The organism is Streptomyces glomeratus (genome assembly GCF_021462825.1).
GTDB lineage: Bacteria > Actinomycetota > Actinomycetes > Streptomycetales > Streptomycetaceae > Streptomyces > Streptomyces glomeratus.
Window position 1 is genome coordinate 1 of sequence record NZ_JAKEEB010000023.1, and the last position, 57,671, is coordinate 57,671.

At 71.6% G+C, this 57,671-nt stretch carries 49 protein-coding genes (1 of these 49 running past the window's edge); 24 read left to right on the forward strand and 25 right to left on the reverse strand.

Annotation, left to right across the window (positions count from 1 at the left end):
• Window positions 1–125 precede the first annotated feature (125 nt).
• Both LZ604_RS23775 and LZ604_RS23780 read right to left on the reverse strand, forming a co-directional pair.
• Window positions 126–542: a hypothetical protein gene (locus LZ604_RS23775; RefSeq protein ID WP_234517471.1), complete on the reverse strand. Its 417-nt coding sequence runs from the start codon at window positions 540–542 to the stop codon at window positions 126–128.
• 166 nt (window positions 543–708) lie between these two features.
• Complete coding sequence (locus LZ604_RS23780; protein ID WP_234517472.1) at window positions 709–1,482, reverse strand: DUF8842 C-terminal domain-containing protein; 774 nt, start codon at window positions 1,480–1,482, stop codon at window positions 709–711.
• Window positions 1,483–2,023: 541 nt separating this feature from the next.
• On the opposite strand from LZ604_RS23780, the gene LZ604_RS23785 reads away from it, so the two are divergent.
• Both LZ604_RS23785 and LZ604_RS23790 read left to right on the forward strand, forming a co-directional pair.
• Window positions 2,024–2,698, forward strand: coding sequence for a LysM peptidoglycan-binding domain-containing protein (locus tag LZ604_RS23785; protein ID WP_234517473.1), 675 nt, complete (start codon window positions 2,024–2,026; stop codon window positions 2,696–2,698).
• A gap of 204 nt (window positions 2,699–2,902) precedes the next feature.
• Entirely contained in the window at window positions 2,903–3,940 is a 1,038-nt protein-coding gene (locus LZ604_RS23790; protein WP_234517474.1) for a helix-turn-helix transcriptional regulator, read from the forward strand.
• Here the strand turns inward: LZ604_RS23790 and ctaD are convergent.
• Window positions 3,822–5,513: an aa3-type cytochrome oxidase subunit I gene (gene ctaD / locus LZ604_RS23795; protein WP_234517475.1), complete on the reverse strand. Its 1,692-nt coding sequence runs from the start codon at window positions 5,511–5,513 to the stop codon at window positions 3,822–3,824. The genes LZ604_RS23790 and ctaD overlap by 119 nt on opposite strands.
• 439 nt (window positions 5,514–5,952) lie before the next feature.
• Here ctaD and LZ604_RS23800 point away from each other — a divergent pair, with 439 nt between their 5' ends.
• Window positions 5,953–6,168 carry an I78 family peptidase inhibitor gene (locus tag LZ604_RS23800; protein WP_234517476.1) on the forward strand — a complete coding sequence of 72 codons (216 nt, stop codon included), beginning with the start codon at window positions 5,953–5,955 and terminating at the stop codon, window positions 6,166–6,168.
• 84 nt (window positions 6,169–6,252) lie between these two features.
• Here the strand turns inward: LZ604_RS23800 and LZ604_RS23805 are convergent, their stop codons facing one another.
• Window positions 6,253–7,272 carry a phosphatase PAP2 family protein gene (locus tag LZ604_RS23805; RefSeq protein ID WP_234517477.1) on the reverse strand — a complete coding sequence of 340 codons (1,020 nt, stop codon included), beginning with the start codon at window positions 7,270–7,272 and terminating at the stop codon, window positions 6,253–6,255.
• Window positions 7,273–7,511: 239 nt separating this feature from the next.
• The gene (locus LZ604_RS23810) at window positions 7,512–8,678 is read right to left on the reverse strand and encodes a putative hexosyltransferase (RefSeq protein ID WP_234517478.1); all 1,167 of its coding nucleotides are present in this window, start codon (window positions 8,676–8,678) and stop codon (window positions 7,512–7,514) included.
• A gap of 258 nt (window positions 8,679–8,936) precedes the next feature.
• Between LZ604_RS23810 and LZ604_RS23815 the strand changes: the two genes are divergently transcribed.
• Entirely contained in the window at window positions 8,937–10,550 is a 1,614-nt protein-coding gene (locus tag LZ604_RS23815; RefSeq protein WP_234517479.1) for an MFS transporter, read from the forward strand.
• Between the two features lie 126 nt (window positions 10,551–10,676).
• Window positions 10,677–11,861 carry an acyl-CoA dehydrogenase family protein gene (locus LZ604_RS23820; protein ID WP_234517480.1) on the forward strand — a complete coding sequence of 395 codons (1,185 nt, stop codon included), beginning with the start codon at window positions 10,677–10,679 and terminating at the stop codon, window positions 11,859–11,861.
• A gap of 40 nt (window positions 11,862–11,901) precedes the next feature.
• On the opposite strand, the gene LZ604_RS23825 is transcribed toward LZ604_RS23820, so the two are convergent.
• The gene (locus LZ604_RS23825; protein ID WP_234517481.1) at window positions 11,902–12,339 is read right to left on the reverse strand and encodes a cell division protein SepF; all 438 of its coding nucleotides are present in this window, start codon (window positions 12,337–12,339) and stop codon (window positions 11,902–11,904) included.
• Between the two features lie 290 nt (window positions 12,340–12,629).
• Here LZ604_RS23825 and LZ604_RS23830 point away from each other — a divergent pair, with 290 nt between their 5' ends.
• The 7 genes from LZ604_RS23830 (at window position 12,630) to LZ604_RS23860 (ending at window position 23,712) form a co-directional block, all read left to right on the forward strand.
• Window positions 12,630–13,829, forward strand: a complete 1,200-nt coding sequence (locus LZ604_RS23830) for a DUF5685 family protein (RefSeq protein WP_234517482.1) — start codon at window positions 12,630–12,632, stop codon at window positions 13,827–13,829.
• Window positions 13,830–13,945: 116 nt separating this feature from the next.
• A complete protein-coding gene (locus LZ604_RS23835; protein WP_234517483.1) occupies window positions 13,946–15,214 on the forward strand; it encodes a nitrate- and nitrite sensing domain-containing protein in 1,269 nt (422 codons plus the stop codon).
• 359 nt (window positions 15,215–15,573) lie between these two features.
• Window positions 15,574–16,356, forward strand: a complete 783-nt coding sequence (locus LZ604_RS23840; protein ID WP_234517484.1) for a DUF1684 domain-containing protein — start codon at window positions 15,574–15,576, stop codon at window positions 16,354–16,356.
• Between the two features lie 221 nt (window positions 16,357–16,577).
• Window positions 16,578–17,480 carry a S1 family peptidase gene (locus LZ604_RS23845; protein ID WP_234517485.1) on the forward strand — a complete coding sequence of 301 codons (903 nt, stop codon included), beginning with the start codon at window positions 16,578–16,580 and terminating at the stop codon, window positions 17,478–17,480.
• Window positions 17,481–17,927: 447 nt separating this feature from the next.
• On the forward strand, window positions 17,928–19,007 hold the full coding sequence (locus tag LZ604_RS23850) for a S1 family peptidase (protein WP_234517486.1): 1,080 nt from the start codon (window positions 17,928–17,930) through the stop codon (window positions 19,005–19,007).
• Window positions 19,008–19,222: 215 nt separating this feature from the next.
• Window positions 19,223–22,741 (forward strand): DNA polymerase III subunit alpha, encoded by a 3,519-nt coding sequence (locus tag LZ604_RS23855; RefSeq protein WP_234517487.1) that lies wholly within the window; start codon window positions 19,223–19,225, stop codon window positions 22,739–22,741.
• On the forward strand, window positions 22,738–23,712 hold the full coding sequence (locus LZ604_RS23860; RefSeq protein ID WP_234517488.1) for a DNA polymerase Y family protein: 975 nt from the start codon (window positions 22,738–22,740) through the stop codon (window positions 23,710–23,712). Before LZ604_RS23855 ends, LZ604_RS23860 begins: the two co-directional genes overlap by 4 nt.
• 196 nt (window positions 23,713–23,908) lie before the next feature.
• Here LZ604_RS23860 and LZ604_RS23865 read toward each other — a convergent pair whose 3' ends face one another.
• Window positions 23,909–24,283, reverse strand: coding sequence for a cupin domain-containing protein (locus tag LZ604_RS23865; RefSeq protein ID WP_234517489.1), 375 nt, complete (start codon window positions 24,281–24,283; stop codon window positions 23,909–23,911).
• 95 nt (window positions 24,284–24,378) lie between these two features.
• On the opposite strand from LZ604_RS23865, the gene LZ604_RS23870 reads away from it, so the two are divergent.
• Both LZ604_RS23870 and LZ604_RS23875 read left to right on the forward strand, forming a co-directional pair.
• Window positions 24,379–24,825 carry a MarR family winged helix-turn-helix transcriptional regulator gene (locus tag LZ604_RS23870; protein WP_234517490.1) on the forward strand — a complete coding sequence of 149 codons (447 nt, stop codon included), beginning with the start codon at window positions 24,379–24,381 and terminating at the stop codon, window positions 24,823–24,825.
• Between the two features lie 192 nt (window positions 24,826–25,017).
• Window positions 25,018–25,884, forward strand: a complete 867-nt coding sequence (locus tag LZ604_RS23875) for an esterase/lipase family protein (RefSeq protein WP_234517491.1) — start codon at window positions 25,018–25,020, stop codon at window positions 25,882–25,884.
• A gap of 98 nt (window positions 25,885–25,982) precedes the next feature.
• On the opposite strand, the gene LZ604_RS23880 is transcribed toward LZ604_RS23875, so the two are convergent.
• A complete protein-coding gene (locus tag LZ604_RS23880; protein WP_234517492.1) occupies window positions 25,983–27,002 on the reverse strand; it encodes a lytic polysaccharide monooxygenase auxiliary activity family 9 protein in 1,020 nt (339 codons plus the stop codon).
• Window positions 27,003–27,827: 825 nt separating this feature from the next.
• Here LZ604_RS23880 and LZ604_RS23885 point away from each other — a divergent pair.
• A complete protein-coding gene (locus LZ604_RS23885; RefSeq protein ID WP_234517493.1) occupies window positions 27,828–29,687 on the forward strand; it encodes an ABC transporter ATP-binding protein in 1,860 nt (619 codons plus the stop codon).
• A complete protein-coding gene (locus LZ604_RS23890) occupies window positions 29,684–30,622 on the forward strand; it encodes a serine/threonine-protein kinase (RefSeq protein ID WP_234517494.1) in 939 nt (312 codons plus the stop codon). The genes LZ604_RS23885 and LZ604_RS23890 overlap by 4 nt, the downstream gene beginning before the upstream one ends.
• A gap of 254 nt (window positions 30,623–30,876) precedes the next feature.
• Here LZ604_RS23890 and LZ604_RS35795 read toward each other — a convergent pair whose 3' ends face one another.
• Entirely contained in the window at window positions 30,877–31,011 is a 135-nt protein-coding gene (locus LZ604_RS35795) for a hypothetical protein (protein WP_267971752.1), read from the reverse strand.
• 160 nt (window positions 31,012–31,171) lie between these two features.
• On the opposite strand from LZ604_RS35795, the gene LZ604_RS23895 reads away from it, so the two are divergent.
• Window positions 31,172–31,798, forward strand: a complete 627-nt coding sequence (locus tag LZ604_RS23895; RefSeq protein ID WP_234517570.1) for a class I SAM-dependent methyltransferase — start codon at window positions 31,172–31,174, stop codon at window positions 31,796–31,798.
• Window positions 31,799–31,810: 12 nt separating this feature from the next.
• Here the strand turns inward: LZ604_RS23895 and LZ604_RS23900 are convergent, their stop codons facing one another.
• Window positions 31,811–32,311, reverse strand: coding sequence for a ribonuclease FAU-1 family protein (locus LZ604_RS23900; protein ID WP_234517495.1), 501 nt, complete (start codon window positions 32,309–32,311; stop codon window positions 31,811–31,813).
• Between the two features lie 77 nt (window positions 32,312–32,388).
• On the opposite strand from LZ604_RS23900, the gene LZ604_RS23905 reads away from it, so the two are divergent.
• On the forward strand, window positions 32,389–32,757 hold the full coding sequence (locus LZ604_RS23905) for a GntR family transcriptional regulator (RefSeq protein WP_234517496.1): 369 nt from the start codon (window positions 32,389–32,391) through the stop codon (window positions 32,755–32,757).
• Here the strand turns inward: LZ604_RS23905 and LZ604_RS23910 are convergent.
• Both LZ604_RS23910 and LZ604_RS23915 read right to left on the reverse strand, forming a co-directional pair.
• The gene (locus tag LZ604_RS23910; RefSeq protein ID WP_234517497.1) at window positions 32,745–33,542 is read right to left on the reverse strand and encodes a DUF72 domain-containing protein; all 798 of its coding nucleotides are present in this window, start codon (window positions 33,540–33,542) and stop codon (window positions 32,745–32,747) included. The two genes, LZ604_RS23905 and LZ604_RS23910, sit on opposite strands and share 13 nt — an antisense overlap.
• A 42-nt stretch (window positions 33,543–33,584) precedes the next feature.
• Window positions 33,585–34,679 (reverse strand): DUF5925 domain-containing protein, encoded by a 1,095-nt coding sequence (locus tag LZ604_RS23915; protein ID WP_234517498.1) that lies wholly within the window; start codon window positions 34,677–34,679, stop codon window positions 33,585–33,587.
• A 167-nt stretch (window positions 34,680–34,846) separates the two neighbouring features.
• On the opposite strand from LZ604_RS23915, the gene LZ604_RS23920 reads away from it, so the two are divergent.
• On the forward strand, window positions 34,847–36,268 hold the full coding sequence (locus LZ604_RS23920; protein WP_234517571.1) for a GH39 family glycosyl hydrolase: 1,422 nt from the start codon (window positions 34,847–34,849) through the stop codon (window positions 36,266–36,268).
• Between the two features lie 40 nt (window positions 36,269–36,308).
• On the opposite strand, the gene LZ604_RS23925 is transcribed toward LZ604_RS23920, so the two are convergent.
• The 6 genes from LZ604_RS23925 to LZ604_RS23950 all read right to left on the reverse strand — a co-directional run bounded on the left by LZ604_RS23925 (window position 36,309) and on the right by LZ604_RS23950 (window position 44,437).
• Window positions 36,309–40,040 (reverse strand): lipopolysaccharide biosynthesis protein, encoded by a 3,732-nt coding sequence (locus tag LZ604_RS23925; protein WP_234517499.1) that lies wholly within the window; start codon window positions 40,038–40,040, stop codon window positions 36,309–36,311.
• A complete protein-coding gene (locus tag LZ604_RS23930; RefSeq protein ID WP_234517500.1) occupies window positions 40,033–40,833 on the reverse strand; it encodes a polysaccharide deacetylase family protein in 801 nt (266 codons plus the stop codon). Before LZ604_RS23930 ends, LZ604_RS23925 begins: the two co-directional genes overlap by 8 nt.
• Entirely contained in the window at window positions 40,830–41,825 is a 996-nt protein-coding gene (locus tag LZ604_RS23935; protein ID WP_234517501.1) for a glycosyltransferase family 2 protein, read from the reverse strand. Before LZ604_RS23935 ends, LZ604_RS23930 begins: the two co-directional genes overlap by 4 nt.
• Window positions 41,822–42,640, reverse strand: coding sequence for a glycosyltransferase family 2 protein (locus LZ604_RS23940; RefSeq protein ID WP_234517502.1), 819 nt, complete (start codon window positions 42,638–42,640; stop codon window positions 41,822–41,824). Before LZ604_RS23940 ends, LZ604_RS23935 begins: the two co-directional genes overlap by 4 nt.
• A gap of 368 nt (window positions 42,641–43,008) precedes the next feature.
• A complete protein-coding gene (locus LZ604_RS23945) occupies window positions 43,009–44,103 on the reverse strand; it encodes a GNAT family N-acetyltransferase (protein ID WP_234517503.1) in 1,095 nt (364 codons plus the stop codon).
• Window positions 44,104–44,107: 4 nt separating this feature from the next.
• Window positions 44,108–44,437, reverse strand: a complete 330-nt coding sequence (locus tag LZ604_RS23950; protein WP_308283624.1) for a hypothetical protein — start codon at window positions 44,435–44,437, stop codon at window positions 44,108–44,110.
• Window positions 44,438–44,848: 411 nt separating this feature from the next.
• On the opposite strand from LZ604_RS23950, the gene LZ604_RS23955 reads away from it, so the two are divergent.
• Window positions 44,849–45,655: an SGNH/GDSL hydrolase family protein gene (locus LZ604_RS23955; protein WP_234517505.1), complete on the forward strand. Its 807-nt coding sequence runs from the start codon at window positions 44,849–44,851 to the stop codon at window positions 45,653–45,655.
• 4 nt (window positions 45,656–45,659) lie between these two features.
• On the opposite strand, the gene LZ604_RS23960 is transcribed toward LZ604_RS23955, so the two are convergent.
• From LZ604_RS23960 to LZ604_RS23975, 4 genes are all read right to left on the reverse strand, one after another.
• Complete coding sequence (locus LZ604_RS23960; RefSeq protein WP_234517506.1) at window positions 45,660–47,282, reverse strand: serine/threonine-protein kinase; 1,623 nt, start codon at window positions 47,280–47,282, stop codon at window positions 45,660–45,662.
• Between the two features lie 63 nt (window positions 47,283–47,345).
• A complete protein-coding gene (locus LZ604_RS23965) occupies window positions 47,346–49,013 on the reverse strand; it encodes a sulfite exporter TauE/SafE family protein (protein WP_234517507.1) in 1,668 nt (555 codons plus the stop codon).
• Window positions 49,010–50,557 carry a tetratricopeptide repeat protein gene (locus LZ604_RS23970; protein WP_234517508.1) on the reverse strand — a complete coding sequence of 516 codons (1,548 nt, stop codon included), beginning with the start codon at window positions 50,555–50,557 and terminating at the stop codon, window positions 49,010–49,012. Before LZ604_RS23970 ends, LZ604_RS23965 begins: the two co-directional genes overlap by 4 nt.
• Before the next feature lie 141 nt (window positions 50,558–50,698).
• Window positions 50,699–52,225 (reverse strand): DUF4331 domain-containing protein, encoded by a 1,527-nt coding sequence (locus tag LZ604_RS23975; protein WP_234517509.1) that lies wholly within the window; start codon window positions 52,223–52,225, stop codon window positions 50,699–50,701.
• 207 nt (window positions 52,226–52,432) lie between these two features.
• Between LZ604_RS23975 and LZ604_RS23980 the strand changes: the two genes are divergently transcribed.
• The 3 genes from LZ604_RS23980 to LZ604_RS23990 all read left to right on the forward strand — a co-directional run bounded on the left by LZ604_RS23980 (window position 52,433) and on the right by LZ604_RS23990 (window position 54,187).
• Window positions 52,433–52,975, forward strand: coding sequence for a sigma-70 family RNA polymerase sigma factor (locus tag LZ604_RS23980; RefSeq protein ID WP_234517510.1), 543 nt, complete (start codon window positions 52,433–52,435; stop codon window positions 52,973–52,975).
• Window positions 52,972–53,802 carry an anti-sigma factor gene (locus LZ604_RS23985; RefSeq protein WP_234517511.1) on the forward strand — a complete coding sequence of 277 codons (831 nt, stop codon included), beginning with the start codon at window positions 52,972–52,974 and terminating at the stop codon, window positions 53,800–53,802. Before LZ604_RS23980 ends, LZ604_RS23985 begins: the two co-directional genes overlap by 4 nt.
• 115 nt (window positions 53,803–53,917) lie before the next feature.
• Entirely contained in the window at window positions 53,918–54,187 is a 270-nt protein-coding gene (locus LZ604_RS23990) for a hypothetical protein (protein ID WP_234517512.1), read from the forward strand.
• A 54-nt stretch (window positions 54,188–54,241) separates the two neighbouring features.
• Here the strand turns inward: LZ604_RS23990 and LZ604_RS23995 are convergent, their stop codons facing one another.
• From LZ604_RS23995 to LZ604_RS24005, 3 genes are read right to left on the reverse strand one after another with little or no spacing between them, the layout of a single operon-like run.
• The gene (locus LZ604_RS23995; protein ID WP_234517513.1) at window positions 54,242–55,465 is read right to left on the reverse strand and encodes a CaiB/BaiF CoA transferase family protein; all 1,224 of its coding nucleotides are present in this window, start codon (window positions 55,463–55,465) and stop codon (window positions 54,242–54,244) included.
• Between the two features lie 44 nt (window positions 55,466–55,509).
• Window positions 55,510–56,328 (reverse strand): ABC transporter permease, encoded by an 819-nt coding sequence (locus LZ604_RS24000; RefSeq protein WP_234517514.1) that lies wholly within the window; start codon window positions 56,326–56,328, stop codon window positions 55,510–55,512.
• Complete coding sequence (locus tag LZ604_RS24005) at window positions 56,325–57,269, reverse strand: ATP-binding cassette domain-containing protein (protein ID WP_234517515.1); 945 nt, start codon at window positions 57,267–57,269, stop codon at window positions 56,325–56,327. The genes LZ604_RS24000 and LZ604_RS24005 overlap by 4 nt, the downstream gene beginning before the upstream one ends.
• A gap of 63 nt (window positions 57,270–57,332) precedes the next feature.
• Between LZ604_RS24005 and LZ604_RS24010 the strand changes: the two genes are divergently transcribed.
• A protein-coding gene (locus LZ604_RS24010) for a TetR/AcrR family transcriptional regulator C-terminal domain-containing protein (protein WP_234517516.1) crosses the window boundary here: on the forward strand, window positions 57,333–57,671 show its 5' portion. Its footprint extends 381 nt past the window's final position; only the first 339 of its 720 coding nucleotides appear in the window; its start codon is at window positions 57,333–57,335; its stop codon lies off the right edge, out of view.

Sequence of the window (57,671 nt, forward strand, 5' to 3'; positions counted from 1 at the left end):
TGGGGCCCCGCCTAACACTCTCCGGGGGGGGGGGGGGCACCCGCGCCAAGGGGTTTTTTTTAAAACCCCCCCCCGGGGGGGGGGGGGGGGGGGCCCGGGGGGGGCCCCCCCCCCCCCCACGTCGCTCACAGCCCTCGGCGCGGTGCCGGCGGCAGCGCCGGGACGGGGTGCATCCCCCTGGCCTGCCGTGCCACCTGCTGCCAGATGGTCGTGGCCGATTGGCCGTGCTGTGACGTCAGATGACCGGTGGCGTGCTGGGGGGTGCCATGGCGGGTGCCGTAGGCCCCCGTGCCGTACGTCCCGGTGCCGTACGTCCCGGTCCCGTACGAGCCGGTGTCGTGCGAGGAGAGGGAGAAGGCGACGAAGCCCAGCTCCTCCTCGCCGCTGCGGTCGCCCGGGCAGGCCCGGAAGGCCCGGATGTACTCGGCGTACAGCTCGTCGTAGATCGGAGTGGCCGATGCGCCGGCCGAAGGGTCCTGGGCCGCTCGCCCGGGGGAGATCGGCTGATAGGACTGGCGGCGGGGGACGTCGTATGCGTGCACGTAGGTGCCAACGACCCCGCCGCCCAAGGGATGCGGTCGATTGGTCCGGTTCGTCAGGGTCTATCTCCCATGAGGGCGGTGCGCCGCTTTCGGGCGCGGGGAGGTGACGGCACGGGAAACGACACGCCGTCACGGGCCCCCGCGCCCCGGTGGACGGACCGGCGCCTCAGGTCCCCGCCAGGGGCAGGGCGGCGGCGACGAGCTTGCCGTTCGCGGCCGCCTTGTCCAGCGCGTCCCGCAGCAGGTCCTCCCGCGGCTGGCGGCCGATCGAGCCCACCGGCGCCGCGAACATCAGCACCTGCTGGTGCTTGTTGGCGGCCGCCCGCCAGCCTTCGGTGACCTGGAGCGGCTGATGCGCCTGCCACCAGGCGACCGGCTGCCCGCCAGCGCCACCGGGCTGCAGCACCGCGTGCAGCTGGCCCATGGCGAGCAGCACCGACCAGCCGTGCAGCACGGGCGGCACCGAGGCGATCTCGGTGAGCGGCATGAAGCCCTGCTCGATGAGCAGGGGCAGGAAGTCGTCGCCGACTCCGGTGCCACCGGGGCGCATGATGGGCGCGGTCGGCTCCACGACGAGCGCCGGGTGCAGTTCCCCGGCGATCAGGACGAGTCCGCTGGTGATGCCCAGCACGGCCTGCTCGGGCGCGTTCCGGACGCCTCCCGTGTCGGCGGTGAAGGAGCGGACTGCACCCTGCAACTGCTCCTCCGTGACCTGGACGACCTGGGAGGGCAGGCAGGTGGCATGGGCGAAGGCGAGGACGGCGGTCTCCTCGCCGATGAACAGTACGGTGCTGGTGCGCTCTTGCTCGGAGTCGCCCGGGGTGCGGCAGGAGGTGCAGTCGTAACTGCCCGGGGCGTTCTCTCCGGCGAGCAGCCGATCGGCTTCTTCGTCGCCGATCTCGGCGCGTACGGCGTCGCTGACGTCGAGCATGCGCGGCACGGGTGGCTCCCTCGGGATGCGGTGCGTGACGGCGCCGGGTGGCTCCCGGCCCATGAGCCCGGCGGTCCCCGGCTCATGAAGAAGACAACGGGCGATCTGTGGCCGGAGTCACGCTCGGGGGAGAACGGAATCGAACCATCCGACGCGCAGGGTGAAAGGTCGGGCGGAACTGGTTACTCAGCGTTAACTCACTGGCGAGGAAGCCCAGTTGATTGCGTGAGGTGAGTCACAGACAGTGAGATCGAGTGGTCGAAAAATCCTGAAATCAGCGAATGAAAGGGTTGGCCGGAAATCGTCGATACCCCCGGTAACGTCGAACTGGCCTGGAATGACAAGGAGTTGGTTGATACCGGGCGGCCACCCTCCTTAGATTCCTCCGCCGTGTGCAACGAGCACCGCCCGGGTACGTCCACCGGCCGCGCCGCACAGCCGGCGCGCAGCACCACCTCCGGCGGACGGGGCGGTGCGCGACGACCGCGTTCCATGCGCGGGCCGACGCGCTCCGTCTTGGGGGATCCCGGGTATGTGGAGAGGGAATTACATGTCTGAATGTGCCGATAGCACCCGTAAGACCCGTACGACCCGTACGACGGCGGTCCTCGCCGGAGCGGCCCTGCTCGCCCCGCTCGGACTGCTTGCCGCGACCGGCGACGCCGCCGCGGCCGACGGCGCAGTGTGGGACCGCATCGCCCAGTGCGAGAGCGGCGGGAACTGGCACATCAACACCGGCAACGGCTACTACGGGGGACTGCAGTTCTCCGCCGGAACCTGGCGCGCGTACGGCGGCACGGCTTACGCCCCGACTGCCGACCAGGCCTCCAGGCAGGCACAGATCACCGTCGCCACCAAGGTCCAGCAGGCACAGGGCTGGGGCGCATGGCCCGTCTGCTCCGCGCGGGCCGGAGCGAGCGGAACCGCGCCCGCCGCCTCGGGCGCCACGGCGGCCAGGCACTCCTCGCAGTCGTCGTCCCCGTCATCCGGGTCCGCCACCACCGAGTCCGCCCCGTCGAAGCGGCCTTCGAAGGCGCCGGAGCACTCGACCGGACACACCGGTCGTGGGGCGTCCCGCGGCGACTACACCGTCCGCAGCGGCGACACCCTCAGCGGCATCGCCGAGCGGCACGGAACCAGCTGGCAGCGGCTCTACGCACGCAACAAGGCGGTCATCGGGGGTGACCCCGACCTGATCGTGCCCGGGCAGCGGCTCGCCCTCTGACCGGCTCGGCTCCCGGGCCCCGGCGTCCCCGAGACGACGCCGGGGCCCGCGCCGTCCCGGCCGACGCCGGGCGCGGCCTGTGAACCCCGTTGCGTTCGACGGCCGGAGGTTCCCCGCAGTGGCCACCTGCCGGTGACCGTGAGCGCGGGGGGCCGAGTCTCCTTACGGAGAGCCGCCGTCCGTGAGGGCTGGCAGACTCGGACCATGCTGGAGACCTCGGCACGACTGCTGCGCCTGCTGTCCCTGCTCCAGACCCACCGCGAGTGGTCCGGCGCGGACCTCGCCGAACGCCTCGGCGTCAGCTCCCGTACCGTGCGCCGCGACGTGGACCGGCTGCGCGAGCTGGGCTACCCCGTCAACGCCGGCCCGGGCACCGGCGGCGGCTACCGGCTCGGCGCGGGGGCCCAGTTGCCTCCACTGCTCCTGGACGACGACGAGGCGGTGGCCGTGGCGGTGGGGCTGCGAACGGCCGCCGGGCAGGGTGTCGAGGGCATCGGCGAAACCTCCGTACGTGCGCTCGCCAAACTCGAACAGGTGCTGCCGGACCGGCTGCGCCGTCGGGTGGCAGCCCTCAACGCGTTCACCGTGCCGATGCTGCGCGCCCCCCGGTCCTCCGCCGCCGACCCGGCCGTCCTCACGGAACTCGCCCATCTGTGCCGCGATGCGGAGCGGCTGCGCTTCGAGTACCGCGATCACGGTGGCGCCCCCACCCGCCGCACGGTCGAACCGCACCGCCTCGTGTGCACCGAGCGGCGCTGGTACCTGGTCGCCTGGGACGTCGAACGGGCGGACTGGCGCACCTTCCGCGTGGACCGCATCACCCCGAAGCCGCCGCACGGTCCCCGCTTCACACCGCGCACACCACCGGCGGACGACCTGGCGGCCTACGTCTCGCGGGGCGTCTCCACGCGCGCATACGCCGCACAGGCCGTCGTACGGCTGCTGGTGCCGTTGCACGAGGCCGCCGAGCGGATCTCGCCGTCCGCCGGGGTGCTGGAGGCGGAGACCGAGACCAGCTGTCTGCTGCGCACGGGCGCCGCGAGTCTCGATGTGATGGTCGTTCACATCATGATGACCGGCTTCGCGTTCGAGGTGCTGGAGCCGGCCGGGCTCACGGATGCCGTCAGGTCGGCTCGTGACCGGCTTGATGCCGCTCTGGCTCGGGCTGCGGGACCCGAGGGGCGTACTGGGGATGGTGCATATCGAACGCCGGGGCCTCGGAGCGGATCCGGGGCAGCGTGACGAAGTTGTGCCGCGGTGGCGGGCAGGAGGTCGCCCACTCCAGGGAGCGGCCGAAGCCCCAGGGGTCGTCGACCTCGACCCTGGTGCCGTACCGGGCGGTCCGCCAGACGTTGTACAGGAACGGCAGCGTCGACATCCCTAGCAGGAACGCCCCGATCGTGGAGACCGTGTTGAGGGCGGTGAACCCGTCGGCGGCCAGATAGTCCGCGTACCGGCGCGGCATGCCCTCGGCGCCCAGCCAGTGCTGCACCAGGAAGGTGATGTGGAAGCCGGTGAACAGCGTCCAGAAGTGGATCTTGCCCAGCCGTTCGTCGAGCATCTTCCCGGTGAACTTGGGCCACCAGAAGTAGAAGCCGCCGAAGGTCGCGAAGACGACGGTGCCGAAGACGACGTAGTGGAAGTGGGCGACCACGAAGTAGGAGTCGGTGACATGGAAGTCCAGCGGCGGTGAGGCCAGGATCACCCCGGTCAGCCCGCCGAACAGGAACGACACCAGGAAGCCGGTCGCCCACAGCATCGGCGTCTCGAAGGACAGCGAGCCCCTGAGCATCGTGCCGCTCCAGTTGAAGAACTTCACGCCCGTGGGCACCGCGATCAGGAACGACAGGAAGGAGAAGAACGGCAGCAGCACGGCGCCCGTCGCGAACATGTGGTGCGCCCAGACGACCACGGACAGACCCGTGATCGCCATCGTCGCACCGACCAGCGTCAGATAGCCGAAGATCGGCTTGCGGCTGAACACCGGGATGATCTCCGTGATGATCCCGAAGAACGGCAGCGCGATGATGTAGACCTCGGGATGGCCGAAGAACCAGAACAGGTGCTGCCACAGCAGTGCGCCGCCGTTCGGCGCCTCGAACACCTGTGACCCGAACCGCCGGTCCGCCTCCAGCACCAGCAGCGCCGCGGCCAGCACGGGGAACGCCATCAGGATGAGGATCGAGGTGAACAGGGTGTTCCAGGTGAAGATCGGCATCCGGAACATCGTCATGCCCGGCGCGCGCATCCCGACGATCGTCGTCAGGAAGTTCACCGCGCCGAGGATCGTCCCGAAGCCGGCCAGCGCGAGACCCAGGATCCACATGTCGGCGCCGATGCCCGGAGTGTGGTTCAGGTTGTTCAGCGGCGCGTAGGCGAACCAGCCGAAGTCGGCGGCGCCGTCCGGCGTCAGGAGCGAGCCCAGCACGATCAGCCCGCCGAAGAGGAACAGCCAGTAGGACAGCATGTTCAGCCGGGGGAACGCCACATCGGGGGAGCCGATCTGCAGCGGCATGATCTCGTTCGCAAAGCCCGCGAAGGTGGGGGTGGCGAACAGCAGCAGCATGATCGTGCCGTGCAACGTGAACAGCTGGTTGTACTGGGTGGCGCTCATGATCTGCAGACCCGGCCGGGCCAGTTCGGCGCGCATCAGCAGCGCCATGATCCCGCCGGCCAGGAAGAAGCCGAAGGACGTGACCAGATAGAGGTGGCCGATCTTCTTGTGGTCGGTGGTGGTCAGCCAGTCGACGACCAGTCGTCCCGGCCGCCTCGTCCGCAGGGCGGCCCCGGCCGCCTGTGCGGTGTCCGTCCCCATCGCCTGCCCCCTCGCTCGTCGCGTACCGGGCCTGCCTCGGCCCGCGGCTCGGTACGCGCGCGGGCTCACGCCATGATGCGCGTCCCCGTGCACGCTCCGACAGGGGGCGTGCGTGGATTCTGTGCCGAAGCCGTGCATTTCCTATGCGGTGTCAGGTGGTGCGCGCGCTACCCGAATCCGAATGGAAAGAGCCGGGAGCGAACTGCGGACCACGCTTTCCGCGGGGTTATTGCGAACCCCTTCCGAGCGTGCTCCGACCGGCTCCGAATTGCGTTCGAAGAAGGGCGTGGCGGATGCGGAATCCCTCGCACGTGTGACGCTGCCGGGGCGAAACGGGTGTCGTGATTCTGTGACACAAGTGTGACCGGAGAGGGATGAGTGGCCCGTGGGACGAACGGCCGGACTTCCGTGACGGGAGCCCGCGGCCTAACGTGGCGGCATGGCACCCATTCCCTCCCCGGACGCCGAACCCGAGGACTCCCCGGAGGCGTACGTCGGCCTGGAGGCGCACCGGGCGGAGCGGCTCGCCCGCGAGCGTGGCTGGCACCCGGTCCGCTCCCTGCCGCCGGGCACGATCATCACCATGGAGTACCTCGTGGGACGGCTGAACTTCGAGGTCGTGGACGGCAGGGTCAGACGCTGCTGGAAGGGCTGACGACGACCGAAGGCCCCGGCTCGGTGCGAGCCGGGGCCTTCGTGGTGCGGGGAGGCTGTGCGTACCGGTCCCCGCGGGTCGTGCTCAGCCGCCTGCCAGCGGCCGGGCCTGGGCGGCGCCGCGCGGCAACCGGTCCGCGTGCGCCGGACGGCGGCTGCCCGCCGGGGTGACCGGGGTGCGCTCCGCACGGGTGGTGTGCGGTCCGGGGGCCAGATAGACCGGCTGCCGGGCCGCGCGGGCGGCGGCCACCGGCTCCCTGACCGGCGCCTCCTCGTCCACCTTCGTACGCTGGGTGACGACCTGCGGGGGCACGGCCACGGGGGCCGGTGCGGGCACCGGGACGGCACGACTGCTGCGCCGACGGTCCCGCAGGTCGAGGATGGCCGTCTCGGCGCGGGCGATCAGCGGCTCGCACCAGGGCAGCGCCAGCAGGATCAGCAGCCCCGCGGCCCAGCCGAGGAGTACATCGCTCAGCCAGTGCGTCCCCAGGTAGACCGTGGTCAGGCCGACGCCGAGGGAGGTCACCGCGGAGAGCGCGGACAGCCAGCGCCGGGCCCGCGGCGTCGAGGCCAGATAGGCCAGGATGCCCCAGGTCACCACCGCGTTCGCGGTGTGGCCGGAAGGAAATATATCGCCGCCGCGCCACATCTCGTTCGATCCGATGACGGTCGCGTAGTGCGGCCCGAGGCGGCCCATTCCGTACTTCGCGGCGCCCACCGTGATGTTCAGCAGCAGCAGCGCGGCACCCAGCGTGAGCAGCGGGCGCAGGGTGTGCTGCCGCCACGAGCGCCAGCCCAGCCAGGCCGCCACCATCACCGCGGTGGGGCCGCGCTGGCCCAGCACCACGTAGTAGTCGAGAAACGCGTGGATCTGCGGCCACTGCTGGTACGGCCGGAAGAACATGACCTGCCAGTCGAGCCGGACCAGCCAGGAGGAGACGACGACGGCCCACACGATCGCCGTGTAGAAGGCCAGGGTCGCCGAGAAGAGAACCACTCGGTGCCGGCTCATCCGGGGCACGTCAATGTGGGCCGGTCGTTCAGGCTCACGGTCCAACCGGGCGAAGACCCGGTCCAGACGGCTCAGCTTTCGTTCGGTACGCACTCAATCGACGTTACAGCGAGTGAGCTGCGGGCCCGGCCGAATCACCGGGTTTGTGATGACGATGTGATGTGGGATTCCTCTCAACAGGGGGTTTATTTATAAGGATTCTGTTATCAGCGTGCCGTTGGTCCTTCAATTCCATTGAGCGGCAAGGGGCTTGGTTATGTGGCCCTTGTCTATTCGTTCACCGAATGCTGGGGCGGATTTACCCGGCCGCTCACCGTGCCCGGCGGAGCGGATCACGGCGGACCGGAGCCGTTCAGCCAGAACGCCCCGTACACGGCCGACGCCACGGCGACACCGCCGAGCACCGCCGCGGACCTGGACGGACGCGCCCGGGCCAGCGCCCGGGCGAGGGGCAGCAGCAGGGGGAAAGCAGGCAGCAGCAAGCGCGGTTTCGAGCCGAAGTAGCTCGACGCGCACAGGGCGAGCGCGGTGACCACACCCGTGTACACCAGCAACGGAAGCGGCTGGCCCTGCCGCAGGCACACCACGTACAGCCAGATGACCAGGACCACACCGATGATCAGTCCCAGGCCGGCCAGGGCGGCGGGGAAGGAGGTGAACTTGCCCGCGATGAAACGGGCGAAGGCGTAGCCGCCGTCGAATCCGTTGTGCCAGCCCGCCTGGACGTCGAGATAACCGAAGGGGCCCCGGCCCGTGCGACGGCCGACCCACAGGACGTAACCGGCGGCGCCGAGCGGGGCGATCAGCATGCCGAGCGCGCGGCGCACCCACGGGACGCCGTCCGCAGGAGGCGTGCAGCGGTCGTGCAGGAGGGACGTGACCGCCGCCGTCCACACCGCCGCCACGACGGCCGCGCCCACCGGCCGGGTCAGACCCGCCAGGGAGGCGAGCACACCCGCCGTCACCCAGCGGCCGGTGAGGACCGCGTACAAGGACCAGGCGGCGAGCGCCGTGAAGAGGGACTCGCTGTATGCCATCGACTGCACGATCCCGACCGGCAGCGCCGCCCACAGCAGAACCAGGCAGACACCCGTCCGGCGGCCGTACACATGATCCGCGACGGCGAAGATCCCCCAGGCCGCGGCGAGCGAGGCGAGCGTGGCCACGGTGAGGCCCGCGTCGGCGTACGACAGCGGCGTCACCGCCGCGCCGAACCGTTCCAGCCAGGGCAGCAGTGGGAAGAACGCCAGGCTCGAGTGCACATCGCCGTTCGGGAGGCGGACCTCGTAGCCGTAGCCGAGGGCGGCGACCCGGGCGTACCAGAGCGAGTCCCAGCGGGCGGCCAGCAGGGTGTGCGGGCTCGTGCCCCGTGCCGCGCACCACAGGGCGAGCGTGACGAGGCCCAGGGCACGCACGGCCACGTACCCCACGAGGGCGGGGGCGGCCCGGCGCACGGCGCCGGTGGGGGACGGCGTCGTACGCCGGGCAAGATCGTTCACGCGCCCGATTATCGGCCGTGCGGGGAACCGAAGCCGCTTGTCTCACGTGGGAAACCGTGAGGGAGGTGGCGCACGCCACACCCTCTCCGAGGGGAACGTGAGAGGTCCACCACGCGTCGCCTCCGGGAACTCGCGTACGCTTGCGGCTCACTCGCTTCGTTGCGTCCTCCGGGATACCGCTCCTCCCGGCACCGGTCGCGGGGGCGTCCCCAACCCCGTGGATCCGCCGGAGCGAGGGACCATCTGGGAGGTACCTACATGTCCGGGACGACCACGGCCGCCGCTGCGTCGCGCCGTCGGGCGGCCGGGGCGCGTGCGAGCCGCTGGGTCGTCCTCGTCGTCCTCTGCGTGAGCCTGCTGCTCGTCGCCGTGGACGCCACCGTGCTGCACGTCGCGATGCCCGCCGTCACCGAGGACCTCAAGCCCGGTGCGGTGGAACTGCTCTGGATCGTCGACACCTACCCGCTCGTCTGCGCCTCGCTGCTGATCCTCTTCGGCACGCTGGGCGACCGCGTCGGCCGCAGACGCGTCCTGCTGCTCGGATACGGCCTGTTCGGCATCGCCTCCGGTGTGGCGGCCCTCGCGCAGGACGCTCAGGTGCTGATCGCGGCACGGGCGCTGCTCGGCGTGGGCGGCGCGATGATCATGCCGGCCACCCTGTCGATCCTGCGCCAGGTCTTCCCCGACCGGCGCGAGCGGGCGCTGGCGATCGGCATCTGGAGTGCGGTGGCCGCGGTGGGCGCGGCGATCGGGCCGCTGCTGGGCGGCTTCCTGCTCGAGCACTTCTGGTGGGGCTCGGTCTTCCTGATCAACATCCCGCTGATGCTGGTCAGTCTGCCGGTCGGGCGGCTGCTGCTGCCGGAGTCGAGGGGCGACCGCGACGGCCCCTGGGACGTGCTCGGCGCGCTCATGGCGGCGGGCGGCCTCTTCGCGCTGGTGCTCGCGGTGAAGCGGCTCGGCGCCGGACAGCCGCCGCTGGGCCCGTACACCCTGCTGCCGCTGCTGGCGGGCGCGGGCCTGCTGGCCGCCTTCGTACGCCGGCAGCGGCGCCGCACACACCCGCTGGTGGACCTGCGGATGATCGCCCGCCCGGCCTTCGGCACCTCGGTCGGATGCATCGTGCTGGCGATGCTGGCGCTGGTCGGCCTCGAACTGATCGCGGCGCAGTATCTGCAACTCGTGCTGGGTCTGTCGCCGCTCCAGACGGGACTGCGGCTGTTGCCGCTGACGTTCGCGGCGATGGCGGCCGGCCTGGTCGGCTCGCACATGCTGCAACGCTTCGGCCCCCGCCTGATGGTGTCGTCCGGCTTCTGCCTGACGGCCGTCGCCGTGCTCACCCTCACGCTGATGGGCCGCCACGACAACCCCGGACTTCTGCTGTCCGGTTTCGTGCTGCTCGGCTTCGGGCTGGAGACGACTCTGTTCGGCGCCTACGAGTCGATGCTGAGCGAGGCGCCGCAGGAGCAGTCCGGCGGGGCGGCGGCGATCGGCGAGACGTCGTACCAGCTGGGCGCCGGGATCGGGATCGCCCTGCTGGGCAGCGTGATGAACGCGGCGTACACACCCGGCCTGTCGTCGGTGCCGGGGGTTCCGGCGTCGGAGTCCAGGGCCGCCGGCCATTCGCTGGGCGAGGCGTACCAGGTGGCGGACCGCCTGGGCGGAGCCCAGGGTGCGGCGCTGCGCCATGCGGCGCGCGACTCCTTCGTCCACGGCCTGCATGTGACGCTCCTGGTCAGTGCCGGCCTGCTGATGCTGGGCGCGGTGATGGCGGTGCGGCTGCCCCGGGTCATGCACTGCGAGCAGCCGTCCACGGCGGGCGAAGCCCTCGTACCGGCACCGCGCAGGACCGAGGACTCCCGCGTCTCGGCGTGACCGGGGCGTGCGCACGGCGTGGCGCCGGGTATCCCGGTACTGGACGTGCGGCCCGGCGCGTCGTACCGTCGGCCCGACCAGTCCTGGCTAGCGCTGCTAGTTTTTCAGTGTCACGGAGGCTGTCCCATGACCGCGTCGTTGCCGCCCTTCGACCCCGCCGACCCGCTGGGGATCGACGACCTGCTGGACGCCGAGGACCTCGCCATCCGCGACACGGTGCGGACCTGGGCGGCGGAGCGCGTGCTGCCGTACGTCGCCGAGTGGTACGAGAAGGGAGAGCTCCCCGGGATCAGGGAGCTCGCCAGGGAGCTCGGCTCCCTGGGCGCCCTCGGCATGTCGCTCAGTGGCTACGGCTGCGCCGGGGCCAGTGCCGTGCAGTACGGCCTCGCCTGCCTGGAGCTGGAGGCCGCCGACTCAGGGATCCGGTCGCTCGTGTCCGTCCAGGGCTCCCTCGCCATGTACGCCGTGCACCGGTTCGGCAGCGAGGAGCAGAAGCAGCAGTGGCTGCCCCGCATGGCCGCCGGCGAGGTCATCGGATGCTTCGGGCTCACCGAGCCCGACCACGGCTCCGACCCCGCCTCGATGCGCACCCACGCCAAGCGCGACGGCTCCGACTGGATCCTGAACGGCCGCAAGATGTGGATCACCAACGGCTCCGTCGCCGGTGTCGCCGTCGTCTGGGCGCGCACCGACGAGGGGATCCGAGGGTTCCTCGTCCCCAGCGGCACGCCCGGCTTCTCCGCTCCCGAGATCAGGCACAAATGGTCCCTGCGGGCCTCCGTCACCAGTGAGCTCGTCCTCGACGACGTGCGTCTGCCCGCCGACGCCGTCCTGCCCGGTGTCGTCGGCCTCAAGGGGCCGCTCGGCTGTCTCTCCCACGCCCGGTACGGCATCGTGTGGGGGGCGATGGGGGCGGCCCGCTCGTGCTTCGAGACCGCCGTCGAGTACGCGAGGAGCAGGGAACAGTTCGGCCGGCCCATCGGCGGGTTCCAGCTCACCCAGGCCAAGCTCGCCGACATGGCGGTCGAACTGCACAAGGGCATTCTGCTCGCCCACCATCTGGGACGGCGTATGGACGCGGGACGGCTCCGTCCCGAACAGATCAGCTTCGGCAAGCTCAACAACGTACGCGAGGCCATCGACATCTGCCGTACGGCGCGTACGATCCTCGGCGCCAACGGGATCTCCCTGGAGTACCCGGTGATGCGGCACGCCACCAACCTGGAGTCGGTGCTCACCTATGAGGGCACCGTCGAGATGCATCAGCTCGTGCTGGGCAAGGCGCTCACCGGGCTCGACGCCTTCCGGTGACCCGGGCCCGTAGCGGGCCGGGCCGGTGACCGGCCCTGCCTCAGCTCTGGTTGAAGAAGCCGCCGCTGTGGCGGTGTGCGGCCTCGCCGCTGACGATCTCCGTGTCCGCCGGGGTCAGCAGGAAGACACGGCTGGCGACACGGTCGATCGAGCCGCGCAGGCCGAAGATCAGACCGGCCGCGAAGTCCACCACACGCTTGGCGTCGGCGGGCTCCATGTTCGTGAGGTTCATGATGACCGGGACGCCGTCCCGGAAGAGCTCGCCGATGGCCCGGGCATCCCGGAAGCTGTCCGGGGTGACCGTGCCGATCCGGCGGCCCTTCTCCTCCGCAGTGTCCGACGCGACCTTCACGCGAGGGTCGGTCACCCAGGCATCGCCCTGGTCCTGTCCCTCGGCGTAGTCGTCGTCGTAGTAACGCTCGTCATCGTTGTCGTCGACGAGGCCCAGCCAGGCGCTCGCCTTGCGTACCGATCCCATGGACGCCTCCTCTCACAGCGGTCTTTCAAGCCTTCCGCAACTCCATGGTCGTCCATGATGCGGATGTGGCGCCAAGGGGATAGACGCCGCGCGGGGGTTTCGTGACGGTACTGGTGCACAGCCAATACGTCGAGAGCCCGCGTGTCCCAAGGGCCGTGCGGTAAACCACTGCTGACTGTGAGTGAAATATTATTTGCGGTGGCGTATGGGTGACGAGCGGTGCGTACGGGTGAACGAGGGGGCAGATAAGCTGCCGCAATTCAACGTCGTACCAGACACGGGGGAGTGTCGTGTTCGGAATAGTCCGGCCCTGCCGGCACCGGCTCGGTGAGAGTCTCGGGACCGAGTGGATGGCGCACCTGTGCGGTCTGTGTCTCGCCCTGCGCGGGGACCACGGGCAGCTGGCCCGGCTCGTCACCAACTACGACGGGCTGCTCGTCTCGGTCCTGACGGAGGCTCAGGCCGAGACGACCACCGGACGCCGGCGCACCGCAGGGCCCTGTCCGCTGCGCGGGATGCGCACCGCCTCCGTCGCCCGGGGCGACGGCGCACGTCTCGCGGCCGCCGTCTCGCTGGTGCTCGCCTCCGCCAAGATGCGCGATCACCTGGCCGACGGGGACGGCCCGTTGGCGCGCCGGCCCGTCGCGTTCGCGGCGCGCCGGGTCGCGGAGAGCTGGGACAGGGCCGGTGCCCGTACCGGCTCCGGAATCGGGTTCGACACCGCCGTCCTCGTGGACGCCGTGGACCGGCAGACCGGCATCGAGGCGCTCGCCGGGCCCGGCACCCCGGTCCTGACCGTCACCGAGCCGACCGAGACCGCCACCGCCGCCGCCTTCGCGTACACGGCCGTTCTGGCCGGGCGCCCCGGCAACGCCGAACCGCTGGCCGAGGCGGGGCGGCTCTTCGGGCGGCTCGCCCATCTGCTGGACGCCGTGGAGGACCGGGAGGCCGACGCGGCGTCAGGCGCCTGGAACCCGCTGACCGCCACCGGCACCTCCCTGAAGGAGGCCCGCCGCCTCGCCGACGACGCGCTGCACGGGATACGGCTCGCGCTGCGCGACGTCGAGTTCACGGACGGGCGGCTCGCGCACGCCCTGCTCGCCCACGAGCTCCGGACCTCCGTGGACCGCGCGTTCGGCACCACCTCCTGCTCGCACACGCCCGGACCGTACGGCCCGCCGCCCTCCGGCACGTACACACCGGGCGGGCCGCCGGGCCCGTACACCCCCGGCGGCCCGGCCGGCCCGCCGCCCCCGCAGCCGCCCCGGCGACGGGGGCTGATCGCCGGCTGCGCCGTGTGGCTGGGGCTCGCCTGCACCTGCCAGTTGTGCTGCGGCAGCCATGAGGATCCGTGGACCCGGGAGCGCAAGAAGGCGGCGTGCCAGGACTGCGGTGACTGCTGCGACGGATGCGAGTGCTGCGGCGAGTGCTGCAGCGGCTGTGACGGATGCGATTGCTGCTGCGACGGATGCGACTGCGGCTGTAACTGAGGAATGCGACTGCGGCTGTATGCGACTGCGGCTGTAACTGAGGAAATAGTGTTTCCGCCACGTAAAACAAGCACATGATGTGGTGACCGTAGCGCCGCGGGGTCGTTGAACCGTCCGTGCACGTCACCATCCGTGCCAGGGTGCTGAGGATCCTCGTCCTCGCCCTGGCCGTGCTGCTCGCCCTGCTCGGTGCGGCCGCCGCGGAGCAGTTCTCGGCGTACCGCAACGCGGCCGTCACCGCGGTGAACGCCCGGCTCTCCGTCACGCTCCAGGGGTTCGTCCACGCACTGCAGAAGGAGCGTGGGCTGACCACCGGATATCTCGGCGGCGTACGGCAGTTCCGCGCCGGGCTGCCCGCGCGGCGCAGGGCCACCGACACCGCCCGCGCCCGGCTCGAGGAGGCGCTCAGGGGCCGCGACGACGCCGTCGCCGCCGCCGTGCGCGCGTCCCTGCGGCGGCTCGACGCCCTCGGGGCGATCCGCCGGCACGCCGACGACGGCACCGGGACGGTTCAGGAGGCCTTCGACGGCTTCACCGCCGCCATCACGGTCCTCGACCGGCTCGGGCTCGGCCTCGACGACGTGCACGACGGCCGGCTGCGCGCCGCCTACCAGGCGCTCCGTATCCTCGGCAGCGCCAAGGAGTTCACCGCCGAGGAGCACGCCATCGTGCTCGGCTCGGTGGCCGCCGGACGGTTCCGCGCCGACGACTACATCCGCTTTCTGCAGATCCGGGCGGGCAGGCTGGCCGCCCTGGAGAGCTTTCCGCGCTCGGCCACCGGGGCCGAGCGGCGGCGGCTCGACGCGGCGCTCGGCACCCCGGACGCCCGGCGCTCGCTCGCCTACGAGAGCGCCGCGGTGCGGGGCGGCGGACGCCTCGGCCCGCGCACGGTGCCGCCCGTGTCCTGCCGGCAGTCCATGACCTCCACCCTCGACGGCCTGCGCGCGGTGCAGATCTCGCTCGGCCGGGACATCGAGGACCGTGCCGCCGGGCTGCAAGGCGCGGCCTTGCGCGACCTGCTGCTGTTCGTGCTGTTCGCGGTCGGGACGGTCGCCGCGCTCGGCCGCCTCGCCCTGGACTGCGTACGTTCCGTCTCCACTCCGCTCGACGTCCTGGCCGAGCAGGCGCGGGAGGTGGCCGGCGCACGGCTGGCGCGGACGCTCGACGCGGTGCAGCACGGCACCCCGGGCCGGACGCCACCGCCCGCACCGCTCGCCGTGCCCGTCCGGGCCGCACCCGAAGTGCTCCAGGTCGCGGAGGCGTTCGACCGGGTGCAGCGCGTCGCCTACGAACTGGCCGTCGAGCAGGCGGTGCTGCGCCGCGGCGCCGCGGGGTCGCCGGGCGGCATCGACCCGTACGAGGCGGGCTTCGGCGGAGTCGCGTGACATCACGGCCGTGTCGTCGACGGCTTCCACCGCACGCTCGTCGTACCGAGCCGTGACCTGGAGCGACCCACCCGTCAACGGCCCGACCGCGCTGCCACCGCACGGAGGCCGGTTCCGCACCTTCCTGGTCGTTTGCCGCCCCCCGGAGGGGCCGTCGCCGCGGAGACGGACTTGTTCGTCCGGACGGACGCGGCCGAAGGGTTCGTCCTCGGCCCCCTCTCGTCCCGGGCGGACTCGACGACTTCACGGGCCCGGCGCGCCGTTGCTCCGGAAGCGCGGCGTCTTCCGCACGGAATACACGGGAACCACGCTGCGCTCGAATCTCGGGCCGGTGGATCCGCTGTGGAAGGGTTGATCACATGACGACGGACGCATCCGACGAGTGGAAGCAGTGGCACGAGCACCGTACCGAGCAGGTGTCGGAGCCCTACGGGCCGCTCGCGCTGACCGGCACCTACTGGCTGGAGGACTATCCGGATGGTCGAATTCCGGCCATCCCCGGGAACTGGACGGCCGATGAGGAAGCGGTGGTGCTGACGGCAACCGAGATCGACGGCCTGACCGTCGACGGCAGGCCCTTCAGCGGCAGGATCAGTCTCGGCGCCGACCCCGGCCCCGTGACCGGGGCCCGCGTCGCGGCGGGGCAGCGCCGCCTGGTCGTCCTCGTCCGCGAAGGCGTCTGGGGCCTGCGCGAGTACGACCCCGGCGCCCCCGGGCGCCTGGCCTTCCGGGGCATCGACGCCACGCCCCACGATCCGCGCTGGTCCGTCGAGGGGCACTTCACCCCGTACGCAGAGCACCGCACCGTACGCGTGGAGAACGCCGACGGGCGTCACCGCGGCCTCGGGCTCGGCGGTGTGCTGGCCTTCACGCTCGACGGGCAGGACCTCACCCTTCAGGTCTCGGTCGAGGAGGACGGCTCGCTGTGGGCCGTCTTCGCCGACGCCACCAGCGGGGACAGCAGCTACCGCTTCAGGTTCCTGCGGCCGCCGGCGCCCGATGCCGAAGGGCGTACGACGGTGGACTTCAACCGCTCCCTGCTTCCTCCGTGCGCCTTCGCGGACCACTTCATCTGCCCCTTTCCCCCGCCGGGCAACACGCTGGGCATCGCGATCGAGGCGGGGGAGCGCACCCTGCTGTAGCGAAATTCCGCGGAATCTCCCACACCCTCCGGAACCGTCGGTAAGTTGAAGGCTGTACGGCCGAAAGGCACCCTTGCGCCGATCGGCCACGCGGCCGAATACTCCCCCCAGCGCTTGTCAGGGGCACGGCATGCCCGCTATCCGGGCGGGTCTGCCCCCGGCTGCGCCTCACGGGCCCCATCCCCACGTGGGCCCCCGACTTCCCTTGGAGGGAACGACAAGTGAGGATCAAGCGCACCAACCCCACGAGCGGTATCGCGAGACGGACCCGGCTGATCGCCGTGGCCACCGGTCTCCTGGCCGCTGCCGCGTTCGCCGTCCCCAGCGCGAACGCGAGCGACGCACACACCTTCAGTGCGAACCAGCTCAGCAGGGCGAGCGACTCGGTGCTCAAGTCCGATGTGCCTGGTACCGCCTGGGCCGTCGACCCCGCGACGAACCGCGTCGTCGTCACCGTCGACAGCACGGTCTCCAAGGCCGAGATCGCGAAGATCAAGAAGGAGGCCGGCGGCAACGCGGGCGCCCTCACCATCAAGCACACCCCGGGCAAGTTCAACAAGCTGATCTCCGGCGGCGACGCCATCTATGCGAGTAGCTGGCGCTGCTCGCTCGGCTTCAACGTCCAGGACTCCAGCGGCAACTACTACTTCCTGACCGCCGGGCACTGCACCGACGGGGCGGGCACCTGGTGGTCGAACTCCTCCCACACCACCACGCTCGGCACCACGGCCGGCTCCAGCTTCCCCGGCAACGACTACGGCATCGTGCGCTACACCAACAGCTCGGTGACCAAGCCGGGCACCGTGGGCAGCCAGGACATCACCCGTGCGGCCACGCCCTCCGTCGGCACGACCGTCTACCGCCGCGGCTCCACGACCGGTACGCACAGCGGCCGTGTCACCGCGCTCAACGCGACGGTCAACTACGGCGGCGGCGACATCGTCTACGGCCTCATCCAGACCACGGTCTGCGCCGAGCCCGGTGACTCCGGCGGCCCGCTGTACGGCGGCTCCACCGCCTACGGTCTGACCTCCGGCGGCAGCGGCGACTGCACCTCCGGCGGCACGACGTTCTTCCAGCCGGTGACCGAGGCCCTCAGCGCCTACGGGGTCCACGTCTACTGATCCCGCCGCACCGGCACCTCCGCACCATCCGGAGCCGACGGCAGGGGAGCCCCCGCACACGAGACGTGTGTGCGGGGGCTCCCTTTTGCATCGGTGCGGGAGCAACGCTCCTTCCTCTCCTGTCCTTTGGAGCCCAGGTCCGAAGGGGATGAATCCAGACAGGACTAGACCTCATGGGCGGCACAGGGATAACCCTCGCTCGGCATTTGCAGTGGGAACCAGGGGCGGAGACACAAGGGGCGGGTCACGAGCCCGGGGGCGCACGTCCGTTGGCGTGTGCGCGTCCTGAAGTCGACCTTGTGTGCTCCCCGGGGCCCTCGGAATAGTGGGCGCCGCACGGTGGGTGCGGACGTGGCTTCTGTGGTGCGCCGCCTCCGTGCCCGTACGCCTTCCGGTCGCGGCGATCCCCATCATCCCCACGGCCGACCCCCCACAGGAGGACGTAAGTTGAAGCACCGACGTATACCCGGGCGCCGGGCCGTCCTGGCCGGCGCGGCCGTCGCCGCACTGATCGCCGCGGGCGTGACCTTCCAGAATGCGAACGCGAGCGAGACCTCGCAGACCGGAGCGCCCCGCACCCTCTCTGCCGTCGCGGCCGGAAAGCTCGCCTCGACGCTCGGCGAGGACCTGGGTGCCGACGCGGCCGGAACGTATTACGACGCGAAGACGCAGCAGCTTGTCGTCAATGTGCTCGACGAGTCGGCCGCGAAGTCCGCCCAGGCGGCCGGCGCCCGGGCGAGAGTCGTCCGGAACTCCCTGGCCGAGCTCGCCGGCGCCCGCACCACGCTCCAGAAGGACGCGGCGCTCCCCGGGACGTCCTGGGCCACCGATCCCAGGACCAACAAGGTCGTCGTCACGGCCGACCGGACCGTGTCCAAGCAGGAGTGGGCGCGCCTCGCCCACGTCGTCGACGGGCTCGGCGAGAAGGCCGAGCTCAGGCGCTCACAGGGCACCTTCGAGCCCTTCGTGGCGGGCGGCGACGCCATCGCCGGCTCCGGCGGGCGCTGCTCGCTCGGCTTCAACGTGGTCAAGGACGGCCAGCCGTACTTCCTGACCGCCGGACACTGCACCCACTCGATCTCCAGCTGGTCGGACTCCAGCGGCAAGGCGATCGGCCAGAACGCGCAGTCCAGCTTCCCGGGCAACGACTTCGGCCTGGTCAAGTACACCGCGGACGTCGACCACCCCAGCGCGGTCGACCTCTACAACGGTTCCACGCAGACGATCACCAAGGCGGCCGAGGCGACCGTCGGCGAGAAGGTGACCCGCAGCGGCTCGACGACCCAGGTCCACTCGGGCACGGTCACCGGTCTGGACGCCACCGTGAACTACTCGGAGGGCACGGTCAGCGGTCTGATCCAGACCGACGTCTGCGCCGAGCCCGGTGACAGCGGCGGCGCGCTCTTCGACGGCGACGCCGCGATCGGCCTCACCTCCGGCGGCAGCGGCGACTGCACCTCGGGAGGCCAGACCTTCTTCCAGCCGGTCACCGAGGCGCTCTCGGCGACGGGTACCCGGATCGGCTGACGGGCCGACCGCCCGGTTCCCTGACAGTCCCGCCCCGCCTGTGAGGGGCGGGACTGTTCGATGTGTCGCGGCTGATCATCCGGCGTTTGCGCAGGTGAGGTGGGGGCGTGCGGATGTCGCACGCTAGTTCGAAAATTGGTCTATGGTGGGGGTGGGGTAGATGGGAACGGACGTTCGAGAGCCACTGACGGGGCTCACGGCTACGGGAGGTGCGGATGCCGGGCTTCACGCATCTGCACACCGCCTCCGGGTTCTCCCTGCGCTACGGCGCCTCGCACCCGGAGCGGCTGGCCGAGCGCGCCGGTGAGCAGGGCATGGACGCCCTCGCACTCACCGACCGGGACACCCTCGCGGGCGCGGTCCGGTTCGCCAAGGCCTGCGCGAAGGCCGGGGTCCGTCCCCTGTTCGGCGTGGAACTGGCGGTGCAGGCCGCGGAGCCCGTACGGCGGGACCGGCGCCGCACTCCGGTGCGCGGCGGTGCCTTCATCGACGAGTCGACACCGCGCGCGGTCTTCCTCGCCCGGGACGGCGCCCGCGGCTGGGCCGACCTGTGCCGGCTGGTCACCGCCGCCCATACCTCGCCCAAGCTCTCGGCTCCTCCCCCCCTCTCGACTTCGCTCGAGCGGGGGGACCCCCATCAGCAGGGGGGACCCCCGTCGGGCACCACCCTGCTGTCCTGGACCGACAACCACGCCGGCGGTCTGACCGTCCTGCTCGGCCCCGAGTCCGACGTGGGCCGCGCCCTCGCCGCGGGGCGCCCGGACCGCGCGGCCAGGCTTCTCGCGCCCTGGCGGGAGGTCTACGGCGACGCCCTGCGCCTGGAGGCCGTCTGGCACGGCCGCGCCGGCACCGGCCCCGGCTCCCTGCGCCTGGCGGCCCGCACCGTCGGCTTCGCCGTCGAGCAGGGCGTCCGCCCTGTGCTCAGCAACGCCGTCCGGTACGCCGACCCCGGGCTCGGCCCGGTCGCCGACGTCCTGGACGCCGCCCGCCGGCTCGTCCCCATCGACCCCACCAAGGAGCTGGACTCCGGTGAAGCCTGGCTCAAGGACGCGCCGGCCATGCTGACGGCCGCCGAGCGGGTGGTCGAGGCCGCCGGCTACCGCCGCGACACCGCCCACCGCCTGCTGGAGCAGACCCGGGCGACGGCCGCCGAGTGCCTGGTGGACCCCGAGGACGACCTCGGCATCGGCACGGTGCACTTCCCCGAGCCGCACCTCGTCGGCGCCGGCCACCGCACCGCCCAGCGCGCGCTCGCCTCCCGGGCGGCGGCGGGCATGGTGCTGCGCGGCTACGACACCCGGCGCGCCTACTGGGAGCGGATGCACGACGAACTGGACATCATCGCCCACCACGGCTTCGCGTCCTACTTCCTCACGGTCGCCCAGGTCGTGGACGACGTCCGGAAGATGGGCATCCGGGTCGCCGCGCGCGGCTCCGGCGCGGGCTCCCTCGTCAACCACCTGCTCGGCATCGCGCACGCCGACCCGGTCGAGCACGGGCTGCTGATGGAGCGCTTCCTGTCCAAGCGCCGCCTGGCCCTGCCCGACATCGACATCGACGTGGAGTCCGCCCGCCGCCTCGAGGTCTACCGCGCGATCATCGACCGGTTCGGCACCGAGCGGGTCGCGACGGTCGCGATGCCGGAGACGTACCGCGTCCGCCATGCGATCCGCGACGTGGGCGCGGCCCTGTCCATGGACCCCGCCGACATCGACCGCATCGCCAAGTCCTTCCCGCACATCCGCGCCCGCGACGCCCGCGCGGCGCTGAAGGAACTGCCCGAGCTCGGGCGGCTGGCGGGGGAGCTCCGGCACGAGGGGCACAAGTACGGCCGGCTGTGGGAGCTGGTCGAGGCCCTGGACGCGCTGCCCCGCGGAGTCGCCATGCACCCGTGCGGAGTGCTGCTCTCCGACGCCTCCCTCCTGGCCCGTACGCCGGTCATGCCGACCAGCGGTGAGGGCTTTCCCATGTCCCAGTTCGACAAGGACGACGTCGAGGAGCTGGGGCTGCTCAAGCTCGATGTGCTCGGGGTGCGGATGCAGTCCGCCATGGCGCACGCGGTCGCGGAGGTGGAGCGGGCCTCGGGGGAGCGGATCGACCTGGACGCCCTGGCGCCGGGCGACCCGGCGACGTACCACCTCATCCGCTCCACCGAGACCCTGGGCTGCTTCCAGATCGAGTCGCCGGGCCAGCGGGACCTGGTCGGACGGCTTCAGCCGGCCGGCTTCCACGACCTGGTCGTCGACATCTCGCTGTTCCGGCCCGGTCCGGTCGCGGCCGACATGGTGCGGCCGTTCATCGAGGCGCGCCACGGGCGGGCGCCCGTCCGCTATCCGCACCCCGACCTGGAGGAACCGCTGAAGGAGACCTACGGCGTCGTCGTCTTCCACGAGCAGGTCATCCACATCCTGGACATCATGACCGGTTGTGGGCGCGACGAGGCGGACCGGGTGCGGCGCGGGCTGTCCGACGCGGAGTCGCAGGGGCGGATCCGGGTCTGGTTCGCCCAGCAGGCGGCGGCGAACGGGTACGACGCGGAAACGATTCAGCGCACCTGGGAGATCGTCGAGGCCTTCGGCTCGTACGGCTTCTGCAAGGCGCACGCGGTCGCCTTCGCCGTACCGACGTACCAGTCGGCGTGGCTGAAGGCCCATCACCCGGCCGCCTTCTACGCGGGCCTGCTCACGCACGACCCCGGGATGTACCCGAAGCGGCTGCTGCTGGCGGACGCGCGGCGGCGCGGGGTGCCGATCCTGCCGCTGGACGTGAACAAGTCGGGAGCCGCCCACCGTATCGAACTGATGTCTGGAACAAAGGGTTCCGCCGAGCGGTGGGGGCTCCGGCTCGCCCTCCGCGATGTGCACGGCATCAGCGAGGGTGAGGCGAAGCGGATCGAGGCCGGGCAGCCGTACTCCTCCCTGCTCGACTTCTGGGAGCGTGCCCGGCCGAGCCGTCCCGTCGCCCAGCGGCTGGCGCAGGTCGGCGCGCTGGACCCGTTCGGCGCCAACCGCCGCGATCTGCAACTGCACCTGACCGAACTGCACCGGGGCGCCCGGGGCGGGGGAGGCGGCCAGCTCCCTCTGGCGGGCGGACGGCGGACGGCCTCCGCCGGGCTGCCCGACCTCTCCCCGGCAGAGCGGCTCAGCGCCGAGCTGGGCGTACTGTCCATGGACGCCTCGCGCAATCTGATGGACGACCACCGAGCCTTCCTGGACGAGCTGGGCGTGGTGCCGGCCCGCCGGCTGCGCTCGGCCCGGCACGGCGAGACGGTGCTGGTCGCGGGGGCCAAGGCGGCCACCCAGACCCCGCCGATCCGTTCCGGCAAGCGGGTCATCTTCACCACGCTCGACGACGGCACGGGCCTGGTCGACCTCGCCTTCTTCGACGACTCCCACGACGCCTGCGCCCACACCGTCTTCCACTCCTGGCTGCTGCTGGTGCGCGGGGTGGTGCAGCGACGGGGACCGCGCAGCCTCAGCGTGGTGGGCTCCGCCGCCTGGAACCTCGCCGAACTGGCCGAACTGCGCGCCGAAGGCGGCCTCGACGTGGTGGCGGCCCGGCTGGCGGAGCCCGTCCCACAGCCGGAGCACGAGGGCGGCGACGCGGCGAAGGGCCGCCGCATCCGGATGTCCACGGGGTACGAGATGAACCCCTGGGCCGATCTGCGACCCGCGGGCGAGGGCCCTGCGGGTGGAAAGAAGTTGTGGCATCAGAGTCCGGGGAGTGCGGGATGACCATCCTCTGCGTACGTTTCCAGCTGCCGGTGATGTACGAGGCGGCCCTGCCGGGGCTGCTCGGGCTCCTCGAGGAGTTCACTCCCGTCGTCGAGGCACTGCCACCCGACGGGGCGCTCGCCGATCTGCGGGGCGCCGAGCGGTACTTCGGGCGGGACGCCGTCGAACTGGCCGCGCTGATCCGGGTACGGGCCCTCGCCCACCACGGTGTGGACTGCGCGATCGGGGCGGGACCCGGGCCCATGCTGGCCCGTATGGCCCTGCGCGAGGCGACGCCCGGCACGGTCCGCGTGGTACCCGAAGCGCCCGGCGCCGTTCGGGAGTTCCTCGACGGACTGCCGGTCAGGGCGCTGCCCGGGGTCGGCGGGGTCACCGCCCGTACCCTGTGCGAGTACGGCCTCGACACCGTCGGCAAGGTCGCTGCCGCGCCCCTGTCCACGGTGCAGCGGCTGGTCGGTCTCCGGGCCGGCCGTGAACTGCACGAGAGGGCGAACGGCATCGACCGCGGCCGGGTCGTGCCCAACGCCGTGTCCTCCTCTCTCGCCGCGGAACGCCCCTTCACCCACGACGAACTGGACCCCGACCGGCACCGGCGCGCCCTGCTGTCGGCCGCCGAGGAACTCGGCACCCGGCTGCGCAATCTGGAGCGTGTGTCCCGCACGCTCACCCTCACCGTGCGCTACGCCGACCGCTCCTCGACGACCCGCAGCCGTACCCTCGCCGAACCGACCGCGCACTCGGCGGCGCTCACCGCGGAGGCGTACCGCATGTACGAGGCGCTCGGACTGCAACGCGCCCGGGTCCGCGCGATCGCCCTGCGCGCCGAGGGCCTGATCCCCGCCGACCACGCGACCCACCAGCTCACCTTCGACCCCGTGGACGAGAAGGTGCGCCGCCTGGAGGAGGTGGCGGACCGCGCGCGAGCCAGGTTCGGCCCGCGCGCGGTGATCCCGGGGTCGCTCGCCGCCTAGGGGGATTTCGGGCTGTGATCTCGTCTTCCCCGGGGTGACCGAGTCGGAACTCGCCGACGGCATCTCCGACCCGGTCGCCGGAAAGGCCATCGCTGCGTGTTCCGCCGGCCCGGGTGCGCGTTTCGGGTTGTGACCAATCACCGGGGCCACCTTTTGACCACAACCCGAAACACGCCTTAGTCCTGTGCCGCGGGCGTCAGTTGGCCCACGGCGGGGTGATACGCGTGCCGTCGGCCAGCTCCGCCTCGAGACCGTGGGAGGTGGTGACCCAGGAGACCGCGGTGTGGTCGGTCGGGTTCTCGACGGTGAGGGTCGCCCCGGGGTTGACGATCACCGTGTCGCCCGCGAAGACGCGGTCGGTGCGGCCGTCGACCGTGATCAGCAGCTCGCCGTGCAGCAGATGGAAGATCTCCTCCCGGTTGACGGTGTGGGCGGGCGCCTTGGTGCCCGCAGGGATCTCCCCCCGCCACGCGCACAGCTCCTTGCTGCCCGTCAGGGGAGTGGCGTACGAGACGAATCGCGCGCCGTGCATCTCGTGTGCGACGGCTTGGGACGAACGGACCACGGGCATGGGGTGCCTCCCGGCAGATGGTCAAGTGGGTTGACTACTTACCCAACCATGGTCAAGCCACTTGACCTTCTCGTCAAGGGTGTTTCAATGCCTCCGTGCAGAACTCCGAGGCCATGGGCCTTTCCGCCGCCCTGCTCGCCGTCGCGGCCGAGCTGACCCAGCGCATCCATGACGGCGTCGTCGCCAGGGGTTTCGAGGGGTTGCGACCCGCGCACGGCTTCGCGTTCGCCCGGCTCTCCGCGGGCGGCGCGACGGTCACCGAGCTCGCCGCCCACCTCGGGGTCACCAAGCAGGCGGCAAGTCAGCTCGTGGACGAGATCGTGCGCAAGGGTTACGCCGAACGGCGGCCGCATCCCGGGGACGCGCGCGCCCGGCTGATCGTGCTGACCGAGCAGGGCCGGGCCTGCACCCGGGCGGCGGAGGAGGCCGCGGCGGAGGCCGTGCGGCCGTGGGCGGAGCTGCTCGGGGAGCCCGGAATTCGTTCGCTCCAGCGTCAGTTGGGGCAGATCGCACCCGCGGGGCCGGTCAAACCCGCATGGTGATGAGTCCTCACACGCGCTCGGTGCATTACCAGAAGCCGCAGCCGCCATCGGCCGCCATCGAAAGTTTTTACTGACGCGTAACTTCACACTTCCACTACTGGTCCGTAACTTGACGGGTGAACAGCATCCCGTGATCCGGATCACAGGGCGTAAGGCCGTCGTACCTCCCTTGAGCCGCAAGGAGATCACCCGATGCTGCCCTGGAAACGAGCGTTCAGACCGCTGGCCGCACTGCTGCTGGCCGCAGCGGTCGCCGTCGTTCCCACCGCCACCGCCACCGCCGACGCCGCAACCGCCCCGAGCAGCGGCTGGAACGACTACTCCTGCAAGCCGTCCGCCGCCCACCCCCGCCCCGTCGTCCTCGTCCACGGGACTCTGGGGAACTCCGTGGACAACTGGCTGGCCCTCGCGCCCTATCTGGAGAGCCGCGGCTACTGCGTCTTCTCCCTCGACTACGGCCAGCTGCCGGGCGTCCCCCTCTTCTACGGGCTCGGTCCCATCGCCTCGTCCGCCGAGCAGCTCCAGACGTTCGTCGACAAGGTGCTGGCCGCGACCGGCGCCGCCAAGGCCGACATCGTCGGGCACTCGCAGGGCGGAATGATGCCCCGCTACTACCTCAAGTTCCTCGGCGGCGCCGCCAAGGTGAACGCACTCGTCGGCATCGCGCCCGACAACCACGGCACCACCCTGGACGGACTCGCCAACCTGCTGCCCTACTTCCCCGGCGCCGCGGACCTGCTCTCCAAGGCCACGCCGGGACTCGCCGACCAGGTGGCCGGCTCCGAGTTCATCACCAAGCTCAACGCCGGAGGCGACACCGTGCCCGGCGTGCACTACACGGTCATCGCCACCAAGTACGACGAGGTGGCCACCCCGTACAGGTCCCAGTTCCTGAGCGGATCCGATGTCCACAACGTCCTGTTGCAGGACCTGTGCGGCCTCGACCTCTCCGAGCACGTGCTGATCGCGTTGACCGACCGGATCGCCTTCCACGAGGTGGCGAACGCCCTCGACCCGGCGCACGCCACCGCCACCACCTGCGCCTCGGTGTTCAGCTGACCCCGACCACCCTCGCAAGACGTCCGCAGCCGTCCCCAGCCGCTGCGGCCGTCTCCCGGGACCTGTCCGACCTGAGCCGCCGGACAGGCCCCGGAACCTCAGCGCCCGCGCCGGGCCCCGCGTGAGGCGCGCCGGCGCACCGAAGCGAACAGGGCCGCCGCCCCGAGGGCCAACGCGCCCGCGCCGCCGATCGCCTGATACGAGGTGGAGGCGCCGCCACCGGTCTCGGCGAGCTGCTGCGCGGTGCCCTCGGCGCCGTTCACCGCCGTGTCGCTCCTCCCGGCCGCCGCCGAGGGTGACGCCTTCCGCTCGACCTGGGCTGTGCGTTCGGGGGCCGACGCCGCCGGCGTATCCACCCCGTCACCGCCGTGACCGTGATGCCCGACCGCCGACTTGCCCGCCCCGGCCTCGATCTGCCGCTCGGAGGGCGCCGATGCGGACGGAAGCGGCGCCGTACCCTTCCCCGTTCCGGCGGCGCCCGAGCCGCCGAAGACGACGTCCGAGCAGGAGTAGAACGCCTCCGGGCTGTCCGAGCGCTGCCAGATCGCGTACAGCAACTGCCTGCCGGAGCGCCGCGGGAGGCTGCCGGAGAACGTGTAGAACCCGCCCGAGGCGACCGGGTCGGTGGCCGTGGCGACCGGATGCGCAAGATCCAGGTCTGCCCAGGCGAGCGGCTTCGACGGATCGTAGCCGGGCTTGGTCAGGTACACCGTGAACGTGCCCTTGTGCGGGGCGGTCACCCGGTACCGGAAGGTGTACGGGCCGCTGTGCACCCCGGTCGCCGGCCAGTCGGTGCGGGGCAGGTCGAGCCCGGTGAACTCGGAGTTGCCCGCGCTGCACAGCCTGCCGTCCGCGATCAGCGCCCGGTGCCGCCCGTTCGCGTCGCCGATGCGCACGCCGTTCCAGTCGTAGAGGGCCTGTGTGCCGCCGGCCGCGACCGCCGCCCCGCACGCGGCCGACCTCGGGCTCTCGGGCCCCTCCGCGTAGCACTGCGCCACCCGGCTGACCGGGTTTCCCATCGACCCGTGCGCGGCCGCGGGCACCTCGAACGGTCCCACCGGCACGAGCGGTAGGACACCGACGGCGGTGACAACGGCGATTCTGCGGCGTACGGACATGCGGAACTCCTCCGAGCGCTCCGGGTGCGGGGACGTGTCCCGTGGGGGGCGCTCAGCAAGCTAGCCGCAGGAAATCGTGAAATCGCCTGTGGGTGGCGGGTGTTGGAGATCCTTATGGTCGCGTTAAGGCAGGGCTAACTGAGGGCTGAGGAAGGAGGGTTGGGAGGCCCGTATCACCTGCTCCCGAGAGGCATCGCCGTCCCTTTCGAGATCACGGCCGCAGCGTCGGATGTGCTGGAGGCGTTCCTCGCCTCCTTCGATGAGCTACATGGCTTCGCGGTCGCCCGAGCCGCTGCTGGGCCGATTGGCAGCGTCTACGCCATCTGGACGCGCACGCGGTCCACGGAAGCTCTTCGGGTGACGTTCAGTGCGAGTACGCCGTCCACGCAACCTCGCCATCAGCACCGGTCTGACCAGCCATCACCCGTCCAGACAAGGCGGAACGACGCCGGGGCCGTGGTACTTACCCAATTGGGAGTGCTCAGCTTGCGGGGTCCGGAACCCCGCTCGAAGATCATGGCAGGAAGCGGCAACGAAAGGAGAACACCATGGCCGTACTTGGCCTCGTGGCACCCGCGCTCCGTACTGAGGAAAGTGGCAGGAAGAAGAGCAGCAAGAGCACGCACCACCGTCGTCGGCATTCGCGGCACTCGCGGCACTCGCGGCACTCACGCCACTAGCGCGGCTGATTGAATGTGTCTTACTGACCATGGTCGGGATTCGCACCCGACCATGGTCGTCTTCATTGGGAAAGGTGATCAGGATGCTGGGTGTGGGCCCAGTTCTTCTTCGGGCGGAGAGCCGCCGGATCAGGGAATCCGCAAGATGACAGCGATGCCCGCCGTACGGTCGGCCCTTCGAAGGCTGCTGCCTGCCGCCGAGCACTCCGATGCGATCGTCGCCGCCGCGCCGGCGGTTCCGCTCAGGGATGTGTTCCGGCGCTTTTGGCCCTACACCCGTGGCGCTCGGCACTGGTTCGTGCTGATCCTCGCCTTTATCGTGATGGGGCCGGTCATCGACGCGGCCGAGATCCTCATCTTCAAGGTCCTGGTCGACGATGTGCTCGTCCCGCGTAACCTTCACCTCTTCTTTCCGATCGCCCTCGCGTACGTTGGTTTCGCCCTCTTTTCCGGCGTCTTGACGTTCGCTGACGAAGTGATCTCCGCTTGGGTCAGCGAACGTTTCCTGCTGACCCTTCGGTCCGATGTATTCCGGCACCTGCAGGGCCTCTCGCTCGGCTTCTTCGAACGGCAGCGGCTGGGCGATGTGCTGTCCCGGTTGACCGGCGACGTCGACGCGGTCGAGACATTCATGCTCTCCGGCATGGTGGACGCGATCTCACACGTCATGCGGCTCGGCATCTTCCTCGGCATCCTCTTCTACCTGCGCTGGGATCTGACCCTCCTGGCCCTCGTCATCACGCCGATGTTCTGGTTCACGGCACAGCGCTTCTCCCGGCGGATCAAGGCCGCCTCACGTGAGCGGCGCCGGCGCAGCGGTTCGATCAGTGCGATCGCCGAGGAGGTGCTCGGCAACATCTCGCTCGTGCAGGCATACAACCGCCAGAGGTGGGGGTACGGCCGGTTCCAGCGCGAGAACCTCGGCAGGTTCCGCGCGGCCATGATCTCGACACGGATTCGCGCCCTGTTCGGTCCGGTGGTCGACCTCATCGAGCTGGGCGGTGCCCTGGTGGTGATGGGCCTGGGCACATGGGAGCTGACGCGGGGTCGGCTCACCTTGGGCGGGCTGATGGTCTTCCTGGCCCTGCTGAGCAAGCTCTACAGCCCGATCCGCGGCATCTCCCGGCTCAGTAACACCTTCTATTCGGCATCTGCCTCGGCAGAGCGGATCATCGAGCTACTCGACCAACGACCCCAGGTCCGCCAGGCCGCCGTCCCTCGGCGGCTCCGGCGTGCCCGCGGCGGCGTGGAGTTCGACGACGTCGGCTTCCGCTACCCGGGAGCCACCCGGCCCGCGCTGTCGGACATCTCGTTCCAGGTAGCACCCGGTGAGACACTCGCGCTGGTCGGGGCGAGCGGCGCCGGAAAGTCGACCGCTGCCAAGCTGCTGCTGCGCTTCTACGACCCGCAGCGCGGGTCCGTCCGGCTCGACGGGCTCGACCTTCGCGACGTGCACCTCGCCGACCTGCGCAACAACATCGCCGCGGTGCTCCAGGAGACCCTCGTCTTCCACGGCACAGTCCGGGACAACATCGCCTACGGTCGACCGGGGGCCGGCGAGCGGGAGATCGTCGCGGCCGCCCTCGCCGCAGACGCGCACGAGTTCATCCTCCGACTGCCGGAAGGCTACGACACCGTGGTGGGCCACAGCGGCCGGCTGCTCTCCGGCGGACAGCGGCAGCGCCTGGCGATCGCCCGCGCGATGATCCGGGACGCCCCCGTGCTCCTTCTCGACGAACCGACCACGGGCCTGGACACCGAGTCGGGATGGCGGATCCTCGAACCGTTGCGCCGGCTGATGAGCGGCCGCACGACGATCATCATCTCCCACAACCTCCTCACCGTGCGCGACGCCACCCGGATCGTGGTGCTCGAGCAGGGGCATGCCGCCGAGCACGGCACACACGAGGAACTGCTCGCACGAAGCACCGCCTACGCGCGGCTCTACCGGCTGCACGAGCACGGGCCGGTGAGTGGCGCGCCTGCCCTGGAGGTTCTGCCATGACCCGCACCAAGGCGCCGCTCCCGCCGCCGCTGACGGCCGGAGCGACGGTGATCCCCCGCTACGAAGTGCTCGCACACCTGGCGCGCACCGGCTGGCTGGACCTGTACGACGCCTGGAGCAAGGAACGGGAGTGCCGGTGCGTGGTGAAGGTGCTGCGACCGGACCGGAGGCACGAGCAGCGGCTGCACGACCGGCTCGTGCAGGAGGGCCGCTGGCTCCAGACGTTCACCCATCCCCACCTGGTCCGCGCGTACGAGACGGTCGAGGGCCCGGAGCCGGTCGTGGTCCTGGAGACGCTGACCGGGGAGACGCTGTCGCACCTCATCCGCCGTCGGCGCCGCCGGCTGGCCGCCAACGACCTCGCCGTCCTCGGCCTGCACCTGTGCTCGGCTGTGCGTTACCTGCACGGTCAGGGCCTGCTGCACCTGGACATCAAGCCGTCCAACGTCGTGGTCGGCAGCCGGCGTGCGGTCCTGCTCGACCTGAGCGTCGCACGCCCACCCGGCCACGCCTGCCCCGGACTCGGCACCTTCTGCTACCTGGCCCCCGAACAGGCACGCGGCGGGACGCTCACCGCCGCTGCAGACGTCTGGGGGATCGGCATCACGATGTACGAGGCCGCCACCGGCGACATCCCGTTCGACGATGGGGAGACCTACGACGAGAGCGAGGATGCGGACGAAGGGTCGGTGGCCGGCAGCGACGACTGGCCGTCGGAGGACGGCCCCGCCGAGGACGACCGGTATCCGCAGCTCGAGGAACGGGCCCCATCGGTCGGAACCCGTCGGCGCCTGCCACCCAGTCTCGCCGCCGCGATCGATGTCTGCCTTGAGCCCGATCCCGACAACCGGCCGACCATCACCGAACTCGCTGCCGTGTTCGACGGATTGCTGCCGCACAGTCAGCGCGGCGTCCTGCCGCCGCCGGTCGACTGACGTCGTCGCTCGATCAGGATCACCCCGAGGCTCAGCCCGACCACGCGGGCGTTGGCGCGATCTTTGGCCGGTGGCCTGCCCGGGCTGGGGTCGAGCATGGCCAGGGGAAAGATCGTGTCCGTGCCCGCCCCAGCCCGGCAGCAGCGCCCCCGCGCCGTGAGTAGTGTTGTCGCCCCCTGCGCTCAGGCGGCTGGGGGAAGGCCGCGAGACGCGGGCTCCGGCCACCTGCCCCATGCGGAGAACCGGGGCGGCACTCAGGCGTCCGGCCACCAGAGGCGGGCGATGTCCTTCCGGACTTCCGGGCGCTCCGTGGGACGGTCGTCGGCCTCCTCCCGCACCCGGCGGGATTCGGTCCTCTTCAGGGGCTTGTGCACGGTTACTCGGCGCATGGGGGCCTCCTTGTGCCTACCGGGTTCCGCGTAGGGGCGGAGGTAGACGTTTCCGGCGAGGTTTCCTCATCGATCGCGGTCTGTCTGTGGCGGCTGTCACCAATCGGCTGTCAGTGGCGGCTGTCACCCTGGCCGTATGACCAGGGACATGACCAGGAACATGGCCAGTAACCGGGCATCCGAAACCTCGGCAGCACCAGGAGCCTCCGTGGACTGGGACCGGGCGGCCGCGGACTTCGACGACGAGCCGGACCACGGACTGCGCGATCCCCTGGTGCGCGGTGCCTGGGCGGCCCGGATGGGGGAGTGGCTGCCGCCCCGGCCCGGTGACGTGCTCGACCTCGGGTGCGGTACGGGCAGCCTGTCGCTCCTGGCGGCCGAGCGGGGTCATCGGGTGACGGGTGTGGACCTGTCGCCGGCCATGGTCGCCCTCGCGCGGGCGAAGTTGTCGGGGCGTGACGCCGTGTTCCTCGTCGGCGACGCCGCGGCCCCGCCGGTGCCTGATCGGCTCTTCGACGCCGTCCTGGTCCGCCATGTGCTGTGGGCGCTGCCCGACCCCGGCCGTGCCCTGCGGCACTGGCGGGGACTACTGCGCCCCGGGGGACGGCTGGTGCTGGTCGAGGGGGTGTGGGGGACCACCAGCCCGGTCGGGATACCCGCCGAGCGGCTGACCGCGCTGCTTGCGCCCCTCGCCCGGGACGTGCGCGTCGAACGGCTTTCCGACGACGCGCGGCTGTGGGGCAAGGAGGTGGACGACGAACGGTACGCGGTGGTGGCGGTGCCCTGACCGGGTCCCGGCTCACGCCAGCAGCGTCTCGAAGCCGCCTTTGCGGGCGAGGAGTTCGAGGGTGTCCAGGGCTTGGACGGCGGCCGCGGCGGCCGCCGGGTCCGTTTTCCCGAGGCCGCTCGCCGCGAACTCGTCCTCGTCGAGGCGGAGCACGGTCGCGCCGTCCGCGGAGCGCCACAGGTCCAGGTCGAGGTCCTCGACGACCAGTTCGCCGCCGGAGCGGGCGGCCGGGCGGGTGATGTCGCAGTACCACCCCTTCAGGGCACCCCGCCCGTCGCGCACCTCCTTCACCGCGTACCACCGGTCGCGCCAGTAGTACTCGGTGAAGACGTCACCGGGCTCGAACCGCACGAAGCCGAAGTCACGGACGCCGTCGCCGGCCCAGGGGGCCCGTACGACGATCCGGTTGCCGTCGTCGCGGAGCAGCCCGGCGGGGTAACGGATCTTCGTACGGCCCGCCTTGACCAGGACGACCTCCACGTGGGCCGCGGGCTCGGCCGGGTTCTCGCTCACTGTCACAAGGGCGCACGGTATGCGGGTGGGCGCGGGGGATGCCTCCCATTTTCCGGCGCGTGCGGAAGAATCGGCCCGTGACCTTGAAGATCCACATTGACGGGAGCGCACCGCCGTACGAGCAGGTACGGGCGCAGATCTCCGAGCAGGCCAGGTCGGGGGTGCTGCCGGTGGGCTACCGGCTGCCCACCGTGCGGGGGCTCGCCGAGTCCCTCGGACTCGCGGCGAACACGGTCGCCAAGGCGTACCGGGCGCTGGAGGCGGACGGGGTGATCGAGACACGGGGGCGCAACGGAACGTTCGTGGCCGCCGCCGGTTCCGCCGCGGAGCGGGAGGCCGCGGCAGCCGCCTCCGCCTACGCCGAGCGGGTACGACGGCTGGGCCTGGGCGAGCGGGAAGCGCTGGCCGCGGTCCGGGACGCCCTGCGGGCGGCCTACGGCGACTGAGGTCCGGCCGCCGCCGGGAGGCGGTGCGGCGTGCGGGTCACCGTCAGGCCGGCCGCCGACGCCACGCGGGCGAAGGCCGTCGCGTCCAGGACCGCGGCCGCGTACGGGTCGTTGTTGAAGTAGACGTGGATGTCCCGTCCGTCCCGGTCGTCGGGCCAGGCCTCGGCGATGCGGTGGACCCAGGACGTCAGGGACCGCCGGCCGTAGCGCGGCCACGGCCGGGCGCGGCCCGCGTGGAAGCGGAGGTAGCCCCAGTCGGCGGTCCGCCACAGCGGGGTGACCGGGCGGGAGAGCACGTCGGCCCAGCACAGCGCCGCGCCCCGGGCCTCGAGCACCCCGCGCACCTGCGGGGTCCACCACGATGCGTGGCGCGGCTCCACCGCGACCCGGGTGCCGGCCGGAAAGCAGGCCAGGCAGTCGTCCAGGAGCGCCGGGTCGGCGCGCAGGGTGGGCGGGAGCTGGAGCAGGACCGGGCCGAGCCGGTCACCGAGCCCCGTCGCGTGGCTCATCAGGCGGTGCACCGGCTCCTCGGGTTCCTTCAGCCGTTTGATGTGGGTCAGATAGCGACTGGCCTTGACCGCCACCACGAAGTCGGGTGGCACCCGCTCGCGCCAGCTCTCGAAGGTCTCCCTGGACGGCAGCCGGTAGAACGCGTTGTTGATCTCGACGGTGGCGAAGCCTGTCGCGTACTCCTCCAGCCACAGCCGCATGGGCACGCCGGCGGGGTACAGGACATCGCGCCAGTCCTTGTACTGCCACCCCGACGTGCCGACGAACAGGGTCATACATCCATCAAAGCACCGGCCGGCGGCTTCCACCGGTACTGGCTACAGGTACAGCCCCGAGTCCGCCCCCGCCCGCTGGTCGGGCACGGACGCCGGTGACGTCCCCCGCCGCAGCGCGTACAGCTCCGCGAGGGTCGCGCCGTCGCGGCCCACGCCGTCCTCCCGGCCGAGCCAGCCCACCGCCTCCGTGCGGGTCAGCGGACCGACCTCGATGCGGGCCAGACAGCGGCCGGGGCGTACGACGGCCGGGTGCAGCCTCTCCAGGTCCTCGTTGGTCGTGACACCCACCAGGACGTTCCTGCCCTGTCCCAGCAGTCCGTCCGTCAGGTTCAGCAGACGGGACAGTGCCTGGCCCGCGGTGTGCTTGGCCTCGCCGCGGATCAGTTCGTCGCAGTCTTCCAGCAGGAGCAGCCGCCAGCGGCCCTTGCCCGCCGCGTCCTCCTCGCCGATCGCGATGTCCATCAGATACCCGACATCGCTGAAGAGCCGCTCCGGATCCAGGACACAGTCCACCTGGCACCAGTCACGCCAGGAGCGGGCCAGCGTCCGCAGCGCCGACGTCTTGCCCGTGCCCGGCGGGCCGTGGAGCAGCAGCAGCCGGCCCGCGATGTCCTCCGGTGTCGTCTTCATCAGCCGGTCCATGGCGTCCGCCACCGGTGCCGTGTAGTTGGCGCGGACCTCCTCCCAGGTGCCCGCCGCGATCTGCCGTGTCGTACGGTGCGGACCGCGCCTGGGCGACACGTACCAGAAGCCCATCGTCACGTTCTCCGGCTGCGGCTCCGGCTCGTCCGCCGCGCCGTCCGTGGCCTGCTTCAGCACCTGTTCCGCCAGCTCGGCGCTGGTGGCCGTCACCGTGACGTCCGCGCCGCGGTTCCAGCGGGAGACCAGCAGTGTCCAGCCGTCGCCCTCCGCGAGAGTCGCGCTGCGGTCGTCGTCGCGGGCGATGCGCAGCAACCGGGCGTCCGGCGGCAGGAGCGAGGCCCCGGAGCGTACGCGGTCGATGTTCGCCGCGTGCGAATACGGCTGCTCGCCCGTCGCGAAACGGCCGAGGAACAGCGCGTCGACGACGTCGGACGGCGAGTCGCTGTCATCGACGTTGAGCCGGATCGGCAGAGCATCGTGTGGGTTCGCGGGCATGCCGAACATGATCCGTCACGGGACCCTCCCGTGCACCCGGTTTCCGAAGTGCGCCGGGTGTGTCGGGTCTGCGTCGTGCTCCCGGTGCATCCGGTACGTCCTGTTACCGGGCTGTTGAACGACAAAGTCTGCCCCTGGCCCGATCCAGGCCGTTACTGTGGCCCATGATGGGACGTCATGAGTGGAATTCGGGGGCGGGGCGGTGGCGTCTCACCGCTCTGCTCGGTATGGGGGCGGCCGCTCTGGCCCTGGTGGTGACCCTGATCAGCACCCTGCCCGGCAACGGCGCGAGCATCACGGGCACCACGCGCGACGGAGACAAGGTGCACGGCACGCCCGGCACCCCGCCCGCGTCGACGGGACCGGACGTCGGCTGGGGCTTCACGCACACCCAGTACAGCGCCGACGAGGGCAGCGGCGCGGCGACCGCGCGCGTCGAGGGGCTGCTCTCCGGGACGGCTCTGCCGCAGAACCAGCACATCATGGGCTGGGGCGCGGGCAATCCCGAGCCGGTGAAGGGCCGTTACGACTTCGAGGAGATGGACCGCCGCATCGACTTCGTCCGCAAGTCGGGCGGCACCCCGGTCGTCACCCTGTGCTGCGCCCCGGACTGGATGAAGGGCGGCAGGGCGGGCGTCGGCGTCACCGACTGGAGCCGGGCCGCTCTGGAGACCGCGCCGACGCCCGGCCACTACAAGGACTTCGCGGCCCTCGCGGCGACCGTCGCCAAGCGCTACCCGGACGTGCGCCACTTCATCGTCTGGAACGAGTTCAAGGGCTTCTGGAACGACTCCGAGGCCCGCTGGGACTACGAGGGCTACACCGAGCTGTACAACCTGGTCTACAAGGCGCTCAAGCAGGTCAACCCCGAGATCATGGTGGGGGGCCCGTACCTCGTCATGGACAGCGTCGACCCACGGCAGAAGCAGGACGCCTCCACCACCCTGCGCGGTGCCTGGGGCGCCATGGACCAGCGGGTCCTGGACGCCTTCTCCTACTGGAACCAGCACAAGGCGGGCGCCGACTTCGTGGTCGTGGACGGCTCCAGCTACACCAAGGACGACGACCTGCTGCCGAACGAGTTCGCCGCCACCGACAAGCTCACCGCCGTCGGTGCCTGGGTGCGGAAGCAGACCCGTGATCTGCCGCTGTGGTGGGCCGAGTACTACGTCGAGCCCGCCGACGGCAACGACGACCGGGACGGCTGGACCGAGGACCACCGCGTCGCCGTCCAGGCCGCCGGCATGATCGCCCTGGTCAAGGGCGGCGCCTCCTCGGGCTTCTACTGGAACCCCGAGGAGCGGAAGGGCACCGACTGCGCGGGCTGCCTGTGGACGCCGACCGACACCGCGGGCGGCGGCAGGGAACTGCCCATGTACAACCTGGTCTCCCGGTTCGGCGAGGCGTTCCCGCCGGGCACGACGTACCGGACGGTGCCGGTCGCCCAGGACGACGTCCCCAACGTCCGCGTCCTCGCCACCGACAAGGTCGTCCTCGTGGTGAACACCCTGGGCCGCGGAATCAGCGCCCAGGTCGACGGCAAGCGGTTCGACATGAAGGCGTACGAGGTGAAGTGGCTCCAGCGGTGAGCCGCTCCACCTCGTAGGCCCGTCGCCCCCGGTCCGGCGCTCAGCCCTTCCCCATGGTCAGGAACCGCTGCACCAGCGAGGCCAGCAGCACCGCCAGCAGGGGCAGGGAGAACCAGAAACTGCTCTGCAGCAGGCGCAGTTGACGCACACTCGGCGGCATCGCGACCCGTACGACCTCGCGCGCCGTCAGCATCAGGACCAGCGCCACAGCCGCGAGCCCCCCGACCACCGACCACGGCGTCCAGGTCACCCGCGGGCCGATCGGCCCCGGATGCGGCTTCGCGACCGGGCCCGCGGGCTGCTCGCGCAGCGTGTACATCGTCACGTCGTCGTTGACGAGGACCTTCTTCAGCTCCCGGCGGCCGTCCAGGTTCCTGATGAGCCGTGACTCCCAGGTCGCCGAGTAGCCCACGTCCATCCGGAGGTACGTCACCTGGCTGGCGTGGATCACGAGGTACGAGTTCGGGCCGGCGTCCTTGAGCGACTTGACCAGGCCCGACACCAGGACCGGATCGACCGGCGCCAGGGTCGGCACGTACTGCACCTTCTCCATGTCCCGGGCGCCCCACGGCATCGCCGGCGTCACGTTGTCGACCGTGTCGTTGCTCAGCCACAGCAGCCGCACGGTCGGGTTGTCATGGGCGTAGACGTAGTCCATCGCCGCGACCTCGCCCGGGCGGATCCGCTCGAAGGACTCGTTGCCCCAGCGAGCCACGAGGAAGCCGCCCATCAGGAGCAGGCCCGCGAGGAGGGCGGCGAGCGAGGCGAGGCCGGGCCGGTCCTTGTCCCGCTCCGCGGCCGTCGCGCCGGTGCGCGGGAAGAGGGCGAGCCCGGCCAGCAGGGCCGCGCCCGGCACCGCGAACATGAAGACGCGCAGCGCCATCTCGCCGCCGTAGGACTGCATGCCGAAACCCAGGAACGGCACGAAGGTCAGCACGAGCAGCGACCGCTCGCGGTACTTGTTCCCGCGCCGCCGCCACCAGCCCCAGCACGCGAAGGTCAGCACGGCCCCGGCCAGCAGGACGCGCGTGTACAGCACGAGCTTGTGGGTCGGGTCGCCGCCCTGGATGCGCCCGGAGACGGACGTCGACACATTGCTGCCGACGCCGCCGACCCCGCCGAACAGCTCGTCGAAGTGCCCGGACCAGTACGGCTCGGCCATGAAGCCGACCCAGAACGCCACCAGCACCGCGAACAGGATCGGCAGCCCGCGCAGCTCGGAGCGGCCGGCCAGGACGAGCGCGGCGAGCACGCCCAGCATGACGAACGGGGTGAGCTGGTGGGCCGGGACGCTCGCCGCGTACAGGCCGATCAGCACCATGAGCAGCACCGCCCGTTGCCCACGGCCGGCCGGTTCGACCTCCGCCTCGCCGGGGCGGGCCTTGGCCCAGATCACCCGTGGCGCGCGGAACCACACCAGCAGGATCGCCACGAAGACCAGGTAGAGCAGATAGGTGAAGCCCTGCGGGGAGAAGTAGTCCTGGCCGACCCAGCCGCTGAGCACGAAGATCCAGATGCCGGTCCACTTGGCGCGCCAGCTCGCCCGCAGTGACCGCACCAGCAGCAGCATCGGCGCCAGGTAGAGCAGCTGGATGACCGTCGGCCACCAGCGGATGACCTCGGTGAGGTCGGTGACCCCGCAGGCCTTCGCGACGAACGCGGCCACCGCGAAGAAGCCCGGCCAGCTCCAGCGCGCGTCCAGGTCCGGCACGGCGGATCCGGTGCGGTCGATGTAGTCGAGGAACCCGAGGTGCTGCCAGGCCGTCGCGAAGCGCGGCTCGGTCTCGATCACGGCGGGCAGCGCGTGCAGGGAGACGACCGTCGCGAGCAGGGTGGCCAGCAGCAGGCCCCTGTGCTCACGGCCGCGCCACAGCAGGCCGGCGAAGACCACGGCCAGCAGCGCGGCTCCGGCCAGGGTCGGCAGCGGCAGGACCGAGATCAGTCCCAGGCCGCCCATGTGTGCGAGGGAGCCGTCGTCCATGGACAGCGCGGGCACCCAGTACAGCAGCAGTGCCGCGACCAGCAGGGCGCCGAGCAGCAGCCCGGACCGGGTCGCCCGCGGCCGGAGCGCCCCGCCGGGAGAGCCGGAGGAGTGCGGGTCGTCTGTGGGCCGCGGCTCCTCCGGGGCCTTTCGGATGCGTGCCGTGGAGCCGGGCAGGCCCACCGGACGGTCCGGCTGCGGCAGCCTCAGCGACCACGTCGTCCGGTCGTGGTCCCCGGGCGCGGCGGGCGTCCCGGTGGGCGGCGTGCCCGGACCGGGGCGGACGTCGGGCCGGCGCTCCTGATGGTCGAAGTCGACGTGGATGCCGAGCGCGAGCGTGTCGGCGTCGAGCTTCTTCGCCCAGGACGGGCCGGTCCTCGGCGTGGGGACCTCGGGCGCCCCCAGGTCGGCGAGGTCCCCGTCCGGTGCCGCGTCCTCGGGCACGGCGTCGGCGGGCGCGGCGCGCAGGATCCGGTAGAGCTTCGGTGCGGCGATCGCCACGATCACCATGAGGCTGGAGATCTCCGCGACGCCGGCGCCGGTGAGCCCCATGCGGGGCAGCAGCAGCACGGTCAGGCCGAGCACGAGCACGCAGAGCAGCCCCTGCAGACAGGCGAGTCCCAGCGTGCGGCTCTGGGCGCGCAGCACCGCGAAGTACGTCTCCATGACGACCCGCAGCAGCGCCCCGACCGCGAACCAGCGCAGCAGCGGAGTCGCCGCGTGGGCGTAGCCGTCGCCGAAGACGTGCAGGATGACGGGCGCGCCGAGGAACAGCAGCCCGCACACGGGCAGCATGATCCGGGCCATGCGCCTCAGCGCCGCCCGGGTGTTGGCGGCGAGCCGCGCCGGGTCGTGCGAGCCCTCGACGGTGAGCGAGGCGCCCATGTTGATGGCGAGCAGGTTGGTCGTGCCGCCGATGGTGGTGGTGATGTAGAAGTACGCGTTTTCCGCGGCGCCGACCTGGGAGGCCACGATCACCGGGACCAGGTAGACCACCGCGAGCGAGAACAGGGAGCCGGTGTAGTCGCCCGCAAGGAAGCGGCCGATCTCCCTCAGCGACGGCGGGCTGGCGTGGTCCTCGGTCGCCTCGATGTGCCGGGGCACCAGACGCCGGAACACCATCCAGCCGAGCGGCAGTACGGAGGTGGCGATGGCGGCGACCCAGGAGACGAAGACGCCCATCATGGGGATGGCGGCCGCGACCCCGACGAGCAGCACCAGTTTCACCGCGGAGAACACGGTGTTGCCCACCGGCACCCACAGCGCGCTGCGCAGCCCGGTCAGCACGCCGTCCTGGAGGGTGAGCAGGTTCCAGGCGACGACCGCCACGACGAACACCAGCGCGGGGCCCGGCCCGTGCAGGAAGTCGTACGACCGCCCCCACACGTTCAGGGTCAGCAGGAAGACCCCCGCGGCCAGGGCCACGACGATCGAACTGCCCGCGTAGGTACGGAGGATGAGACGCCCCGTGGCGCGCCCGGAGACCGGTATGAAGCGGGCCAGGGCACCGGTCAGCGTCACCGCGGTGAGCCCGGCGAGGAGCTTCATCGCGGCGATCGCCGCCGATCCCTGGCCGACCGCGGCATCGGAGTAGTAGCGGGCCGCGACCAGCCAGTAGCCGAGGCCGAGCACCGCAGAGATACCGGTGTTCAGCATCAGCGCATAGGCGTTGCGGAACAGCTGGCCGCCGCCGCCCCCGCCGCTTCCGGGCAGGCGCAGGCGGCGGCCGGACCGTTCCGGTGGCGCGGTCTGGGTCTCGGGGTCCTGGGCTGTGGTCGTCGTGTCAGACACGGGAACGGATGGCCTTCCGGCAAGCCTGTCGTGTTCTACGGACCACGGCGTACCCCTTGGTCAGGGCGCGGTCCCTGGCGAAGTTGCGGACGATCGCGCGGCCTTGGACGAGCCGTTCGAACTCCTCGGCGTCCGTGTTGCGGCGCACGGTGACCCGTTGCAGCGCGTACGGTCCCTGGCGGCGCCGCGCGAGACCGTTGCCGACGGCGAGCGACTGGCGGTAGCCCGTCTCGCGCACCGTGCGGCGCACCCGCCGGCTGGAGTAGCCGTACGGGTACGCGAACGAGACCGGGCGGGTACCCAGCTCATCGGTGATGATCTCCGCGCAGTGCACCAGCTCGAACCGCAGCGCGTCGTCGGGGAGCCGGTCGAGCTGCGGGTGCGTGTGGCTGTGCCCGCCGATCTCGACTCCGGCGCCCGCGAGCTCGCGGACCTGGTCCCAGCCAAGCATGGTGTCGAGGCCGCCGCCGGTGTCGTGGGCGCCCCTGATCCACCCGGTCGAGACGAACAGGGTGGATGCGAAGCCGTGCCCGGCGAGTACGGGCAGGGCGTGCCGGTGCACGCCCTCGTAGCCGTCGTCGAAGGTGATGAGGACGGGCCGCTCGGGCAGGGGCGCACCCTCCCGCCAGCTCCGGGCGAGGTCGGCCGTGCTCACGGGCGTGAACTTCAGGTCCGCGAGCATCGCCATCTGCTCCGCGAAGGCCTCCGGCGCCACCGACAGGGCGCGCGTCGCCTCGTTGGGCGCAGTCGCGACCGAGTGGTACATGAGGATGGGCACGGTCTGGTCGCTCATGCGGCCTCCTGCGAACCGCCGGGGAGGTCCACGACGGAGAACGCGACGCCGCCCCGGCGCGCCCGGACGCTCCCCAGCACATATCCGCCCGCCGCCGAGACGACCCCGGCGACGATCGCGCCGGCCCGGCCCGCGCCGCCGGGACGGGCCAGCAGGGCGTCGCGCAGTCCGCGGACCACCCCGGCGGGCAGTACCCGGGTGGTGTAGCGGCGCTCCGACTCCAGCCCCTTGCCGGAGCCGACGCTGCGGGCCACGAGCGCCTTGGAGAGCCCCTCGGCGTAGGTGCGGGTACGGAAGTAGGCGAAGTGCTCGCGTGGCGCGGGCACCCGATGGTGGATGACCGCCCGGTCGTCGATGAGCAGGATCGCGTCGGGCCGGGCCCGGCTGAGGCGGATGCACAGCTCCGTCTCCTCGCAGCCCAGCGGGCGCTTGTCGCCGTCGCGTCCGATGCCGGTGGCGAAGCCGCCCGCCGCCTCGAAGGCCGTGCGGCGGAAGGAGGCGTTGCCGCCGAGGACGTTGCGCACCCGGACCCGGCCGGGCGGCAGCCCCTTGTAGGTGCACCCCACCACCCAGTCGAACTCCTCCGGGAACCACGCAGGGCGGCGGCCCGACGCCCAGATGGGCATCGTGCGGCCGCCGACGGCCATCACCCGAGGGTCCTCGTACCCCGACGCGAAGTACCTCAGCCAGTCGCGTTCGGCCACGGCGTCGTCGTCGAGGAAGGCGATGATCTGCCCGTGCGAGGCGGTGATCCCGGTGTTGCGGCCGGCGGACAGGCCGCGGGGGCCCGCGTTGGCGAGCACCCGGACCTCCTCGACCTCCTTGTACTCCCGGCCCAGCCGGTCCAGCAGGGTCTCGTTGTGGTCCACGACCAGCAGCGTCTCGCGCGCCGGCAGGGACTGCGCCCGCACCGAGGCGACCGCCGCGAGGATGTCCTCCCAGCGGTCCTCGGTGTAGACGCAGATCACCACGGAGATGTCGGGGTCGTTCAAGACATCTCTCCCTGACCCGAGTTGAGTGCCATCGCGTGCGGTCGGCGGCGCAGGGCGCGCCGGTTGGAGCGCTCCTTCAGGATCACCTTCAGCACCCGGAACCCGTCGCGCACCGCACGCAGGTTGCTGGCGCCGTGGATGCGGAGGTACTCGTGGCTGGGTATCTCCTGCACCCTCAGGCCGGCCTTGACCACCCGGATGTTCATCAGGGTCTCGACCTCGAAGCCCGTGCAGTCGAGGTCGATCTTGTCGAGGCAGTGCCGCCAGAACGCGTTGTATCCGTAGCAGAGGTCGGTGTAGCGGGCGCCGAACTTGGCGTTGACGATGGCGCACAGCACCCGGTTGCCCAGCTTGCGGATCGGTGTCATGTCCGAGGTGCCGCCGCCGTTCGCGAACCGCGAGCCTTTCGCGAAGTCGGCGCCGGACACCAGGGCGGAGACATAGCTGACGATCTCCTGGCCGTCGGCCGAGCCGTCCGCGTCGACCATGACGATGATGTCGCCGGTGCAGGCCCCGAACCCGGTGATCAGAGCGTCGCCCTTCCCTTTGCCCCGCTGCTCGACGACCTTCACCTCCGGCCACAGCTCGCGCGCGACCTCCACCGTGTTGTCGGTGGAATTGCCGTCCACGAGAACCACTTCGTGGATCCAGTCGGGAAGGGTCTTGAAGACGTACGGGAGATTCTCCGCCTCATTCATGGCGGGGATCACCACACTCACCGGCGGTGCAATGGCCAGGTGAGAGGAGATGGGCCGGTACTTTCCCGGTGTTAACGGATCTTGGCCCGAAATTGCCGGGCGCAGTACAGAACTCATGAGTCTGGTCCCTCTCGTCCGGTGGACCGTCCGCCCCTGGACGGTCCCGCTGTGTGTCCGGTTCGAAAGGGGGGTTCTCACTCACGGCATGCCGAAATGGATCTCCGTGCATGCCGGGTGAGCTGGCAAAGCTGGCCGTCTGCCGGGAAAACGGCAGCCGACCGCGCGGCACGACTCGCGCGACCGTGGTCGCCGAGCACGGCACCCCCCTACCGCGCCCCGCGCCGGAACCATCGCGGTACCTGAGCCCTCCCCTGGATCCGCTGGATGATGGACCGATGCGGGTTGATGTACGACGGTATTGACGATTGCGACTTTATGGCAAGACCAGGGACGTGTCCCCCGTTTTCGCTGATATGGTCGTCAATTCAGCCCCTCGAACGAATTTTCCCCATCCGTTTCAGGATCCGGTCGGCCGGCTCGAAGAGTTCCGGCCGCGACAGCACCGCATTGCGCAGTGCCCGGACCGGGGCGCGGCGCGCCCTGTGTCCGAACGCGACTGGGTGACGGCGCGTCACCCACCCTTCCGACACGGAAAGTTCCCGTGTCTTCAGGGAGTCCTTGTATTCCTTCTGGCCCCGCCCGAGATCCAGATAGGCGATGCCGTCGGCCGCGGCCGCCTCGGCCATCCTCAGATGCAGGATCAGTCCGGGCGAGTACTTCGAGAATTCCGGGTCGTAGGCCGGGAACCAGCAGGCCAGCACCCGCTCGGTGCGCAGTCCGAAGTGCGCCGCGACGGGCCGGTCGTCCGCGTAGAGCACCGAGAGGATCCCGGCGAACGGCTCGGAACGGGTGTGGAAGAGCTGGTGCACCAGCTGGTTGATCCAGGGGTGCGCGAAGCGGTCGCTGCGCCCGGTCCTGCGGTACTGCGCGGACTTCCAGGCCATCAGCGTCCGCAGGGCCGCCGGGTCGCGCTCGTCGTGGACGTAGCGCATCCGGCCGGTGTCCCGTCCCAGCTTGCGCTCCTTGGCGAGCGTCGTACGGGTGAACTTCGGCGACTGGGCGCGCAGGCGGCTCAGATAGACTTCGTACCCTTGGTCGACGTCCATGACCGGGGACGGGAAGGTGCCGGAGGCCCCCGCCTCGAACGGCTCCTGGCCTTCCACGAGGTGGTCGAACTCCCAGACGGCGAGCCCGCAGGCCCGCAGCAGTTCGTGTGCGTCCCAGGCGAAGCCGGGCCGGTGTACCAGGCCCTGGCAGTCCGAGACGCCGAGGCCCACGGCCCGTCCGACCCCGGCGGTCGTTCTCTGGAACGGGAAGAAGGCGGCGGGCTCGCCGTCCTCGTACGCCACCGCGATCCGGACGCCGCGTCTCGTCCGGCCCACGGCGAGCGTGAACTCCGGTGACAGGAACGGGTTCGCCAGCTCGGGCGAGCCGTTCAGATGGGCCTTCGACTGCAAAGCCGTCCATGCCGCCCGGTCGGCGGCGCTCAGTTCGCCGGGGCGGTACACCCTGATGTCCACGTCGTCAGGCCCGTCTTCTCGCCGTGCGGCGGCGCTGCCGCCGTACCGGTACCAGCAGGAGAACGAGGGAGCTGATCACGGTCACCGCGAGGATCCCGCCGGTGACCGACCACCGGTGGACCGCCAACATGCCTTGGGCAACCAGAAGGTCGATCGCGATCGCTCCCGCCACGGACACCAGCGCGCGGGGCCAGGGATCCAGCCCCCGCAGAGCGGCGCCGACCGCCGTCGACGGCGCTGCGAGCAGGAAGAACAACGTGAACGGGCCGCGCAGCGGCGAACCCGAGTCGCTCAGCGCGAGGATCGCACCGACCCCCGCAACGGCGACGGCCACGCCGACGAGCAGTGGGAACAGGCCCCTCCCCGGATCCTGTCCCGGCCCCCCGTCCCCGCCGGACGGAGGTGGCTTGATGCGTAAGGTCTGCATTGGCGACTTTGCCCCCCGAAGCGCCGGATGCCGGGCTTCAATGTCGCGCAGCCGGGAGGGGGCCGTCAAGATGCGGAGGCGGGGCGCACGGGTTCTCAGCCCCCGTAAACATGTGTTCGCCAGGGGGCCTGGCCTCTTGGCGCCGTCGTCCGAAAGCCGAACGGACAGGTCATGCGCGTGCCGTAACCGCGCAACGGGGCGGGGGTGAACATCTGGGCCGATCCGAATGAATACCGAAAAGGGTCTTGGCATGGACACTTCCAGTCAACTCGCGTAGCTGCTACCACCGTTGTGGCAGATCCTGTTAAAGGAGGTTCCATGAGACGTTCCCGATTTGCGGCGTACGTGACTTCGCTCCTCCTCGCCGTCGGCCTGGTCCTCACCGGGGCCGCCGCGGCGCAGGCGTCACCGCTCGCCGCGACCGGTGGCTACGTGGCCCTCGGTGACTCCTACTCCTCCGGCGTCGGCGCCGGCAGCTACATCAGCTCCAGCGGCAGTTGCAACCGCAGCACGAACGCCTACCCGTACCTGTGGCAGGCCGCTCACGCCCCCGCTTCCTTCAGCTTCCTGGCCTGCTCGGGCGCCAAGACGACCGATGTCCTGAGCAACCAGCTCGGCACCCTCAACTCGGCCACGAGCCTTGTGTCCCTCACCATCGGCGGCAACGACGCGGGCTTCTCCGACGTCATGACGACCTGTGTGCTCCAGTCCGACAGCGCCTGTCTCTCGCGGATCGCGACGGCAAAGGCATATGTCGACACGACCCTGCCCGGCCAACTGGACGCCGTCTACTCGGCGATCCGCGCCAAGGCCCCCTCGGCGCATGTGGTCGTGCTGGGCTACCCCCGCTTCTACAAGCTCGGCACCAGCTGCGTCGGACTGTCCGAGACCAAGCGTTCCGCGATCAACGGCGCCGCCGACCACATCGACGCCGCGATCGCCAAGCGCGCCGCCGACCACGGTTTCTCCTTCGGCGACGTGCGCACCACCTTCAGCGGCCACGAGATCTGCTCGGGTGACTCCTGGCTGCACAGCCTCGACTGGCTGAACATCGGCCAGTCCTACCACCCCACCGCGGCCGGCCAGTCCGGCGGCTATCTGCCCGTGATGAACGGCGCGGCCTGAACGGTTACGAACTCGAGGGGGAGGCCCCGTACGACGGGGTCTCCGTCTCACACGTCACCGAGAACGGCACGGTGTTGGACCTGACCTCCACCGGAGAGCGCACCTCCACACCGATCGCGTTGTGCACCGAACCGCCCGGGTCGTACGTCGTGACGACGACCTGCCGCTGCTTGGTTTTTCCGCCGCCCTCGGGGAAGGACAGCGTCTTCCAGCCCGGGTCCGACACCTCCCCCGTCGCGGTGACCCAGCGGTAGGACACGTCGACCGGGACGTTGCCGACCGTGAACGTGGCCGTGAACGTGGGCGCCGCGGAGTCCGGCGGCGGACAGGCACCGGAGTAGTCGGTGTGCGCCCCGGCGACCGTGACCCGCACGTACGGGACGGACGGGCTCGCCGTACGGCCGCCCTCGCCTCCGTCCCCGCCTCCGCCTCCGGCCGAGGACCCGCCGGAGGGCGCCGGGCCCGATTCCGTGCTCCTCCCGGAACCGCTCGAAGCCCCGCCGCCCACGGTGTCGCCGCGGGAAGCACCGCTGCTCGTACGGCCGGCGCCGCCGCTGCCGTCGTTCCGGTGCACCAGCGCGTACGTCAGTCCCGCCAGGGCGAGCGCGAGCGCGGCCAGACCCGCGACCAAGGCCACGGCGGCACCGCGGCGCCGCGGCGGCGGCCCGGACCGGGCCGGGTACGCGGGCTGCGTCACGCCACCGGGGGCGGGCGTGGGCAGCGGCGGAGTGGGGGACCCGACCGGGAAGGCCGGGACCGTCGGCGCGTAGGAGGGGGCGGGGGCGCCCGCGCGCGCGGTGCCGCCCGCGCCGACGATCCGCAGATCCTGTTCGGCCTGCTCGGCAGGGATGCGCTCGGATGGGTCCTTGCGCAGCAAGCCTTCGATCACCGGGGCCAGCGCACCGGCCCGGCGCGGCGGCGGCAACTCCTCGTCGACGACCGCCCGCAGCGTGCTCAGCGGAGTGTTCTGACGGAACGGGGAGTTGCCCTCGACCGCCGCGTACAGCAGCACGCCCAGCGACCACAGATCGGACTCCGGTCCAGGTGTGCGCCCCAGCGCCCGCTCCGGGGCGAGGAACTCGGGTGAGCCGATGACCTCCCCGGTCATGGTCAGCGCCGAGCTGCCCTCGACCGTGGCGATGCCGAAGTCGGTGAGGACCACCCGGCCGTCGTCGGCCAGCAGCACATTGCCCGGTTTGACGTCGCGGTGCAGCACCCCGGCCGCGTGCGCGGCGCGCAGGGCGGCGAGGACCTCGGCACCGATGTGCGCGGCCCGCTGCGGGGAGAGCGGGCCCTCCGCGTCCAGCAGGTCCGACAGTGCGATGCCGCGGATCAACTCCATCACGATCCACGGGCGGCCGTCCTGGTGGGCCACGTCGTAGACCGTCACCACGTTGCGGTTCGCCACCCGGGCCGCGGCCCAGGCCTCGCGCTCCAGCCTGGTGTACATGCGCTCCACCTCGGCCGACGGGAGCCCGGCGGGGGCGCGCACCTCCTTGACGGCGACCTCGCGGTGCAGGACCTCGTCATGGGCCCGCCACACCGTCCCCATGCCGCCCTCGCCGAGGGGGGACAGCAGACGGTAGCGTCCCGCGATCACACGTTCATGGCCCGGTTCTTCGGACACGGGCGTCCCCCATTCGCATCCGCGCGACGTATGCACTCCGCGTGATTTCTCCCCAAAAGTAGCTCAACCGAGTGCGGATGCCGCCCCCTTGAACACCAGTCCGGCCCCGAGGACCACGACGACGAACGCCGACCCCAGGGGCGCGGTCCTGCGCACCAGCGCGGCGGCCGGGCCGCGGGTCCAGCCAGGACGCCGGTCGAGGACGCGGTTCATCCCGCTGCCCAGCTTGACCACCGCGACCCCGGCCGCGGTCAGCGTCAGGGCCAGTCCGACGCCGTAGGCGACGACCAGCAGCAGCCCGAACCAGGCCTTTCCGAGCGCGGCGGCGCCGACGAGGACCACCACGGCGGAGGGACTGGGAACCAGCCCGCCGGCGAAGCCGAGGAGGATGGTGCCGCGCAGGGTGGGCGCGGTGGGATGGGTGTGGGTGAAGCCGCCGTGGGAGTGGGGGACGCCGTGGGAGTGGGCGTGCGGGTGCTCGTGGTCGTGGTCGTGCTCGTGGTCGTGCTCGTGGTCGTGGTCGTGCGGGTGTTCGTGCCCGTGCTCGTGCGGATGGTCCGAGCGGGTGTGACCTCCGTGCGCGTGGTCCCCGTGTACGGGGTCCCCGTGTGCGTCGTCCGCGTGTGCGTGGTCCGCATGTGCGTGCCCGTGTGAGTGGCCGCCGGGCGCGTGCCCGTGTGCACGGCCGTGCGCGGGGATCCGGTTGCGCCAGGCCCGTCGGACCAGCGACGCGCCCGCCAGGGTGACCAGGATCCCGCTGGCCAGGCCCAGCCAGGCGATCACCGACGGTGCCGCCGCCGAACCCGCCGTGACCAGCAGGCCCAGGGCGACCACCCCCAGGGTGTGGGTGACCGTCACGGAAGCGGCCAGGGGCAGCACGTCCCGGAGCTTCGCCCGGCCGCCGCGGGCCGCCGCGGTGGCGGCCATCAGGGTTTTGCCGTGGCCCGGGGCCAGCGCGTGCATCGCCCCGAGGCCGACCGCGACGACCAGCGCGAGCGCGGCGAAACCGACGGTGAGGTGGTGCCCCGCGACGAGGTTGTCCAGTGCCCGGGTCCACCGGTCGGCACCGCGCGGCAGCACGGCGGCTCCGGGGGCGTCCCGCCGGTCGTCGGCGAGGGCCGGACCGCCCGGGCGCATGCGCACCGAGGCCGTTACGGTGTCGGACGGCGACGAGAGCAGATCCTTGGGGTAGTCGGTCAGCTCCCGGGACACGGACGTCTTCGGCACGTCGGACGCGGTGAGCGTCATACGGTCACCGCGCGCGGTGATCTCCCGCCAGCCGGGGCCGGTGGCCGCGCCCGCGCTGTGGAAGCCGAGGGCCACGCCGTCCCTCCGGGGCAGGGGCGCCCGCAGACCGCACTCCACGCGCAGGGTGTGCAGGCCCGCCTGGCCGGGCCGCAGTTGTGCCCGGCTGGTGCCGACGGCCAGCGGGACCGTGTGTCCGTCCACGGTGACGGTGCTGCCCTCCGCGGCCTTCGCGCACCGTTGCCGGGCCCACTCGGTCAGGCCGAGCTTCTCGAGGTCCGGCCCGGCCTGGGTGGCCGGGATCTCGGCGAGGTCCTCCACATGGTCGATGCGCAGCCGTCCGGGAGCGGCGACCAGGCCGTCGTACCGGTTGACGGTGAAGTTGCCGAGCGGGTGGGCGCTCGCGGAGCCGGCGGGCACCATGACGAGCGCGCAGGCGGCCGTGAGGGCGGCGGCGCCCGAGGCGGCGACGCGGCGCAGGTTCACTTCGTCGCCTCCAGGGCCTTGCGGGCCTCACGAGCGCCCACGGGGGAGAAGCCGGGGTTGAGGCGCAGGGCCGAGGCGAGCGAGGCGCGGGCCTGGTCCGTTCGGCCCAGGGCCCGCTCGATCGTTCCGCGGTGGTAGAGGAAGACAGCGTTGCGGTAACCGGTGGCCGTGGCCTGCCGGGCGTAGGGGAGGGCCTCCCGGTCACGGCCGCTCATGTGCAGGGCCCAGGCGAGGGCATCCGCGGTGTGCACGGTGTGGCGGCGCGCCCACTCGGCGCGGGCGGCCTTGAGCGCGGCCTCGTGGTCGCCGTGGTCGGCGGCGGCCAGGGCGGTGTCGAGGTCGGCGTCGACGCCGTTGGCACGGGCCAGCGAGACCCACGCGTCGACCAGGGCGTACTGGTCGCGGGCCTTGGCCCGGTCGCCCTCCTTGCCGCGTGCCTCGTACAGTTCGCCGAGTTCCACGAGCGGCTGGGGGAGCGGATAGCGGTCGACGACCTGCTCCATGCCCCGGATCGCGTCGGCGGTGTCACCCTGGGCCGCCTGGGCGCGGGCCCGGCCCTCGAGCGCGGGAAGGTAGTTCTCGTCGGCGGCCAGGGCGCGCGCGTAGTGGCCGAGGGCGGTCTTGTACTGCCCCTGGTTCCAGGCGAGCTGGCCGAGCGCGGTGGCCACGTAGGCGATGTCGCCACGGCTTGTGGCCGTGCTCAGCGCCTGTTCCAGGACCCGGCGGGCGGACCGCACGTCGCCGCGCAGTTCGTGGACGTAGGCGTAACGGGTGAAGACGGGTACGCCCGGGCGGCGCGCGTCGGCCAGGTCGGCGGCCTTGGACGCGTCGGTGTAGCGGCCGAGTTCGACGAGCGCGTCGATACGGGAGGACAGCGCGCGCTCGCTGTACGGGTTCTGCTTCAGGGCGCGGTCCGCGTACGTCAGGGCACCGGTGAAGTCATGGCGGGCCGCGGCGAGGGCGGCGCGGCCGGCGAGCGCGGCGTCGTTGTCCGGGCGCAGTGCCAGGGCACGGTCCAGCGCGCGCTGTGCCTGCGGATAGCGGGAGGGATCCCCCTTGGTGCGCGCCTGTTCGACGTAGGCCAGGCCCAGGGTCGACCAGCCGCCGAAGTCACGCGGCTGAGCGCGGAGATGGGCTTGCAGGGACCGGATGCTCCCGTCGAGGTCACCGCCGGCGAGTAGTGCGGGAGAGAGCGCGCCGGACGTGGACGCCACCGGGGCGGTACGGCCGGTGTCCCGTACGGCGCCGAAGACGACGGCGCCCGCGGTCAGCGCGACGGCCAAAGAGGCGGCACAGAGACCGAGCTGCACGGACCGCCACCGCCGCCCGGCCGCGGAGAACCTCCGCAGGGCTGCCAACCGGTCACCTCCGCCGACGGGCTCGGCGGAGCCGGCCACGGGACCACCCGACGCGCCGTCCGCTCCGCTCGTGGCGCCCTCCTCGGGCGTGGTCTCCGCCGCGCGGAGCGTCGCTGGCGTCGGCTCGGCCTCCGGCCGGCCTTCGTGCCCGCTCTCCGGCGCGCTCTGGTTCGTACGCGGGGACATGCCCTCTCCTCAATCTCCCGGTCGGAAACGGTCGTTGTCGAAAGCAGAGCGGCGCGGCCCGCGCCGTGGGGGATGGGTGGGTACGGGCCGCGCCGGTCGAGGGGGACGGGACCGAGGGGCCGGTCCCGTCCGGCGGGCGGGTCAGTACGCCCGGTGGCGGGAGCGCCGGCGCCACCACAGCAGCGCCGTGCCCACCAGCAGGACGCCGGCCGCACCGGCCGCCGCGGAGGACGCGACCAGCGTGGTGTCCGGGCCGCCGGCACCGGTCGGCATCAGCCCGTCACCCAGCTGGTTGCGCACGTTGTTGCCGGTGCCCTTCGCCAGTGGACCGCGCGAGCCCGAGGTGGGCTGGGCCAGGTACGGGAAGGAGTGCTCGAACTTCTGGTCGTTCGCGTCGACCGCGTCGCCCAGATCGTTCTTCGAGCCCACCAGTTCGCCCTCCACCACCTGGAGCGCCTCGTCGATCACGTCGTCGGTGAGCCGGCGCCCGTTCGGGAAGCCCGCGTTGTCGCCGTCGAGCACACCGAGCCGCTTCGGGGAGGCGGCGGGCTTGATCGAGGTGTTGAGCCGCAGCTCCTCCGACGGCCGCACGTTCGGCGGCTGGTTGAGGCCCTTGACGCCCTTCAGGAAGACGTCGACCAGGTCGTTGCGCGGCTCCGCCGGCGCCTTGATCTTGTAGATCGCCTCGATGAGCTTCGGCAGCTCCGGGTTGGTCACGTTCTTGAGGAACTGCGCGTCGTCCCACGGTGAGGACGCGTTGAACTTGTCCTTGTCCTTCTGGGGGTTGACGACCTCGTTGACCAGCGGGTTGCCCAGACGCGAGACCTGCGACCAGTCACCCTTGGCGTCCTTGCGCTGGACCGTCGACCAGATGCCGACGACCGGCTGGTGCGCCGACTCGCGGATGTAGTCGTTGGGCACCTGAAGCGCGAGGGAGTTGACGTTGTAGCCCTTGAGCGTGTCGTTGCCGACCTCCGAGAGGTTCCCGCCGTACAGCAGGTCGAAGACGCGCAGATCCGCGAAGAAGGGGTCGTCCGCCTGACCGGCGAACGTCGTGGCGCCGCCCGTGAGCTTGTAGACGGCCTGGTTGCGCAGCTTGCCGTAGTCCGGCATGGACGCCTTGCCGACGTTCGAAGGGGCGACCGGCACGTTGTCCGCGAGTTTCGTCTTGGAGACCAGCTTCTGCTTGTGCAGCTTGATGAGGTCGATGTCGTACGTCTGCGTGACGTTGAGGTCCGGGTCGTCGATGCTGTCGACCGGACCCGTGTTGTAGAGGAACGTGTTCTTGTTCTTGACGTGCGTCTTGAACGTGTAGCGGAAGATCAGCTCGCTCTGCGCGTCACCGTTGTTGTCGACGTGGATGTCGTACTGCGCGTCGTCCGCGAACGTGTAGAAGTTCGGGCCGCCCGCCGGCTCCTCGAACGGCACGAAGTTCGCGATGACCGTCGTCGTGTCCGGCTTGTCCGGGCTCACGAACGCATACAGGTCGGTGTTGTCGTACTGCGGTTGCCCCGAGATGAGCGGAGCCTCCCGGTGGGAGGAGGCGGAGGCCGCCCCCGGTTCCAGCGCGGTCACGCCGGCGGCTGCGAGCCCGCCGGCGGCCAGCGCACCACAGATGAGGGTCGCGATGCTCCTGCGCCCCGCGCCGCTCCTGGAGATAGGTGTCATGCCGTCCGTCCTCCGTGCCAACTTGCCTGACGCACCGGGATTCGGAGCGGCCCCCGAGGCGGATTGGTGGAACCCGAAAAATCTTTTCGTGCCTGCTCGACCCGCGTTTTCGCCTCGCTGATCCGTATCCCCTCCGAACCGGGTGGGCGCAGCGCGTGCCACAGTGACGCAAGCAAGCCGTGCACGGCGGCGGAGAGGGGGTTACGGGTGGAGGCGGACGAACTTCTGGTCCTTGTGGCCGGAGGTGACCAGAAGGCCTTCGAGGAGCTCTACGGACTGGTGTCCGGGCCGGTGTTCGGCCTGGTGCGCAGGGTCGTCAGGGACCCGGCGCAGTCGGAGGAGGTGGCGCAGGAGGTGCTGCTCGAACTGTGGCGCTCCGCCCCGCGGTTCGACCCCGGCCGCGGCAGCGCCCTCTCGTGGATCCTCACCCTCGCCCACCGCCGTGCCGTCGACCGGGTCCGCAGCGCCCGTGCCGCGGGCGAGCGCGAGCAGCGCGAGGCCCGGCGCGCCCACCACCCCGCCTTCGACCACGTCGCCGAGGAGGTGGAGGCCGGCCTGGAGCGGGAGTGGGTGCGCCGCTGCCTGGACCGCCTCACCGCTCTGCAGCGCCAGTCCGTCACACTCGCCTACTACGACGGCTACACGTACCGTGAGGTCGCCGAGCGGCTCTCACTGCCGCTCGGCACGGTCAAGACGCGGATGCGCGACGGACTCACCCGGCTGCGCGAATGCCTGGGAGGAGTCGCATGAGCATCCTCGACCGCCTGCTGCGCCGCGAGGACCTGCACTCCCTGGCCGCGCCCTACGCCCTCGACGCCCTGGAGCCCGCCGAGCGCGTGCGCTTCGAGAGGCATCTGGCCGGCTGCGAGCGCTGCGCCGCCGAGGTGCGGGCCCTGTCCGAGGACGCCGTGCGCCTCGCCTGGTCCACGACCGCCCTCGCACCGCCCGGCCTGCGCAACCGCGTTCTGACCGCCGTGCGGAACACCCCCCAGGACTCGGCGCCCGAGCCCGCGTACGACGCGCCCCGGGCCCGCGCACCGCATCTGCCGCCGCATGTCTGGGGAGCCGCCCCGCCCCCCGCACGCGTCCGTGCGCCTCGGATGCGGCCCCTCTTCGCCCCGTTCGCCACCGCGACGGCCGCGGCGGCCCTCGTCGTCGCCGCGCTCTTCGCGGTGCAGGCGACGCAGACGCAGGACAGACTGGACGCCGAGCGCGCACAGGCACGTGAGATCGCCCACGTTCTCGCCGCTCCCGACGCCCGCGCGACCAGCGACCGTGACGCAAGGGGCCGGGGAATCGGAGTAATCGCCTCCGCCTCCGAGGGGCGTGCCGTCGTCACCCTCAGCGGACTCGATGCGCCGCCGAGCGGGCGTGTGCATCAGCTCTGGCAGATGCGCCCCAACGCACAACCGCGCTCCCTCGGGCTGTTCCGCGACGACACGCCCCTGGTCGCGAGCGGTCTGAGCAAGGCGGCGACGTCACTCGCCGTAACCGTGGAACCCGACGGGGGCTCAGTACAGCCCACCGGCCAGCCGGTTGTTCAACTCGCCCTGCAATCCGTCGGATTCGGAGGGTAGCCGTCAACCGCCTTACGGAGAAGGTGAATCCTGTGGGCGTGATACCCGCATGCCTCGAGGGAGCGATAGGGTTAGCCTGCCCGGGCCGGGTGGACTCGTACGGGTGGGGAGTGACATGGAACAGATAACAGTGCGCAGCAGGGCGAGGGTCCCTGCGATCACCTGCGGGAGCAGCGCGACCAGTTCGCGCCTCGACCGCCATCTCTCGGTGCTGGCAGGCCCTGCCGTGCCGCAGTGCGAGACGGCCGAGGCGACGTCCCTGATGCGTGAGCTGACCGCACGTGGCGCCGCGCACGAGCGCAGCGGTAGGGGTGCACGGGTGAGCAAGGTTTCACTCTTCGCGCCGCTGCGCCGCCTGCGCCGTTCGCTGTTCGGCGGGCGCTGAGCGGCCACCGGCGTTCCTCACGGCGCCCGCGACGCGGGCGCCCAGAGCCCGCGCTCAGGCCGCCACACCGTCCCGGCGCAATGTTGCGATCTCGTCGTCCGTCATCCCCACGGCACGCAGCAGCGTCTCGGTGTGCTCCCCGAGCGCGGGCACGTCCCCCATCCGTGCCTCGTTCCCGCCCGGCAGCGTGATCGGCGGCAGCAGTGCCCTGAGCGTCCCCACCGGTGTCCCCACCTCCCGCCACCGCTCCCGAGCCGCCAGCTGCGGATGCCCGGCCAGCTCCCGCAGGTCTCTCAGGCGCGCGCACGCGATGCCCGCCCGCTCCAGCCGGGCCATCGCCTCGTCGGCGTCCAGGGCGCCCAGCGCCTTGGCGACGAGCGCGTCCGTGCGGTCCCGGTGGGCGACCCGCGCCGCGTTCGTGGCGTACGCCGGGTCGTCCCCCAGCTCCGGCCGCCCGAGCACCTGCTCGGCCAGCCGCCGCCACTCCCGGTCGTTCTGCACGGACAGCAGCACCCGTCCGCCGTCCGCCGTCGGATAGGCGTCGTAGGGGGCGATGACGGCGTGCGCCAGACCCGTGCGCGCCGGTGGGGTGCCGTCGTGCATCGTGTGGTGCAGCGGATGGCCCAACCACTCCGCCAGCGCCTCCAGCATGGAGATCTCCACCGGGCCGCCGCGTCCCGTCGTGCCCCGCCGGACGAGCGCCGCGAGCACGCCGGAGAACGCGTACATGGCCGCCGCGATGTCGGCCGCCGGAATGCCCGCCTTGACGGGCTGCTCGGGCGTCCCCGTGACCGACACCAGCCCCGCCTCGCACTGCACCAGCATGTCGTACGCCCGCTTGTCCGCGTACGGACCGGACGCCCCGTAGCCCGAGATGTCCACGGCCACCAGCCGCGGATGCGCCGCGCACAGGGTGGCCGCGTCCAGGCCGAGCCGGGCCGCGGCCCCCTGGGCCAGGTTCTGCACGAACACGTCGGCGTCCGCGACCAGCCGCCGTACCACGTCCCGGCCCCGCGGATCCTTCAGATCCAGGGCGATCGACTCCTTGCCGCGGTTGCACCACACGAAGTGCGAGGCCAGACCGCGGGCGGCGGTGTCGTAGCCGCGGGCGAAGTCGCCGCCGTCGACCCGCTCGACCTTGATCACCCGGGCGCCGAGATCGGCGAGCTGGCGGGTGGCGAAGGGGGCCGAGACGGCCTGCTCGACGGCGACGACGGTGATGCCCTCCAGGGGCAGAGGCAGGGGCGGGCCCTCGGGGGGCAGGGGCAGACGATCCATGGGCTGGATCATCACCTGCGGCGCAGGGCCTTGTCAGCAGCTCGTCACCGGGGACGCGCGTACCGGCGGACGGCCGACGGTGCGAACACCGCGATCAGCACCGCGCACCAGGCCAGCGACCCGGCGACCGGGTGGGCCACCGGCCAGGCGGCATGGCTCGGGACGCGGGCGATGGCGGCACCTCCCTGCTCGAGCGAGGCCGAGAGCCTGGGGGAGAAGAGGGAGCGCAGGGCCGTGGCGACCGCGCTGATCGGGTTCCACTCGACGAGGGTGCGCAGCCAGCCCGGCATGCCGTCGGCGGGGATGTACGCGTTGGACAGCAGCGGCAGCACGAAGGTGGTGCTGGCCAGCTGCCCGGCCGCCTCCTCGTTGCGGGGCAGCATCCCGAGCAGGATGCCGGCCCAGGTACAGGCGAACCGGAACAGCAGCAGCAGGCCGAGCGCGCCCGCCGTCTGCGCCGCGGACCCCTCGATGCGCCAGCCCACCGCCAGCCCGACCAGCAGCAACGGCACGGTGCCGGCGGCCGTGACGACGAGGTCGGCCACCGCCTGCCCGAGCGGTACGGCCGCCCGGCTGACCGGCAGCGTGCGCAGGCGGTCCATCACACCCCGGTGCGCGTCCTGGGAGGCCTGGAGCATTCCGGTGGTCAGACCGCCCGCGGCCGTGGCCGCCAGCAGCCCGGGGACGAGGAAGGAGCGGTACCGCTCGCCGGGCATCGCCACCGCGCTGCCGAAGACGTAGCCGAAGAAGAGCAGCATGGTGATCGGCATGGTCTGGGTCAGGACCACCAGGCCGGGGTTGTTGCGGATCCGCTTGAGCTGCCGCCCCAGCATCGCCGTGCCGTCGTACGCCAACGTGCTCATGCCACCAACTCCTTGCTGCCGGTGAGGCGGAGGAAGACGTCGTCCAGGGTCGGCGGCCTGATGCTCGCGTCGAGCAACGGCACGCCCGCCGAGTCCAGTTCGCGCACCAGTCGCGGCAGGGTGAGGGTCGGGTCGCGGGTGACGGCGCCCACCGCCTTGCGGTCGCGGTCGAGCGCCGGTTCGGCGCCGGTGAGCCGGTCGAGGACGCCCGCCGCCTTCACCATGACGTCCGCATCCGTGACGACGACCTCCGCATACGCCCCGATGAGCGCCTTGAGTTCGGGCGGCGAACCCGTGTGCGCCACACGTCCGCGGTCCACCAGGGCGATCGTGTCGGCGAGCTGGTCGGCCTCCTCCAGATACTGCGTGGTGAGCACGACCGTCGTGCCCTCTTCGGTGAGGTGGCGCACCGTGTCCCAAATCCGGTTCCGGCTGGCCGGGTCGAGGCCCGTCGTGGGCTCGTCCAGGAAGAGCACGTCGGGCCGGCGCACCAGGCTCGCCGCCAGGTCCAGCCGCCGCCGCATCCCGCCCGAGTAGCCGGACGCGGGCCGGTCGGCCGCCTCCGCCAGCCCGAACCGTTCCAGCAGCTCGTCGGCGCGCGCCGACGCGTCCCGGACCCGGTGCAGCCGGGCGAACAGCCGGAGGTTCTGCCGCCCGGTGAGGTCCCCGTCCACCGAGGTGTCCTGCCCGGTGACCCCGATCCTGCGGCGTACCGCCGCGGGCTCCCGCAGCAGGTCGTGCCCCGCCACCCGCGCCGAGCCGGCGTCCGGGTGCAGCAGCGTGGTCAGCAGGCGTACCGCCGTGGTCTTGCCCGCCCCGTTCGGTCCGAGGAGCCCGCAGACCGTGCCCTGTGCGACCGCGAGGTCCAGTCCGCGCAGGGCGTGCACATCGCCGAAGCGCTTCTTCAGGCCCTCACTAAGTACAGCGTACGTAGTAGTCATGGGTCGACCATAGCGCACTACGTACGGCGTACGTAACTACGATGGTGGGCGAGGTGATGACGGATGGCGGGCCGAGCGGCCGAACCCCATGTGATCTGGGCGCGCCCCGAGCGCACGGGCCGAGGGCCGAGACCGGCGCACACCCGCGCCGACATCGCGGCCGCCGCGGTGCGCATCGCGGACGCCGAGGGACTGGACGCGGTGTCCATGCGGCGCGTGGCGGCCGAGCTGGGCTGCGGCACGATGTCGCTGTACAACTACGTCCCCCGCAAGGAGGACCTGTACGAGCTGATGATGGACGCCGTGGGGGGCGAGCACGAGCTGTGGGAGCCCTCGGGGGACTGGCGCGCGGACATGCTGCGCCTGGCCCACCAGACCCGGGCCCTCATGCACCGCCACCCC

Coding starts and splice junctions, on each gene's coding strand:
- LZ604_RS23785 (WP_234517473.1), top strand. CDS start 2,024: ATGTCTGAATGTGCCGATAGCACCCGTAAGACCCGTACGACCCGTACG.
- LZ604_RS23790 (WP_234517474.1), top strand. CDS start 2,903: ATGCTGGAGACCTCGGCACGACTGCTGCGCCTGCTGTCCCTGCTCCAG.
- ctaD (WP_234517475.1), bottom strand. CDS start 5,513: ATGGGGACGGACACCGCACAGGCGGCCGGGGCCGCCCTGCGGACGAGG.
- LZ604_RS23800 (WP_234517476.1), top strand. CDS start 5,953: ATGGCACCCATTCCCTCCCCGGACGCCGAACCCGAGGACTCCCCGGAG.
- LZ604_RS23815 (WP_234517479.1), top strand. CDS start 8,937: ATGTCCGGGACGACCACGGCCGCCGCTGCGTCGCGCCGTCGGGCGGCC.
- LZ604_RS23820 (WP_234517480.1), top strand. CDS start 10,677: ATGACCGCGTCGTTGCCGCCCTTCGACCCCGCCGACCCGCTGGGGATC.
- LZ604_RS23825 (WP_234517481.1), bottom strand. CDS start 12,339: ATGGGATCGGTACGCAAGGCGAGCGCCTGGCTGGGCCTCGTCGACGAC.
- LZ604_RS23840 (WP_234517484.1), top strand. CDS start 15,574: ATGACGACGGACGCATCCGACGAGTGGAAGCAGTGGCACGAGCACCGT.
- LZ604_RS23855 (WP_234517487.1), top strand. CDS start 19,223: ATGCCGGGCTTCACGCATCTGCACACCGCCTCCGGGTTCTCCCTGCGC.
- LZ604_RS23860 (WP_234517488.1), top strand. CDS start 22,738: ATGACCATCCTCTGCGTACGTTTCCAGCTGCCGGTGATGTACGAGGCG.
- LZ604_RS23865 (WP_234517489.1), bottom strand. CDS start 24,283: ATGCCCGTGGTCCGTTCGTCCCAAGCCGTCGCACACGAGATGCACGGC.
- LZ604_RS23875 (WP_234517491.1), top strand. CDS start 25,018: ATGCTGCCCTGGAAACGAGCGTTCAGACCGCTGGCCGCACTGCTGCTG.
- LZ604_RS23880 (WP_234517492.1), bottom strand. CDS start 27,002: ATGTCCGTACGCCGCAGAATCGCCGTTGTCACCGCCGTCGGTGTCCTA.
- LZ604_RS23885 (WP_234517493.1), top strand. CDS start 27,828: ATGACAGCGATGCCCGCCGTACGGTCGGCCCTTCGAAGGCTGCTGCCT.
- LZ604_RS23890 (WP_234517494.1), top strand. CDS start 29,684: ATGACCCGCACCAAGGCGCCGCTCCCGCCGCCGCTGACGGCCGGAGCG.
- LZ604_RS35795 (WP_267971752.1), bottom strand. CDS start 31,011: ATGCGCCGAGTAACCGTGCACAAGCCCCTGAAGAGGACCGAATCCCGC.
- LZ604_RS23895 (WP_234517570.1), top strand. CDS start 31,172: ATGGCCAGTAACCGGGCATCCGAAACCTCGGCAGCACCAGGAGCCTCC.
- LZ604_RS23910 (WP_234517497.1), bottom strand. CDS start 33,542: ATGACCCTGTTCGTCGGCACGTCGGGGTGGCAGTACAAGGACTGGCGC.
- LZ604_RS23915 (WP_234517498.1), bottom strand. CDS start 34,679: ATGCCCGCGAACCCACACGATGCTCTGCCGATCCGGCTCAACGTCGAT.
- LZ604_RS23920 (WP_234517571.1), top strand. CDS start 34,847: ATGGGACGTCATGAGTGGAATTCGGGGGCGGGGCGGTGGCGTCTCACC.
- LZ604_RS23930 (WP_234517500.1), bottom strand. CDS start 40,833: ATGAGCGACCAGACCGTGCCCATCCTCATGTACCACTCGGTCGCGACT.
- LZ604_RS23940 (WP_234517502.1), bottom strand. CDS start 42,640: ATGAGTTCTGTACTGCGCCCGGCAATTTCGGGCCAAGATCCGTTAACA.
- LZ604_RS23955 (WP_234517505.1), top strand. CDS start 44,849: ATGAGACGTTCCCGATTTGCGGCGTACGTGACTTCGCTCCTCCTCGCC.
- LZ604_RS23970 (WP_234517508.1), bottom strand. CDS start 50,557: ATGTCCCCGCGTACGAACCAGAGCGCGCCGGAGAGCGGGCACGAAGGC.
- LZ604_RS23975 (WP_234517509.1), bottom strand. CDS start 52,225: ATGACACCTATCTCCAGGAGCGGCGCGGGGCGCAGGAGCATCGCGACC.
- LZ604_RS23985 (WP_234517511.1), top strand. CDS start 52,972: ATGAGCATCCTCGACCGCCTGCTGCGCCGCGAGGACCTGCACTCCCTG.
- LZ604_RS23990 (WP_234517512.1), top strand. CDS start 53,918: ATGGAACAGATAACAGTGCGCAGCAGGGCGAGGGTCCCTGCGATCACC.
- LZ604_RS23995 (WP_234517513.1), bottom strand. CDS start 55,465: ATGGATCGTCTGCCCCTGCCCCCCGAGGGCCCGCCCCTGCCTCTGCCC.
- LZ604_RS24000 (WP_234517514.1), bottom strand. CDS start 56,328: ATGAGCACGTTGGCGTACGACGGCACGGCGATGCTGGGGCGGCAGCTC.
- LZ604_RS24005 (WP_234517515.1), bottom strand. CDS start 57,269: ATGACTACTACGTACGCTGTACTTAGTGAGGGCCTGAAGAAGCGCTTC.